Source organism: Microcoleus sp. B3-D7 (assembly GCF_036705305.1).
In the GTDB taxonomy this organism is placed as follows: domain Bacteria; phylum Cyanobacteriota; class Cyanobacteriia; order Cyanobacteriales; family Microcoleaceae; genus Microcoleus.
The window spans coordinates 57,672-99,518 of record NZ_JAUBUE010000024.1; the positions used below are offsets into that span (position 1 = coordinate 57,672).

General features: G+C 46.9%; 30 protein-coding genes and 2 pseudogenes (1 of these 32 cut by a window edge). 23 read left to right on the top strand and 9 right to left on the bottom strand.

The window, feature by feature from the left end:
- The 6 genes from QUB25_RS17175 to QUB25_RS17200 form a co-directional block, all read left to right on the top strand.
- A protein-coding gene (locus tag QUB25_RS17175) for an inorganic pyrophosphatase (protein ID WP_333040883.1) crosses the window boundary here: on the top strand, positions 1 to 402 show its 3' portion. The gene continues 147 nt to the left of window position 1, outside the view; 402 of the gene's 549 nt are visible here — the last part of the coding sequence; the start codon falls outside the window, past its left edge; its stop codon occupies positions 400 to 402.
- Positions 403 to 560: 158 nt separating this feature from the next.
- Positions 561 to 1,871, top strand: coding sequence for a serine/threonine-protein kinase (locus QUB25_RS17180; protein WP_333184496.1), 1,311 nt, complete (start codon positions 561 to 563; stop codon positions 1,869 to 1,871).
- A 117-nt stretch (positions 1,872 to 1,988) separates the two neighbouring features.
- On the top strand, positions 1,989 to 3,398 hold the full coding sequence (locus tag QUB25_RS17185) for a serine/threonine-protein kinase (RefSeq protein ID WP_333184499.1): 1,410 nt from the start codon (positions 1,989 to 1,991) through the stop codon (positions 3,396 to 3,398).
- 253 nt (positions 3,399 to 3,651) lie between these two features.
- Positions 3,652 to 4,164: an inorganic diphosphatase gene (locus tag QUB25_RS17190; RefSeq protein ID WP_006634582.1), complete on the top strand. Its 513-nt coding sequence runs from the start codon at positions 3,652 to 3,654 to the stop codon at positions 4,162 to 4,164.
- Between the two features lie 514 nt (positions 4,165 to 4,678).
- Positions 4,679 to 5,587 carry an MBL fold metallo-hydrolase gene (locus tag QUB25_RS17195; protein WP_333184502.1) on the top strand — a complete coding sequence of 303 codons (909 nt, stop codon included), beginning with the start codon at positions 4,679 to 4,681 and terminating at the stop codon, positions 5,585 to 5,587.
- 20 nt (positions 5,588 to 5,607) lie between these two features.
- Positions 5,608 to 6,174 (top strand): diheme cytochrome C, encoded by a 567-nt coding sequence (locus QUB25_RS17200; protein WP_333184504.1) that lies wholly within the window; start codon positions 5,608 to 5,610, stop codon positions 6,172 to 6,174.
- Between the two features lie 112 nt (positions 6,175 to 6,286).
- On the opposite strand, the gene QUB25_RS17205 is transcribed toward QUB25_RS17200, so the two are convergent.
- On the bottom strand, positions 6,287 to 7,600 hold the full coding sequence (locus QUB25_RS17205; RefSeq protein ID WP_333184505.1) for a hypothetical protein: 1,314 nt from the start codon (positions 7,598 to 7,600) through the stop codon (positions 6,287 to 6,289).
- A 40-nt stretch (positions 7,601 to 7,640) separates the two neighbouring features.
- Positions 7,641 to 7,772 (bottom strand): hypothetical protein, encoded by a 132-nt coding sequence (locus QUB25_RS17210; protein WP_333184506.1) that lies wholly within the window; start codon positions 7,770 to 7,772, stop codon positions 7,641 to 7,643.
- Between the two features lie 488 nt (positions 7,773 to 8,260).
- Here QUB25_RS17210 and QUB25_RS17215 point away from each other — a divergent pair.
- From QUB25_RS17215 to QUB25_RS17225, 3 genes and pseudogenes are all read left to right on the top strand, one after another.
- Positions 8,261 to 8,410 (top strand): annotated as a pseudogene (locus QUB25_RS17215) (IS1 family transposase); the annotation flags it as partial.
- Between the two features lie 31 nt (positions 8,411 to 8,441).
- Positions 8,442 to 8,708 carry a hypothetical protein gene (locus QUB25_RS17220; RefSeq protein WP_333184508.1) on the top strand — a complete coding sequence of 89 codons (267 nt, stop codon included), beginning with the start codon at positions 8,442 to 8,444 and terminating at the stop codon, positions 8,706 to 8,708.
- A 90-nt stretch (positions 8,709 to 8,798) separates the two neighbouring features.
- Positions 8,799 to 9,356 (top strand): HPP family protein, encoded by a 558-nt coding sequence (locus tag QUB25_RS17225; protein WP_333184511.1) that lies wholly within the window; start codon positions 8,799 to 8,801, stop codon positions 9,354 to 9,356.
- Positions 9,357 to 9,500: 144 nt separating this feature from the next.
- Here the strand turns inward: QUB25_RS17225 and QUB25_RS17230 are convergent, their stop codons facing one another.
- From QUB25_RS17230 to QUB25_RS17240, 3 genes are all read right to left on the bottom strand, one after another.
- Positions 9,501 to 10,637, bottom strand: a complete 1,137-nt coding sequence (locus tag QUB25_RS17230) for a phosphodiester glycosidase family protein (protein WP_333184515.1) — start codon at positions 10,635 to 10,637, stop codon at positions 9,501 to 9,503.
- A 137-nt stretch (positions 10,638 to 10,774) separates the two neighbouring features.
- Positions 10,775 to 13,900 (bottom strand): phosphoenolpyruvate carboxylase, encoded by a 3,126-nt coding sequence (gene ppc, locus QUB25_RS17235; protein ID WP_333063778.1) that lies wholly within the window; start codon positions 13,898 to 13,900, stop codon positions 10,775 to 10,777.
- A 409-nt stretch (positions 13,901 to 14,309) separates the two neighbouring features.
- Complete coding sequence (locus tag QUB25_RS17240; RefSeq protein WP_333184518.1) at positions 14,310 to 14,552, bottom strand: hypothetical protein; 243 nt, start codon at positions 14,550 to 14,552, stop codon at positions 14,310 to 14,312.
- A 626-nt stretch (positions 14,553 to 15,178) separates the two neighbouring features.
- Here QUB25_RS17240 and QUB25_RS17245 point away from each other — a divergent pair.
- From QUB25_RS17245 to QUB25_RS17255, 3 genes are all read left to right on the top strand, one after another.
- Entirely contained in the window at positions 15,179 to 18,697 is a 3,519-nt protein-coding gene (locus QUB25_RS17245) for a hypothetical protein (RefSeq protein ID WP_333184521.1), read from the top strand.
- A 106-nt stretch (positions 18,698 to 18,803) separates the two neighbouring features.
- Positions 18,804 to 21,677, top strand: a complete 2,874-nt coding sequence (locus QUB25_RS17250) for a zinc-dependent metalloprotease (RefSeq protein ID WP_445251959.1) — start codon at positions 18,804 to 18,806, stop codon at positions 21,675 to 21,677.
- A gap of 64 nt (positions 21,678 to 21,741) precedes the next feature.
- Positions 21,742 to 21,933 (top strand): hypothetical protein, encoded by a 192-nt coding sequence (locus tag QUB25_RS17255; RefSeq protein ID WP_333184527.1) that lies wholly within the window; start codon positions 21,742 to 21,744, stop codon positions 21,931 to 21,933.
- 197 nt (positions 21,934 to 22,130) lie between these two features.
- Here the strand turns inward: QUB25_RS17255 and QUB25_RS17260 are convergent, their stop codons facing one another.
- On the bottom strand, positions 22,131 to 24,950 hold the full coding sequence (locus QUB25_RS17260) for a pentapeptide repeat-containing protein (RefSeq protein ID WP_445251960.1): 2,820 nt from the start codon (positions 24,948 to 24,950) through the stop codon (positions 22,131 to 22,133).
- 348 nt (positions 24,951 to 25,298) lie between these two features.
- Between QUB25_RS17260 and QUB25_RS17265 the strand changes: the two genes are divergently transcribed.
- The 3 genes from QUB25_RS17265 (at position 25,299) to QUB25_RS17275 (ending at position 27,174) form a co-directional block, all read left to right on the top strand.
- The gene (locus QUB25_RS17265) at positions 25,299 to 25,481 is read left to right on the top strand and encodes a hypothetical protein (protein ID WP_333184532.1); all 183 of its coding nucleotides are present in this window, start codon (positions 25,299 to 25,301) and stop codon (positions 25,479 to 25,481) included.
- Between the two features lie 367 nt (positions 25,482 to 25,848).
- Positions 25,849 to 26,619: a CPBP family intramembrane glutamic endopeptidase gene (locus tag QUB25_RS17270; protein ID WP_333184535.1), complete on the top strand. Its 771-nt coding sequence runs from the start codon at positions 25,849 to 25,851 to the stop codon at positions 26,617 to 26,619.
- Between the two features lie 6 nt (positions 26,620 to 26,625).
- Positions 26,626 to 27,174: a DUF1349 domain-containing protein gene (locus tag QUB25_RS17275; protein ID WP_333184537.1), complete on the top strand. Its 549-nt coding sequence runs from the start codon at positions 26,626 to 26,628 to the stop codon at positions 27,172 to 27,174.
- A gap of 153 nt (positions 27,175 to 27,327) precedes the next feature.
- Here the strand turns inward: QUB25_RS17275 and QUB25_RS17280 are convergent, their stop codons facing one another.
- Positions 27,328 to 27,606 carry a Photosystem I reaction center subunit PsaK gene (locus tag QUB25_RS17280; protein ID WP_333082242.1) on the bottom strand — a complete coding sequence of 93 codons (279 nt, stop codon included), beginning with the start codon at positions 27,604 to 27,606 and terminating at the stop codon, positions 27,328 to 27,330.
- 298 nt (positions 27,607 to 27,904) lie between these two features.
- Positions 27,905 to 28,117 (bottom strand): chlorophyll a/b-binding protein, encoded by a 213-nt coding sequence (locus QUB25_RS17285; protein WP_333041855.1) that lies wholly within the window; start codon positions 28,115 to 28,117, stop codon positions 27,905 to 27,907.
- 577 nt (positions 28,118 to 28,694) lie between these two features.
- Between QUB25_RS17285 and hflX the strand changes: the two genes are divergently transcribed.
- The 8 genes from hflX (at position 28,695) to QUB25_RS17325 (ending at position 40,060) form a co-directional block, all read left to right on the top strand.
- The gene (gene hflX / locus QUB25_RS17290) at positions 28,695 to 30,290 is read left to right on the top strand and encodes a GTPase HflX (protein WP_333184539.1); all 1,596 of its coding nucleotides are present in this window, start codon (positions 28,695 to 28,697) and stop codon (positions 30,288 to 30,290) included.
- Between the two features lie 493 nt (positions 30,291 to 30,783).
- Positions 30,784 to 31,119, top strand: a complete 336-nt coding sequence (locus QUB25_RS17295; protein WP_333063757.1) for a PEP-CTERM sorting domain-containing protein — start codon at positions 30,784 to 30,786, stop codon at positions 31,117 to 31,119.
- A 484-nt stretch (positions 31,120 to 31,603) separates the two neighbouring features.
- Positions 31,604 to 31,867: a glutaredoxin 3 gene (gene grxC / locus QUB25_RS17300; protein ID WP_333063755.1), complete on the top strand. Its 264-nt coding sequence runs from the start codon at positions 31,604 to 31,606 to the stop codon at positions 31,865 to 31,867.
- A 67-nt stretch (positions 31,868 to 31,934) separates the two neighbouring features.
- A complete protein-coding gene (gene gshB / locus QUB25_RS17305; protein WP_333063753.1) occupies positions 31,935 to 32,921 on the top strand; it encodes a glutathione synthase in 987 nt (328 codons plus the stop codon).
- A gap of 190 nt (positions 32,922 to 33,111) precedes the next feature.
- Positions 33,112 to 34,251: a Gfo/Idh/MocA family oxidoreductase gene (locus QUB25_RS17310; RefSeq protein WP_333063752.1), complete on the top strand. Its 1,140-nt coding sequence runs from the start codon at positions 33,112 to 33,114 to the stop codon at positions 34,249 to 34,251.
- A gap of 108 nt (positions 34,252 to 34,359) precedes the next feature.
- Positions 34,360 to 36,198 carry a CHAT domain-containing protein gene (locus QUB25_RS17315; RefSeq protein ID WP_333184544.1) on the top strand — a complete coding sequence of 613 codons (1,839 nt, stop codon included), beginning with the start codon at positions 34,360 to 34,362 and terminating at the stop codon, positions 36,196 to 36,198.
- Positions 36,199 to 36,364: 166 nt separating this feature from the next.
- Positions 36,365 to 36,946 (top strand): hypothetical protein, encoded by a 582-nt coding sequence (locus QUB25_RS17320; RefSeq protein ID WP_333184546.1) that lies wholly within the window; start codon positions 36,365 to 36,367, stop codon positions 36,944 to 36,946.
- Positions 36,947 to 37,558: 612 nt separating this feature from the next.
- Entirely contained in the window at positions 37,559 to 40,060 is a 2,502-nt protein-coding gene (locus QUB25_RS17325) for a glycosyltransferase (protein ID WP_333184548.1), read from the top strand.
- Between the two features lie 206 nt (positions 40,061 to 40,266).
- On the opposite strand, the pseudogene QUB25_RS17330 reads toward QUB25_RS17325, so the two are convergent.
- A pseudogene (locus QUB25_RS17330) lies at positions 40,267 to 41,694 on the bottom strand (ABC transporter substrate-binding protein).
- Between the last annotated feature and the right edge of the window lie 153 nt (positions 41,695 to 41,847).

Sequence of the window (41,847 nt, forward strand, 5' to 3'; positions counted from 1 at the left end):
GTACAAAGCATTCAACAAAGACCTGATGGGCAAGTGTTCAAATCTGGTTCCTTTTCAGTAAACGATCACGAATGGGTCGATCGAGTCTGTCAACTATTGGTAGAACTAACCAGCGCGTCTTTGTCGGAACAGCCAAAAATGCCGGAAAACCTTGCAGGCAGATCTTTAGCCCTCGCCGATAGAGCACAAAAAATTAAAGAAGATATCGAAGAAAATGCAGCCCAAACCCCAGCAGATGAAGATGAAAATTCCTTACAGTCTCCAGACGAGCTGCTTTCCCTCTTGCACCACAGTTTGAAAACTCAGCGCGCCAAAAGCTACAACCCCGATGCCCCCGAATGGCAGCAAGTCTTGAGTCTGCTCGACGTAGTGCAGTCACTTTACAAGCAAATCCAAAATTAAATTTAAGCTTAACTCAGGCGGGTCTTGATGGTGCGATCGCTAGCTCTTAAAGGCGGTTGCTCTGTGACAGAAAATTTTTTTTGCCGTAGCCCGAACATTTCCGATTATTGCACTTTTGTCAACTACACTAGGTTTAATCGGTTCTAGGGCAAGAGAACATGAGCGGACAAAACATCGGCGATTTGTCAAAAGAAATATTAGCCGATCGCTATCAGTGCGATCGGCGGCTCGGCAAGCAAGCAGGACGGCAAACTTTACTCGCCCGCGACTTAAAAACCCAACAGCAAGTAGTAGTCAAACTCCTCTCATTCAGCAGCGACTTTAACTGGGAAGACTTAAAACTGTTCGAGCGAGAAGTCGAAACCTTAAAATCCCTATCCCATCCCGCAATTCCCCGATATCTAGACTCCTTTGAAATCGACACGCCCAACCGCAAAGGATTCGCCCTAGTTCAGAGTTACATCGAAGCCAAATCCCTACAAGAATATCTTTCAGACGGCCGCACTTTCAGCGAAAGCGAAGTCAAACAATTAGCAACAGCATTATTAGACATCCTCGCCTACCTGCACCAGCGACAGCCCCCGGTGATTCACCGCGACATTAAACCCAGCAATATTTTACTCAAGAATCGATCGGGCAACAGCGTCGGCGAAGTCTACCTAGTCGATTTCGGTGCAGTTCAAACCCTAGCAACCCAACAAGGGAAAACAGTCACCGTTGTCGGAACATACGGCTATATGCCGCCCGAACAATTTGGCGGGAGGGCGGTTCCCGCTTCCGACTTGTACGGCTTGGGAGCAACATTAATCGCCTTAATTACCAAGCAGCATCCAGCCGACTTGCCGCAGAAAGATTTGCAGATCGAATTCGAGCAATTGACCCAACTGAGTCCCGGTTTTACCAATTGGCTCAAGTGGATGACAAATCCCAGTTTAGAGCGCCGTCCCGCCTCAGTCCAAATAGCAAAAGAAGTTTTAGAAAAACCACAGCAAATAAACCAATATTCCCTGCCATTGAGACAGGGAAAAACCGTGAACATCTTTAGCTTGTTCAAGAATGCGATTTGGTACAGCACTGCGATAGGATCTCTAGCTGTAGGAATTAGTGGAACCCTTTACACCACCTTCCTTGGGCCAGGGTGGGGAATGGTCACAGGATTTCAGGGCGTTTGTCTCGGCTTGAGTCTGGGGTTGGCGAACGGAATAATCGTAGGAATTGTGACGCGCTTGTGGTTCGTTCCCCTAACTAATCCCAAACTTTACCGACAGGTTTTAACTACAATGAGTATTGTACTCTGCACCTGGATAAGCATGATCTTCTTTCACATGGTGCGTCCTTGGGCGCTGAATGTTGGGGGTGTTTGGCATCTTGCTTTCATTATTGTCGTGCTTGCACCGTCGCTAATGGCAGGACTTTCAATGGGGGCAAGTACCAACTCTTTTACCCGGTGGTATCTATCAAAAAGCTAGCAGACTGTAATCTCCAATAGAGAATAAGATCGCGATACCCAGATATCCGATTTCTCTAAGAAGTCGGGGATTTAAAAAAAAGCTTTTAATGTCAAGTTAAAATCAAGACCAAACAACATGATTGGTAAAATATTAGCGGAACGCTACGAAGTGCTGCAGCAATTGGGAAAACAAACTGGTCGCCAAACGCTGCTAGCTCGTGACTTGAAAAATCAAGAATTAGTTGTCATCAAACAGCTATTCCTCGGTGGCGATTTTGAATGGCAAGACCTCAAGCTATTTGAACGGGAAGCGGAAACTTTAAAAAAGCTTTCTCACCCAGCAATTCCTCGCTACCTCGATTACCTGGAAATTAACGAACCAGAGAGTAAAGGATTTGCCTTGGTACAAACTTATGTCAAAGGAAAAACTTTGGAAGATCATTTACGATCGGGGCGTAGTTTTAGCGAGAGCGAGGTTAAAGAATTAGCTAAATTGCTATTAAAAATTTTGATTTATTTGCAGCACACGAAAGTGCCACCTGTGATTCACCGCGATATTAAACCCAGCAATATTTTACTGCACAGCAGATCCGGCCACAGTGTCGGACAAGTTTATTTAGTTGATTTCGGTTCCGTGCAGAACCAAGCAGCAAAATTGGGCGGCACAATTACAGTAGTCGGAACTTACGGATATATGGCACCGGAACAATTTGGCGGGCGATCCGTTCTGGCTTCGGATTTGTACGGTTTAGGTGCAACTTTAATTTATTTGGTAACGGGTTTGCATCCCACTGAACTGTCGCAGCAGGATTTGAAAATTAAATTTGCCGATCGGGCGACGCATCTCAATCCTAATTTAATTGATTGGCTGGAGTGGATGACAGAACCGAGTTTGGACAAACGGTTATCTTCGGCTCGGGAAGCATGGATATCGCTCAAAAATCCCCGCACGCTCGACAAAATACCTATGGCAGTGCAGCGGCAAGGTAGCGATATTAAACTGACAAAAAATTCGGAGTTTATAGAAATTAAAATTCCGCCACAGGGAGTCGGTTTGGGTGTAATTGCAATGCTTGCAGGTGCTATCACTGCAAATGCCAAGTTATTTATCAGTTCATATATCGCTTATAAGGGAGATATAGATACGCAACTTCTTCTCCTACTAGCCTCTTTTTTAACTGCGATCGGAGGATTAAAGTTAATTAAGGCAATAATTCAGGAATTGCATTTCAAGATTGATCGGCAGCAAATCTCCTTTATGAACCATCTGCTGGACTTGAGATGGAATTATTCTCAGCCAGCTACCAGACATGATATTTGCAAGTTAGAAATTGAAAAAATTGAATCTACTATTCCGTTCACACGACAGAAATTGAGTAGAGTTTCTTTGATAGTTCAAGCCGGAGACCAAAAATATCGACTAGGAGAGAAGCAGAAATTAAATGAAGCAGAAATCGAGTGGCTGGCAACAGAATTAAGCCAGTGGTTGGGATTGAAAATTAAAAGGACTTTGACATACCGTGAATTTATTAGATGGTATGTCTGAAAAGATCTCCCGATCGCCCTCTGAAACCATAGCCCCCTCAAACTGTGGGATGGGCGTCCCCCCCCTCCGGTGTATTTTCACAGCAGGTGGGACACCCCACAAGCCTCATCCTCAAATTGTGTAACCCCGATCGCACTCGTCCGCTTTCGGTCAATCTCATGCAGCCGAAAAGCCCGATCGCCCGTAAAATGCTATCAAAGGGATTTGGCAAGTAGCACTCATCCCAATCATCTGTTAACTTGGAGATATTGTTGTGGACTTATCGCTAATTCCGGCCCAGCCGAAACCAGGACTGCTCAACGTCCTCATCGAAATTACCGCCGGTAGCAAAAACAAGTACGAATTTGATAAAGACTTACAAGCCTTTGCTCTCGATCGGGTGCTTTCTTCCTCAGTCCAATATCCGTGCGACTACGGCTTCATACCCAATACCTTAGCCGATGATGGCGACCCCCTCGACGGCATGGTGATGATGGATGAGCCCACATTTCCAGGGTGCATAATCGCAGCCCGTCCGATCGGAATGCTGGAAATGATCGACGGAGGCGACAGGGACGAAAAACTTTTGTGCGTTCCCGACAAAGACCCCCGCTATGCTCACTATAAGTCCCTCAAAGACGTAGCCCCCCACCGCTTGGACGAAATAGCCGAATTTTTTAGAACCTACAAAAATTTGGAGAAAAAAGTCACGGAAATTCTGGGTTGGCAAGATGTCGATCAAGTCATGCCCTTAGTGGAAAAGTGCATCGCAGCCGATCGCAAATAAGCCCCTAGCCCGCACTCCTCGACTGCAACCCGACTAAAAACTCAGGGGGCCGAACTTAAGGCGATGCTGCACGTGAGGCGATGCAGTCGAGGAACGGGTAGCTAGAAGGCTAAATCCGTCGTGAATGCCGAGTCACCGGAACGACATTCCTGAAAACCCCGTCCCGGCCCCAATCTTGAAAAAAATACTACTCCTAGAGTAAGATGAAGCGCAAATTCTACCCCTGGGGAATGCGTTCTACGTTTGAGGAAATTTTACCCGAACAACTCTGGTTCGGCGCTATCTTAATCTCAGAACACAGAACACGCCGGGCAGCCCGGATGATGCAAAAAATAATCTCTCAAGCGTGACATCTCCTACACGAATCGGTAAGGTTGATAGTTCTAACAGCCCAAGTATTAGGCACTCGAATAGTTTCCCGATCAAGGGCTTTATTATAGTACAGATTGCTAATCACTAAAAAGTAAAAACTAAGATTTCAACTCCCAAGTTCCTGCCGCCAAAACTAAAAAAAATGCCAGATTCCGCACCCTCTCTACCCAATCCACAGCCTTCCGATCACAAAGCCACTATGGAAAATAGTCCTTTGACCGAGTTTGTCGTTCAGTTTTGGGGCGTGCGGGGCAGTATCGCAACCCCCGGCACCAAAACACTGCGCTACGGAGGCAACACCTCCTGTGTAGAAATGCGCTTGGGCAAAAAACGCCTGATTTTTGACGGCGGTACGGGCCTGCGAGTTCTGGGTCTAAACTTGCTGCGGCAAATGCCGGTGGAAGCCCATATGTTTTTCAGCCACACTCACTGGGATCACATTCAAGGCTTTCCGTTCTTTACTCCCGCCTTTATCCCAGGGAACTGCTTTCACATTTACGGTGCGATAGCCCCCAATGGCACTACCATCAAACACCGTCTTGCCGACCAAATGCTGCACCCCAATTTTCCCGTCCCCATCCAAGTGATGCAGTCAGACCTCAAATTCAACGATTTGACGCCTGGGGATATTCTCGAACTCGACGATGTGAAAATAGAAACGGCACTGCTCAACCATCCTAATACGGCGATCGGATATCGAGTCACCTGGGAGGGACACACGGCAGTCTACTGTACCGATACAGAACACTTTCCAGATCGCCTGGACGACAACGTGTTACACCTAGCTCGCAACGCCGACGTGCTGATTTACGACGCCAACTATACCAACGAAGAGTATTACGACTTCAAAACCCCGAAAGTCGGCTGGGGACACTCGACTTGGCAAGCAGGAGTAGAAGTAGCGAAAGCTGCTGGAGTCAAAAAAATCGTGATGTTTCACCACGATCCGGGTCACGACGACAATTTTCTCGATCGTACAGAAGCAGAGGTGCAGGCAGCGTTCGCCAATAGCTGCTTAGCCCGCGAAGGCATGAGTATACCCGTGATTTAACCAAAAATAAATTCAGAATTATGAAACAGGAAAAACCCCGCAAACGTCGCAGAGTAGGCTTGCGGGGGCTTTACTCAACGTTGCTAGTGTTGATAATTATTTGCTGTACCTGCGGCGGATGGGTTGCAGCTCAGACTGCCTACTCTCGCACTCCCGCGCGACTTGCTCAGGTGTCTTCGATCGAGGATACTGGTACGGTCGATCGCATTCCCGAACGCTACCAACTCGGACAGCAACTGTACTTAGAAAACTGCGCCACCTGTCACATCGCTTTACCGCCGCAAGTCTTACCTACAGAAACTTGGCGCCGATTGCTGCAAGATTCCCAACACTACGGACAAACCATCAAACTGCTAGTAGACCCGCCCCGCCTGCTAGTGTGGAACTACCTGCAAACTTTTTCCCGTCCCCAAGCCAAAGACGAAGAACTCACCTACCGAGTCGCGAGTTCTCGCTATTTCAAAGCACTGCACCCCAAAGTCAAACTGCCACAACCCGCAAATATCAGCAGTTGCGTTACTTGTCACCCCGGCGCGTCTCAATACAATTTCCGCAAGCTTACCGCTGAGTGGCAAAACTCTCCGTAACGAACACAGGACTTACCCACAAACTATTGAGTAGGGGCGTTATGCGGGCTCATTAAGTCGTGGGTGTATCCCTCGAAGGTGGATGAGGAGATTTTTTGATTAGTTAGCTGACTTAGCATTCATCTTCCATCACATTTTTCTTGAAATCTGGGTAAGGGTTCAAGTCGAATTCCTCTCCGTGTAATTGAAAAAGCTTTTTCTTGATTTCTTTGTGTTCTTCTTTTGCTTTTCGGCGCCCATATACCTGATCATTTTTTTCAATTCGCTCAATCAAAAACACTATTGCCTCTTTATCAAAGACTTCAAGGTAAGGAGATATGGCTTCCTGAAATCGAGAGTTTGCCTCCTCAAATCCTCTGCTAGCACAGTAATAACTAGATAGTATGCAACAAAATAAATGTTGCCACTCTTCTGTATCAGCTATCTCAAGCAAAAATTTTAATTCTACCTCCTTAAAATAGAATTTAATATCGTTTTCTATTAAATATAAGATGTCTTTATAGTGTACCTCTAAATTATCCTTCACAAAGCATCCACAGATTTTGCTTGTGTTAGTAGTTTTAACATTATGCTGTATTTTAAGTTTCGCATCTTGATTAAGAAGATCATAAATTTTAGGATTTTTTGACAAATAAATTACTAAATAATCCAAAGTGAGCGGAATCGATGAAACATTACTATAATAGTCTTTCTCTCCTTTTATTTTGGTGAGAATACTTCCGGCATTCCGATTTCCGATTACCTCAAGTGTTTGCAAATTGATATTTCTGTTTTTTGTGCAATCTTCGTTGTCCAGCTTAAATACCAACTTCCACAAACTTCTATAGATAGAAAGTTCAACTTCAGGTTTAAGTTTACTTAAATATCGACTTTCTAGATATTTTTTTACTTTTTGTCTAGTATTAAGTGCTGGCGCTGCTTCCGCAATATTCGCTAAAAGTTCCTTAATTATTTCTTTCCTGTAGAAAGGTGGCTTTATAAGCAAATCCTCCAGAGTATTTCTAATCAGCGCCCTCACCGTTTCTTTGTTAGGTGTATGTAATTGTCTATCTGAGTCTAATATAGGGTGAGCGGATAGATGGCGTTGCTGTTGAAGATATACCAGATTTGCATATTCTGAGTGATCCAACAGATTTGTATGTTCATGGGTATGCTGAACCAGTTCAAATTCCCAAGAGGGTGATTTTGGATTATCCTTTTGTGATTCTTTAATGCAATCAAGAATTGATTTCGCACCTGAATCTTCATATAAATCAACAAGATATTCAAGTTTATAAACTATGTCACAAACAGCGACAGACCAAAGCATTACCACTGCGGAACGATAGTTGCCATTGTGGTACGAAGATAGAACTTCTTGAAAATAATCTTTTGTCTTGCCGTAATGTATTTTTTCGGAAGTATTTTCTAAAGAGAATTCTGACATTACAAATAATTTCCTCAATTATAGCTTTATGGTGAAACAGTTAATAGCATTTCACATTTTCTTCTTGGGCTTCTTCTTGTTCTAATAAGCTTATTAATTTCTGAGCAGCATCACCATAATTATAAGGCGACCAAACACGATAATCCGCCCCAGTCTCCAATGGTTTTAACATTTCTTATTTCGCCAACTCAGCCATTAAGAACTGCATTATTTGAAACTTATCAGCAGGGGATAACTGCCGAAGTTTGTCTAATAATTCAAGATTTGAAATAAAAGACCCTTGAATTCATTTCTCCACTTTACCACGACTTTGAGATTTAAACCACTCCCAAACATCTTGGTTTTAACACTTTATCTGCGTCCATCTGCGTTTATCGGCTCCATCTGCGGTTAAAGCTCAAACATAAACTAAACAGGAAAAAACATTTCTGAAAAACTAATTTCAATCTCAAGAAAAGCTAGCATTCTAATCACAGCATTATCTGCAACAACTATCTCAGATTGATAGTCTCCCGGTGCAGGATTCCGGTAAATATATGCCTCCCGTCCCTTGCAGATTTCGGAACTCTAGTTGCAACAGTAGGTCAAAGCGAAATACCGGCAGGTGGAGAAAAAAGTGCCAGTGCGCCCAAAGCCGAAACGCCGTCTGAGGATGCAGATGGAAAAACCAGCTACATTGAACGGTTCAACTGCACTTTGGGACAACGCCTGTGGCGACTCGTCAGAAAAACCTTGTCATTTTCCCAGAAGTTAGAGAATCACATTGGTGCAATTTGGACTACCACTACCCGAAATCTAAGGGCTTTCTGAGGAAATCATGCTGCATTCGGGAGAGACCCTTGTGGATATATCGCGGGATCGCACGGCTAAACCAGAGGCTTATCCAAGCTTGGGAGCGATGCCTGCGGCGGGCTACGCCAACGCACTAACCAGAAAACGGCGATCGCATTCTGAACTAGAGACGTATCCAAAGTGTGGGTGCGATCTTTCCATTCATGCTTACGGGGCATCGCACCTTACAAATAACCCACCAAACTTGCTAGTCCGTTCCAGCCGAGTGGTTAGCTGCTGCTTGAGGGGCATAGAAGTAAAAAATCTGTGCCTTTAACTACTTTTTGAGCAATTGTTATGATATCTTAACTTTAGCGGAGGCTAGTTCAGACAATTTAAGAAGCCTGGTTATCAAGTAACCTGATTTATGATTGACCGTAAAAAAATTCAACTGAAATGGGAAAGTTATTGGTTTAAAACCTTTGGGAGATGGCGATCGTGTCCATTGAGCTGCCCCGTAGACAGACCTCATCCTCGGCATATTTTTTGGAGTTTGATTGGCAGTTTTTTGGCAATTACTGCAACGTCCTATCTTGCTCTAAAAACTAATTCTCCTTTACTAATGGCTCCGTTTGGCGCTACAAGCGTTCTGATCTTTGGTGTCCCTGACAGCCCTTTGGCTCAACCCCGGAATGTCATTGGGGGCAATTTCTTAGCTGCTCTCACCAGTTTAATGATTCTGCATTTTCTCGGTTCTTCTCCCTGGGCGATGGGAATGGCTGTTTCTAGTGCGATCGGAATTATGCAGATTACCAGAACTCTACATCCGCCTTCGGGAGCAGTTGCCTTAGTCGTAATGATGACCCAACCAGACTGGAAATTTTTGCTAACACCTGCTTTTGAGGGCTCAATAATCTTGGTCTTGTGCGCCGTCATCTTTAATAATTTAGCGGCCGAAAGGACGTATCCCCAGCACTGGTTATAGCATTATCTCTAATCCTCTCATCCTTCCCTCGGGAGCACTACCCAAAATCGGGATGCTCCCTCGATTCTGACTTCCATCGGACTTCTTTCTTCCATCCGTTACATCCCGATCGCGTGCTTGGTTGCCGAACTTCCTTCTGCTAGATCAATCAAAAAAAACGGACGGATCGGGGGAAGGTCGAGATCCCTTTTGAAAGCGTTCCCAGGACTCCTTTAACTGAGCCGGCGCTGGATATTCACGATCGTAAACCACCAGCACATTCGTCAAATTCCGCCCCGGCGGCAATAAAATCTCCCCTTGATGAGCCAAACCTACTGAAGCACCCCCGTCCAAATTCATCGCTTCAAAACAGCCGATCCTCTGCATAACTTTAGCTTCTGCTTCCAAAGACAAACTATCAAGAAAAGTCACCAACAATAACTTATCTCTAGAAGCCGGAAAGCCGATCGCCGTTCTCGAACCCACGCCCAAAACATGAGAATCTTTAAAACCTTCCGATAAAGGAGACAGCCAAACTCTCCCCCCTTTAACCAATCTCGGCCCGCAAGTCAGAGAAAACCAATGTTGACTCCAATCCGGCTTACCTTCGATTCTAGCCGTCACCATTTCCAATTGATTTCCCGCTTTAATTCCCAAAGTCGTGCCGTAATTTTCCCATCGGCTATATTTCAGAAACTTACCCGCCGCCACCATATTTCCCAGCACAGATTTCTGATTATCCTTACCAAAAAAAGTCCCGTTAGCAACAACAGCAGCCCGGTAACGCGATACCATATTTTCAAAAAGTTCATCACCCCGCGTTACTTTAGAAGTATTTGCAAAATCTGCATTATTAGCTAACCCAATTGTGATATAAATTTCCGGGTCGGCGAGGTCAATAGTTGTGAGATAAAAACTTGCGCCATCTACATTTTGACTGCTGACTTGTACAGGTTTTGCTTGCTTAGCAGAACGTTTGATAATTTGAGGTTTAGACGGCTGTGCAGCAGGAGAACTTTCTGGCGATTTTACAATTGGATTACTCGGCAGAGGTTGATTGGTTTTTGCCGATTTTACAACCGGATTGTTAGGGAGAGGTTGAGGAGTTTGATTTGATTGTATACTTGATAAAAAAGCGAGTGACTTTTGCCAAAGTTGACCCGCGAAAGTCAAGAAACTATCTCGGTTTTGGGCGATCGCAAAATAGTCAGCCGCAACCCGCGCCAAAGCTATGCCCGTTAAAAATAAAAAAGTGCGCCGCAGCATCGGGCGACAACCTTCAGACTGTTTGCGTTTAGACATAAAAAAATCTCAGCTAGGATAGCGAACACTTTCCTCTGGCTGTGACTACAATAGGCGATCGCCTGAATTCTGAAACTACCAGTAGCAAGGTGCGGCTAGCGCACCTCACCACGAATTCAAAACTCAAAACTCTTGCCCTAGCCGGTATTCCGCATCCCCGCAGCAATTCCATTAATCGTCAGCAGAGCTCCCCGCAACAATTCACCCTTGCTGTAACGCGAGTGAATCACCCCGGGAACCCCGCCACTACCATGCTGCCGCAAGCGTTTCAGCAGCGAAACCTGCAACAAACCCAAAGGCACAATCGTCGCATTTCGCAACTGCACCGATCGCTGCAGCGATGGATCTTCGTCCAACAAACGCTGGTGTCCGGTAATTGTTAAAACCAAATCGCGAATCAAATGAAATTCGGCAGCAATTTGATCAAATAAAGCCTTAAAACGCTCCTTATCAGCAGGCAAAGCTAACTCCTGCACGTAGTGTTCTGCAATCTGCAAATCCACCTTAGATAAAGTCATTTCTACCTTAGAAATTACCATTCTAAAAAACGGCCATTTTAAGTAGAAATACTGCAAAAGTTTCATATGTTCTTCCGGTTCCTCCAGCAAAAACTCTTGCAAAGCTGTGCCGACACCGTACCAAGAAGGCAGCAAAAAGCGGCTTTGAGTCCAGCTAAACACCCACGGAATTGCTCGCAAACCGCTGATGTCTTTTTTGCCCCCGCGCCGGGCCGGACGAGAACTAATTTGCAACTGGCTGATTTCTTGAATCGGGGTAACTTGGTGGAAAAAATCGACTAAATCCGGCTGTTCGTATATTAAATGGCGGTAGTGCGATCGCGATCTCGCCGATAACTCCTCCATAATCTCATTCCAAGGGTCGATACCATCAAAACCAGTGTGCAGCAAACTCGCTTGAATTACCGCCGCCGCCACCGTTTCCAAATTGTAAAGCGCCAACTCCGGCAAAGAATATTTAGAAGCCAAAACCTCGCCTTGTTCAGTAATCTTAATTCGCCCGCTAATACTCTTTCCAGGCTGAGCCAAAATTGCCTTGTAAGCAGGTCCGCCACCGCGCCCTACAGAACCGCCTCTGCCGTGAAAAATCCGCAACTCTACATTGTAATTTTCGGCAACCATTTGCAAAGCCTTTTGAGCTTTGTGGATTTCCCAATTGCTGCTGAGGAAACCCGAATCTTTATTGCTGTCCGAATACCCCAGCATCACCTCTTGCAATTTGAGAGTTTCGATGGGAACTTGGATATTTTCTTCGCTTTTTTCCGCTATTTCCTGCGCGTATCCTCCTGCTAGCAAAGCTCGATAAAGCGGCAGATCAAATATTTTTTGCATTACTTCCGGCGCTTTTTTCAAATCTTCCACCGTTTCAAACAGGGGAACTACTTGAATGCTGCTAATTCCTGTAGCCGGATCGTAAAGTCCTGCTTCTTTTGCTAATAGCAAAACCGCCAGCAAATCGCTGACATCGTGGCTCATGCTAATGACGTAAGTTTCGCAAATTTCCTGGCCAAACTCCTGCTGCATTTGCCGCAATATTCGGAAGGTATTGATCGTCTCGCAAGTTTTGGGAGAAAAGGGCAATTCTGCTGGAATTAAAGGGCGGCGAGTTTGCAGTTCCGTTGCAAGCCAAATAATTCGATCGCATTCCGACATTTGATTGTAAGGCTTGGGCAAAATTTGCAAGTATTCAGCAATTTCGCTCAAAGCGTCGGAGTGTACTGTTGACTCTTGGCGGATATCTAGGTAAGCCAAATTAAATCCGTAAATTTCTACTTGGCAGAGCAGATTTTCCAAGTCCCGACAGCTCAAACCTGTTTCCACTAAATTGTGCTCGATGAGCTGCAGCTCGGTCAAAAACTCAGCGCCCGATCTATAAAGGCCGGTCATTCCGGGATTTTCCGACAAAGCTTCCCGTTCCCGCTGCAACTCGTCTCCTTTGTAGAGCCGCCAATTACGATCGCGCGTATTTTCCAGCCGCTGCAGCACGTAGGCCAGCTTCAACCGATAAGGTTCTTGGCGGTAGCGGATCGCCCACTGCTCGTAAACCTCGGGGAATTCGGATCTGTCGCGATCGAGAGATTCAAGCAATTCCGGCAGCACGTCGCTCCAGTGCAGCGACAAACTCAAAAGTTCGTTCAGCCGCTTTACCGCGCCGATGTACTTTTCTAGCACTAAGTGGCGCTGATAGCAAGCCGTTTGCCAAGTAACTTTCGGAGTCACAGAAGGGTTGCCGTCCCTGTCCGATCCCACCCAAGAACCGAACTTGCAAAAATTGTAACTAGGCGGTTTCAGATAAGGATAAGAAGCGTGCAGAGCTTGCTTTAAGCGGTGGTAGAGTTCGGGAATAGCATCAAACAGAACTTCCTCGAAGTAGTGGAGAGTGTATTCCACCTCGTCAAGCACAGTCGGCTTGAATTGGTGCAGTTCGTCAGTGCGCCACCAGAGGCGAATTTCTTCCATCAGTTGCTCTTGGAGAGCCGCCGCTTCCCAGCAAGACACCGGGTAGGGGCTTTGAGAGTCGGCCCCGAGTACCTGAAATTTCTCGTCAACTTGGTCTAGCTGTTGGAGAATCTTCGCCATTCGTCGCTGTTTGGTGCGGATCGTGTGGCGGACAATTTCCGTCGGGTGAGCGGTGAATACCAAGCGAATGTCTAACTGATCGATCAAGCGCTGGATTTGCTGGCTGGGTACGTTCAAGCGCAGCAACATCGGGAACAGTTGGTGAAAAGTGCCGGCATCTCGGGTGATCGTCTCGCTGCTGTCTGCCTTGCTCAGAGTCATTTGGGCCGGGCCAGGGCCTTCCCGGTGGCGGGGGCGATCGGGGGCATCCGTTGCTTGTCCGGGCAGCTTAGAAAACATCCGCCCACCAGCATCGTTGCTGCTAGCGTAAGCTAGCTGTTGGTCTCGCTGTTCGTAGTGCTGTTCGACAATGTTTATCAACTGAAAATACAGTGCAAAAGCCCTAGCGGCGCGGATGGCGGCGTTGAGGTCGAGCTTTTCGATTAGCTGTACGACATTCGACTCGCGAAAGTGAGTGGCTTGTCCCTCGGCGGAATTGACCGATCGCATTTGTTGGAGCAAATCCACCAATTCCTGCCCGCACTCCTGTCGCAGCACCGATTCCCACAAGTCCTCTACTACTTTGAGGCGATTGCGCAGAAACAGGTCTGATTTTGAGTAAGCGGGAGAATGGGAAATAGATGTTGCATCAATAGCCTGTTCTGAAGACTGGAGGACTGAACTCATCGGGCTGTTCCTCAATAGCTGCGGGTGTCAAGAAAATTGTATGGTTTAGTTTCGCCTAAAACACTTTTGTTTGCAGTCAAATTTGAGACAACTTATTGCAACGTAGAAAGTAGAAGGCACTTATGTACAAAGTATAAGGAAAGATTAATTCTTAGGCCACAGATTGTACCTATTGTCAAGCTTTCATATCAGTTGAGTGGCGATTTTAGATTTTAGACGATCGGCGTCAGACGTTCGGCGAGCGATCGCGTCGAACACTTTGAGATTTACTCCCAAGATGACTCTGGGAAGTTGAACTAGGGTCGAAAATTTTTATCTCTCCCCGACCGGAGTCGGGGGCTAGTATCCGTTTTTGGGCGGAGTCAAAAAATTTAACTTCTAGCTGCTGCAGCATCATTCCTTGGGCTTTCTAATCCTGTGATTGAGGAAAGTTGAGCACGGGAAGGCGCGAACCCCGAAAGACTTCTTCGCTTTCAACGCCGATCGACGCAACAAACTCAGCAGCAGCTTTAGCCACCACCAACCCGCCCAGCATAGGTAAAGCGACCAAGCTCAATAAAATGTCTGAGGGAACTGGCAACTTTGGACTCTCAGGTGTTTGATTTTTGAGCAAGTCTTGGTTTTCCGACGGCATAAATTCCTCCTGTGTCAATCCATAATCCCCAGTTTACAAGCCAAATAATCATCTTGACCGCTGCTTTCTGACTAATGACTTCTGAGATCAAATCCGGTGACATCCGACGAAAGATATCCTGCAAGCGATCGTCCCCGCGTAGCCAAGTCTATAAATATCTTGTCGCGAGATATTAAGCTCGCACTCGGAAAAAACACTTTGTATAAAATCGGGATACTCCCCGAATGCTATCGATCATCGTGCGACTCTCTCCGCGTCGTAGCCCAACGAAACCACAGCACTACAGTCGGAAAATAATAGACATTTCCAGAAAAGCCAGTCTTGAACAGGCATCCTGCCTGTTCCACAAGAATTATGAGAGAGGTCTAATTATTATTCGGATGCAAACGGAAACGATATGACTAATGACGAATAACTTGTTGCTTAGCTTAATTTGGACCTATCTGTGCCAAAATGTCGAGGTATTATCAAAAAAATATTCCCCAACGGCTCGAAGCCGAGGGGATACAAGGCAAGACACTAAGTCCAGCGTGGCTTAAACCAGACAAAACGGTTAGGCTCGGCAAATCAAATAATTGTCTGTAAAATCTGTAACTGTGCTATTTCTAGAAAACAAAACCAGCTTTGGCAAAATTTAGAGTTTCATGTTGAATGCGAACGGGAGCATATTGGCAGACAATCGATCGAGCGCGTCGCAGTGGGCGCAAGAAGCTTTAGGGCTTCCCGAAGTTCAAGTACAAGCGCGTTTGCGGGGAAATCACCTGCACATTTTGTGCGAAGCAGCGCAGTGTCCGTCTCAAGAATTGGTGACGGCGAGATTTACCAACGCCCTCGAACACACTGATTTAACGCGACTGCTGCCCGATCGACCTAAAATTTACCAGTTGTTTCTGTGCGGCCGCAAAATCGGTTCCCGACAAAATGACTGGACAGTCCGGCTCGATTGCAGCAGTCCCAAGCGACAGCAACAGCCACAGCAACCGGAACCAAAAGTTGCCGAAGTGCCGCCGCCAGCGAGTTCCCCCGAGGAAGCGCCCGCAAGCCCTAAAAGAGGCGGATTTTTCGGCAAATTTAAGAATGACAACCAGAAACTCAAACAGACACCAAAACCGGTAGAAACAGCAGCCAACCCGCCGCAAGTACGGGAAGAACTGGATTTTGACGCCGAAAGTCTGCCCATCGCCTCCCGCATTCAATACCCAGAAGCTTTTGAAACTTCCCCCGTGACGATCGACACTTCGGCTGCTGCGACGCGGGAAGCTTTTAGTTCCGCCGTTCCCCCGCAGCAGAAAGCGAACCGTGGCGCGGTGGCTTTGATTCAATCCCCCGAAGCTGACTCAGGCGAGGGCGATCGCGATGGAACATTGACGGTTTCGCCGGAAACGTTGGCGCGCCGGGGCTATCCAGATGCGATCGCCAGCTATCTCAGCGAAATTCTCGGCCCGATGGGAGTTTCGGTGAAAGTCAGCATTCGCGAAAAAGAACTCAAAACCAACCGGGAAACCCTGCCGGTGAATTCACCGGAAAATATCAAACTCAAGGAACGCCGACTGCTAGTGCTGTGCGAGTCAGCTTACAGCCCAGACCCCTCATTGCTGGCCGAACCCATCGCCGGCAGGCTGCGAAAACTGCAACTAGAGGATTTCCGGGAAGCCGTGATCGCCAGCCAAGTCAGCGGCGAAGCAAAGCCGGATTGGCTGCTGCGGGTGGATTTGACTTCGCCGGACAAAATTCTCAAGGAATGGGCCAGGTGGGGAGACGTACAGTCGATCGCCAAACTGCTAAATCAACACTTGGCTGCATCAAGAGTCGAAGTGCGGGCTACCCTCAAAGAAGCAACCCTCCACCTTTTTTGCAGCAAAACTGCCAAAAAAGGACAAAAGCCTAAACGGCAAGAATACCCGGACAAGCAGCAAACCACCGACGCGATCGCCCCTTTGTTAGCCTCCTTCGCGCCCCAAGGCATCCGCGCAGCTACTATCTACGGCGTAGAACCAGCCAAGGACTCTCAGGCGGCGCCGGAGTCCCCGGTGTGGATAGACTGGGTAGACTTGCCTGCCGCTCATCACCCCGACTTGGCGGCAAACGCTAGAACGCTGGCGATCGAGGGCGACCAATTGGCTTTGACTTTTTTATTGAACAGGTTGCTCAACCCCAATCTCAGACGCAAGCTGGAAACTGGAGGGATTCGGGCTGTCGTGCTGCAAAAAGCCAACGTGCTGCACGTCATGACAGAAGCTCTGACTTGCCCTTCTCAGTCGAAGGTAGGCCCGCCGGTGGCGAAATTTTTGCGGCACTTACAAATTCCGGGAGTGGCAGGGGTGCGAGTCTACGGACGGCGCGCCGGCCAGAAACTGCCCCTGTGGCGCTACGCAATCGACCTCAGAACCGCTGTTGACGAGGAATCAGCGACGGCACCCGCACCAGATACATCCCAAGTGGCTGTGTTGGAAAAGGAACCGGTGCCGGAGTTTGCGCCGGCGGAGGATGGGAGTTTTTCGGGTTTGGGCGACAATTTGGTGTTCGATGCTCCGATGCCCAACTCCTGGCGGCCCCGCTTCAAAATCAGACTCCCCGGATACAATCTGGGCGAGCAATTAGTTCAAGCTGCGGTGCAACCCCTTGTCGCTTCGGGATTGTTTGTTCCCAACGATGGTTTATCAACGAATACTGCTGCGCCGGGGGGCGTGAGAGCCGATCGCGCCGCGGGAATGGCTTTGATTTGGGCGATCGCTGGCTGTCTGCTGACTTTCAATACCGATTGGCTGCTCGGTCTATTTCTGCAATCTGCGACGGTCAGTCAAGCTCCTAGCGCCTCCGAAGTTTGCAGTGGGCCCAATTGTCAAAATTCAGCTCCCAAGGCTTTGGGCGACGTTACAGCCAGACTTCCGAACGAAACCGCGAACCCCGTTCCCCCTTCTGGGGAGGTGAACTTGCCTCAAATTCCCTTGCAGCCGTCGCCGGAAGCGAACCAGCAAGAGGTTTTTAATGGCTCTGGGTTTACGAAACCGGGAAATACTAGCGTTCCTGTAGCTGATGTTTCTGCTCCTCCGGTGTTCCCAACTTTGAGGAGCGAGCAGCTTGACGATCAGATAGCGCGCTATCAAGAGTACATCCACCTGCACAAAAAACCGCCGGATATTTTAATTGTCGGTAGTTCGAGGGCGCTGCGGGGCATCGACCCGGCGGTTTTGGAAACCGCTTTAGCAGCTTCGGGCTACCCGGGGCTGAGGGCTTACAATTTTGGGGTAAATGGAGCTACTCTCCAGGTTGTAGATTCGATCATCCGTCGGATTTTGCCACCACAACAACTCCCGAAATTGTTGGTGTTGGCGGACGGGGCGAGGGCTCTCAACAGCGGGCGGCCGGATTTGACTTTTAGTGCGATCGCTTCTTCGGAAGGTTACAGGCAATTGAGCCGGGGTAGTTTTCTGATCCGCACCAATCAATTAGAATCCGAAACATCGAACGAAAGCGCCAACAATCCCGTGGCGACTGCGACTGAATTGGTAAACAATTTGGGACAAGCTCAAGCTAATGTTCAGCAATTGGTGAGTCAAAAGTTGGTGGAGGGTTCTGCAACTTACAAAAAGCGCGATCAACTTAAAGGGTTTTTGCGATCGCTCGCCAATCCATCAGCCCCTGCTGCAACCGAGATTGCCCAAACGCCAGCCCTGGGTGAACAAACAACGGAAAATGCCCAGCCAACTGCTGCGAGTAAACCCGTCAGCGAGTTTCAACCAAATGGCTTTTTGCCGATCGATATACGCTTCAATCCCGAGACTTACTTTCAGAAGCACCCAAAAGTATCTGGTTATTACGACTCCGACTATCAAAATTTTAAATTGATAGGTGAACAAGCTCTAGCACTCAAAAATCTGATCGAATTTACCAAGGTTCGCAACATCAATCTCGTGTTTGTGAATATGCCTCTGACTGAAGATTATTTAGACCCGGTGCGGACAGGTTACGAACAAGAATTCCGGCAATATATGCAAGAATTAGCAGCTCAAAGCGGACTAATTTTCCTAGATAAGAGTTTATTGTGGCCCCAGGCGCGGGAATCTTTTTCCGACCCCAGCCACCTCAACCGTTACGGGGCTGTTGCAGTTTCTAAGCGGTTGGCTCAAGATCCCATGATTCCCTGGCCCGCGAAACAGTAGTTTTGAGTTTTGAGTTTTGAGTTATTTTAGAAGTTAAAGGAACCCAGCCTGCCGAGTGGCCCGCTGCTCTTTCAAAACTATTCTTTCCTGCGGCTAAATACTGAAAATGAAAAGATTGATATTTCCTGAAAATAGCAAAAATACACAGATAAAAACTCCTAGAAAAAATCTGCCTGTGATATTTTTTATATTATCTTTAGCATTTTTCTGTTTCAGTTTGTATAAAGGTTTCTTTTTACCTTTAGCTTTATCAGCGGGGCCGCCCAGCAACGAACAAAGTAGCGAACAGCCAACTCTGGCACCCTTTGAAGAGGTTGTCAAAGACGCGCAAAAGTTAGAGGGATTATTTACTCTTTACCGCAATCAAGCAACTGATAAAGTATATCTGGAAATTACACCGCAACAATTCAACAAAAAGTTCCTGTGCTTTGTGACATTGGCATCGGGTTTGGGGGAAGCGGGCATTTTGAGCGGAATGCCGATCGGCGATTTCTTGTTTCAACTGCGGCGCGTCCAAAATAACGTGCAGTTTGTGATCCCAAATATAAATTTTCGCACAAGTCCGGGCGACCCGCAAGCAGGTTCCGTAGCGCGGGGATTTAGCGACTCGATTCTCTATTCTTTGCCTCTCAAAAGCATTCATCCGCAAAGACAAACTCTGCTAATAGATTTAGGAGAGTTGCTGATGAGCGAAAAACGCGATTTACCAGGGGTAAAAGCAATTTTGCCGATGCTTTTGGGTTCTTCTTACTCGATCGATGCAGACAAGTCTTCTTTTAAAGATGTTAAAGCGTTTCCGCTGAATGTGGAAATTGCTTCTGTCTATGGTTTTTCTAGCGATAACGACAGTGCGGTTAACTATTTACCTTCGGTTCCTGACAGTCGGGCTTTTAACCTCCGCATTCACTACAGTTTCTCGGAAGTGCCGCTAAATAACGGCTACCGCCCCAGACTGGCGGACGAGCGAGTGGGCTATTTTCTTACAGCATATAAGGACTTTTCTGACAAGAGCAGCCGGGAGCCTTTTGTGCGCTATATCAATCGCTGGCATTTGCAAAAGCAAATCCCGACAGCGCCGATGTCGCCTCCGGTACAGCCGATCGTCTTTTGGATTGAAAATAATGTGCCTCCCGAATACCGAAACGCAATTCGCGAGGGCGTTTTGGAGTGGAACAAAGCTTTTGAAAAGGCAGGTTTTAGTGAGGCAATTCAGGTCAAACAAATGCCGGACAATGCTAAATGGGACCCGGCTGACGTTCGCTACAATACTATCCGCTGGTCGAGTTCTTTTGAGCCTCAGTTTGCCGGCATCGGGCCGTCTCGCACTAACCCGCTGACGGGGGAAATTTTGGATGCTGACATTCTGTTGGATGCTAATGTTGTCCGGGAAATCAAACAGGGTTATCGGTCTTTGGTGGAACAAAATAGATCGCTATCTAAGAGTTTTCAAGGGCGAAACGGTTCTAATACTAATCCCTGTCAGTTTGGAATGTATTCTCGCTATTTGAATATGCTAGAAAATGGGGATTTAGGAAAAAGCAGCGGGGAAAATGAGCGAGGGGGAATTGCTGAGGATTTGCCGACTTTGGTAGAACGATATCAACAGCAAAAGCGAGCTCCTTTATCGCGGTTGATGTCGAGTTCGGATATGTGTTTTGGGTTGGAATCGAGCCGCCAGTTTGCGATGGGGGCCATGTCGATGGATCTGTTGCAAAATGCAGCGCCTAGCAGTCCGACAATTGACAATTATGTTAATGAATATATCCGATTTTTGACGGCGCACGAAGTCGGTCACACTCTCGGTTTGAGGCACAATTTTCACGGGAGTACGATGCTGCAACCGGAGGATTTGAACAATACTCAGGTAACTCGCACGCAAGGTATGGTGGCGTCGGTGATGGATTATGTGCCGATTAATTTGGCACCGCAGGGAACTGTGCAGGGCGACTATTTTCCAACGATTGTAGGGCCTTATGACGATTGGGCGATCGAGTATGGTTACAAGGTGGTTGGCGGTGCAAACCCGAACACCGACTTACCAGCGCTGCAACAAATTGCCAGCCGCGCTGCCCAAGAGCAATTAGCTTACGCGCCGGATGAGGATTCTGTTGATATTCTCGATCCCGCTGCAAATACTTTCGATCTCAGCGCGAATATGCTGAGGTATTCGCAATGGCAATTGGATAATGCGAGGGCGATGTGGAAGCGTTTAGAAAAGCGAACTCCGGTTGGGGAAGACGGTTATAACGAACTGCGGGTGATGTTTGATTCGGTGTTCGGGTATTATGTCAACCAGGTGATGAATGCTACTTTATACGTCGGCGGGCAGTCGTTTAATCGGATTCGCCCTGGAGATACTAATGCGAAGTTGCCGTTTGTGCCGATCGAACTTTCTCAGCAGCGAGAAGCTTTAGCAACCCTTGAAAAGTACGTTTTTGCACCGGATGCGTTTAGTTTTGCGCCGGAGTTGCTCAACAAATTGGCGCCTTCGCGCTGGGAGCACTGGGGAAGTCCGGCTTTGGTGTTTCCTCTAGATTACCCGATCGGCGATCGAATTACTTTTTTGCAGCGGTTTGTGTTGCGGGTTTTGCTATCTCCGATGCGCTTGGCGAGGCTGCGGGATGCCGAGTTGAAATCAGCACCGGAAACTGCTTTGAGGTTGCCGGAAGTGTTGGATACTGTGCAAAAGGATATCTGGCAAGAGGTTTTGCAGCCGGAAAAGAAGATGCAAATTTCCACTTTTCGGCGTTCTTTGCAGCGGGAACATTTGGCGATTTTGATCGGAATGGTGCTGCGAAAAACGAATGTTCCAGAGGATGCGCGGAGTTTGGCTTGGTACGAGTTGCGACAGTTGCGGGAGGGTTTGAGCAAGAGTATTCGGAATTTGGATCGGAATGCGGATGCTTATACGCGGGCTCATTTGGAAGAAACGCGCGATCGAATTTCTAAGGTTTTGAATTCGCAAATTCAGTCGAATTAATCTTATAGTTAGGTTCTCGTCGCAGTAATTCTGTGACGAGTTCCTAATTCAAGTCCGCATCAGTTTGGTAGCGCACATTCACGATCGCCAATGCGCTTTCGTCGCTTATCGCTTAGCTAGTTGTTGCTTTAAATCCAGGATCGCAGCGCTGGTGTTGCGTTTAACGAATTTCTACACAGCGGGCGATCGCACTTCTCGGTTGCGATACTTCAGACGCGGAATTGAGCCGTCTCCGGGGCGATCGTACAAACTCTGATAATCTTGCCAAGTCGCAGGTAAGCGTATTACAGAACGCGCAGCCCATTAAATTTTTTATGGTGAGATGAGGGCAAGCATGGTCTAAGCTCGCTTTTGCAGCCATTGATTTTAATGATAACAAGAGTGGTGCGGGCGATCGGATTTGAGCCTTGCCAATTGCTCGATTTGATTTTCGACTATTTCAACCTGTGGGCTTTATCTAATCGGTGTTTCACCAGTTATTTCACCCTCAATAATTGTCTCTCTAAGATTCGCCCATTCAAAATTCGCTCCTTCAAGATTCGCCCATTCAAGATTTGCCTCTTCAAGATTTGCCTCTTTAAGATTCGCTCCTTCAAGATTTGCCTCTTCAAGATTTGCCCATTCAAGATTCGCCCCTTCAAGATTCGCCCCTTCAAGATTCGCCCTTTCAAGATCCGCCCTTTCAAGATCCGCCCCTTCAAGATTTGCCCCTTCAAGATTCGCCCTTTGAAGACTCGCCCCTTGAAGATTCGCCCCTTGAAGATTCGCCCCTTCAAGATTCGCCCCTTCAAGATCCGCCCCTTGAAGATTCGCCCCTTGAAGATTCGCCCCTTCAAGATCTGCAAATAGAAGTAGTGATGATTGAAGATTTGACCCCCTAAAATCCGCATTATAAAAATCTCTCATATACAAAATACATCCTGATAGATCTAAATAGCTCAGGCAATAAAAAGATATGGGATTGGAGCCTCCTGTTCTTTGCCCTTGGAGTCTTGCGAGTAATGTTCCAAAATCGTATGGAGAAGGAAATTCTATTTTCGACACCTCTTTAGTTAAACGATTGAAAACACCTAAAATAGCCAATAAACTATCTTCGGAATTGCGGGCTTGTCGATTCTCTTCCTGAAAGTTAGGTCTGGGGTCTAGGAGTTCCATTGGCATTCCATGCCGCAGCATGAATCCAATTAGATGACAGAAGGTCTGCTGCCATTTAGCAACATCAGAAGAATCATGCAGATGCTGCAAGCGCACTTCATCTAGAACAAAGTTGAATAGATATTCATCCATTGCAGATGAGCCACAGAGAATTGCCCAACGTTTTAGCGCCTCGCGTTCATCCCACCCTTCATCCGGATCGGTCTGGCGGTCTTCTAACTTTCTGTGAATCAGCCGCACCTCTCGCACAATTCGTCTTGCCGTCAGATATTCACCAAAGCTTTTGTGGGTAAATTCAAAAGTCTTTTCACCAGAGTTATCGTTCCCACTTTGACGGAAGTAAAAAGCAGTCAATAAGCGCGTTACGCTAGCTTTAGAATCCTCTTGGAAGCCTGTTTGAAAAAGGCTTAATAGTTTTTTCAGACCACTATTATCACAGTGGCTTTCAATCTCTTTGACAGTAGTAGTTCGTCCATTACCATGCCAAGAAGCTAAAGCAATTTCTTCCAGAATCCGAACAAAATCTTTCTCCTCAATTCCTTTAATCGCAGCGTGTTGATCGGCAGCCCAACCCCGTTCATAAATAGCTTTGAGTAAATCAGCATACACCGCGTTTAGATTCGTTTCCTCCGACAACTTCAGTGCACCTCGTTGAAGGCTAAGGGCAACTAGGTAATTAAGCAGGGGTTGAGCGGTAATCTCAGTCAGATTTCCTTGGTTTAGCTCTGGCGGTAAACCAGTATAGCCACTTCCACTTGCTTGACCGTAGCGCTGCCACCAAAGCTGTCGTTGGTCTTCCTCTAGTAACTTTTCGTCGGTATCGACATAATAGTGCTGCTTGCGGTCATGTTCGGATAAAAAGTAAGGAAGAACATAGAAAATTTGCCCTTCTTTACGGAAGGCAGTTTCATTTGCCTGTACAACAACTTCCCGACCACTGATCAACACCTGCACACAAGTTTTGTGCTGGTTCAATCGCTCTACCTTGCGCTGTACCTCTCCCACAAAGTCTTGAGCCGTTTTCTCAGCAATCTTGCCCTGCATGGCTAGTTCATCCAAGCCATCAAAAATAATCAGCAGGCGCTCTTCCCGATGCTCTGCCTCCAAAGGATTGTAGGGCAAAATACGATCGAAATTGACGAATTTTCCAACCGCATCAATCAGATCCTCTGAGGGTTCAAAGTGATGTAATGGAATAAACAAAACTCGAATATCTCCCTTCTCTGCCACCTTTGCAGCAAACATTTTGGTTAAAGAAGACTTGCCGCTACCGGGGCCACCGCTAATGAGTCGAATAGCATCATCTCGTTTTGCTTTAGTTAACCAGCCTTCTAATTCTGTTTCCAACTCAACCACAATTCGTTCAAATTTTCTGCTGCTTCCAATCCTCTCTTCTAGGTCTTCATCTTTCTGCTTTTCTACTTTGCGGTTATAGTAAGCCCGAAGCGGCACAAATACCTGCTTCAAACTGAAAGCTTCCAAAAACATAGGTTCTTCTACCTGTTTTTGCAGCCAGGTTGAATAGCGCAACCATGCTTGTAACCGTTCATTGGCTTGAGTAAACGGAGTATCCAGCTTTTCTTGAAGAACCGCATAGTCTTTTCGGCGACTAGCCCATTCCTCATGGAGTGCCGCCGCGAAATAAATGGGTAGCCGCTGGCTGATTGCCTTTGCTTCTACCTCACTCAAGCCAGAATCTTTTAGCCACTGGGTAAAAGCTGGTTTAATCACCCCAAGGATCTTATCTTTCTCAGGGTGTTGAAAAAACTTTTTATTGATCGATAAACTACTATTCGCTAAAGCCTCATTAATTTTAGTCTGTAATAATTTGAAATGAAACTTCTCAGATTCCAGCTCTTTTTTTTCCTCAACCAGGTTCTTCATTGCCTGGAACAACGAGCGATAAACAAACAACCAAGCAATTTCTTCAGCACCTGCTGCTAAACCTAATGCACCCAAAGCATCAACTCCATCCGCTGCAAGGCTATCCCATTTGCCAAAAGCAATGTCTGCACCTACTTTGGCTACTGCCTTAGAAAAATCCTTAAAGTTGACTTCGAGCGATTTTTGGACGAGCGGAACGGGCTGTTTGATTGAAAGTCCAGACTCATTATTCATATCTTATTCCGTTTTTTAATTACTAGAAAATCTCTGACCCATATATAAGCTATAAGCCAAACCCAAATCCAGCGGTAGAAAAACTCAAAAAATTGAATGCCTAAAAGCTGCCGATATTTCCTTAGCTTACTTCATTTATCGTCCCAAACTCACACCGCGATCTAATTCTGCGATCGCTATGCTGTAATAGAGATCAGTCCATTCACACTTCCATAGTTTATGACCGCAGCAGTATCTATTGACATTGGTACGCTCATTACACGCACTCCCGGACTGCATGGCGGATGTCCCCACATCTTCGGTAAAGGCGTTACCGTTCGTCGCATCGTAACCTGATACAAGCGAGGATTGAATGCTGAAGAGATTTGCGATCGCATCCGACATCTCACCCTCGCCGAAGTTTACGCCGCACTCACCTACTATTATGCCAACACCCAAGAACTTGAAACTTATTTGCTCCATCAAGCAGCAGAAGTTAAGCGTCTTGAAGCTTGGCACAGCAACTTTGGTAAATATGAAATGCTAAGATAATAAACAATACATCGCCAACAGAAAAATCTTCTAGATAAGCACTATCCTCAAACTGGGAAAGAGAAACTGATTTTTACCGGGTAAATTTAGCGGGTGTAGGAGCAATATCGGCAATGAAGTAAAGTTTTATAACAAAACTCAACATCTGTGCTTCTTGAGTAAACCGTAAAGTTCGATCTCTTCAAACTGCCCTCGGTGAAAAACACGCTGTTTTTGGCTACCTTCCTGCGTCATTCCCAGGTTTTGTAGCACCTTAGCCGAGGCTATATTCCGCCTGAGACAAGTTGCAAAAATGCGATCGAGCTTTAATGTTTCAAATATTCAAGACTTATTTAGTGTAATTGATTCGTTTTTTTTCTCAAAAATTATGTCTGCTAACACTGCAAAAAATCATTACTTCCGATTGGCATTGTTCTGGGCGTTTCTGGGTAGTTTGGGAAGCTTGGCGGTGTTCCCTTATGCGCTGTCTCTGAATCCGGCACTAAGTCAATTGCCTACACCACTACCTGTTTTGGCGATCGCCTCCGCCCTGCAAACCGGAATTTTTCTAATTCTCTTTTGTTGGATTGGACTCCGCCTCGGTAAGTCGATCGGACTTGATTCGCCCATAGCTCGTGCTTTGGTATATCGACAGCCTTTCACGCCAATATCTAAATCTGCCCTTAACACGGCGCTAATTGTAGGCTGCATCGGTGGAATCGTCCTGATTGGATTGAGTTTAGCTTTCCAACCTTGGATGCCGCCAATGGCAACTCCAACAATGCTCGAAATTGACCTCTGGAAACGCATATTAGCTTCCTTCTACGGAGGCATCACCGAAGAACTCTTGCTGCGACTGTTCGGTATGACATTGATTGCGTGGCTACTTTGGAAAATTTTTGAGCGAGACAAACCGCAACCCTCTACATTGATTTTTTGGCTGGCAATTGTGGCGGCGGCGATTCTGTTTGGTGTGGGTCATTTGCCTGCCGCTGCCAATCTCTGGGGACTAACCCCAATCGTCATTTTCCGAACGATTTTGCTCAATGCCCTCTTAGGGATTCCCTTTGGTTTTCTTTACTGGCGTTGGGGATTAGAATACGCTATGTTATCTCATTTTGTGGCAGATTTGGTACTGCATGGAATAGGAGGAAGTTAGCAGGATATGCAAACAATGCAATGGTACAACGAACCTTTACAATGGCATGAGGATAACGATGTTATCCATATTACCGCCGGGGCAAAGACTGACTTTTGGCGGCAAACTCATTACGGATTCATTCGCGATAACGGCAACTTTTACTACCGTCAACTTTCAGGCGACTTTACAGCAGAAGTCAAAATTACTGGTTGCTATCAATCACTCTACGATCAAGCAGGATTGATGATTCGAGAGAGCGAAAATGTCTGGCTCAAGTGCGGCATTGAGTTTGTTGAGGGAGTGCAAAACGTGAGTGCGGTTGTGACACGAGACTATTCCGATTGGTCTGTTATTCCACTTGAAGTGCCACCAGTTTCCCTGTGGCTACGGGTAAAGCGCCGAGCTGAAACGGTGGAAGTGCAATACTCTTTGAATGGGTCAGACTATTCAATGATGCGACTGGCATATCTAACTGAGTCATCAATCCTTCAAGTTGGGTTAATGTGTGCGGCTCCCCAAGGTGAAGGCTTTGCAGTCGAATTTGAAGGGTTTAAGCATAGTAACCAGATCTAATGGGGGTGGTAAAAAACAGATTTCTGCGCCACTCCATATATAAAATTAAAATTAGGGGTGAGTGCTTTTCACTTACCCCTACTATTTTTTTGGCGCTTTTGAACCTACTAAAAAATGTAGCAATAAATTACCACAAAAGCTACGCCATTTATTCTAAAAATATTTGTCGAGGTTGAGGGTCAAAATCATGAAGGCTCCGAGCAAATGACCTGCGCTCATGCAAGCCAGAAATGCTGGTACGCTAACATTGTTGAACAAAGAGGGGAAGGGCAAAGGCATTTTCGGCCCGACGTGGGGATACCAAATGCGGCGGCTGAGAACTAACAATGCTAAGATATTGCAAACAAACATCACTATTGGTTTTTGCCAATTTCCTGATGCTGTGTCAGCTAGAGTCGATTCTACTACTGCAAGTAAATTTGAGTTAATCATCGTTGATGCTCCTATTTTTCATAAATTATCAGAAATGCTCGATGAGATTTCTTGCCAAAAATACAGCAGGGGCGATCGCCTGTACGCAATAAATATCTGTTGCTGTGAATCTTCACCGCGCCAGCGACAGCGCCCCCACCCCTAATCATCGAATTACAGCAAGAAGTCTTTTAATGCCATTCAAAAGTAACGAAAGATACAAAGTGACCAAACCATACTCCCTGCCATTTGTAACTTTTAGCCTGTCTGGCAGTGGTGGCATTTACTCACGCTGCCAGACAGGAAACACCGCTACTCATTACTGAGCAATGTAGGTAGGCAGAAAGTGAAGTATGTCACGGAGAACGCTATATCCAGCGGCGTCCCAAAGCAAATAAGCTAAGAAACCGATCATCGCTAAGCGACCGTTCCAAAGTTCTGCTTGTGGGTTGAAGCCAAACAGAAAGGCATTCCGATCTTTTCCGTTGTAAGCATTAGCCGTAGGAGGCAGGTTAGTAGGACGAGTTTCCATGTTTTTACATTCCTTAACAATGTTCGCTTCTCATGGTAGCGACCTAATTTCTGCTTTGCTATCTGTCTCTAGGCTCAAGATACACACAAGCCTAAAGGAGGATTTTGAAACAAAAAATAAAGTGTTAACTTTTGTTGCGCGAGATTTTTCCGCGATCGCCTGTATCTGTAGATACTAAATACAACTGCAAGTTGATATGGCCGCTGTGAAAGGCTCCATCGCCCCGTAGCGGCAAACAACGGCGCTGGTGACTCGACAATACTGAATCAGCGAGCTCCTAGACGCAAGAAAATTTAGTAAATTTCAACTCAAAAGCCGAACACATCGCGCGCGAGTTAATTAAAATAGGAGATAAACAGAGCGATCGGGAGAAACAGTTATCGAAACCATCTACGGCAATCTTCAAGGTTTAAAGTCCAGCCAGCTCAAGCAACTCGAAAAGCTTTACCACCAGCGACTACCGGGCGATCGCATCACCACTGCAGAATTCGCCCAGCGCGTCGCGGCCATCAGCACGGAAATAGACAAACCAATCTGCACCTACATCAACCGCCGCGGACAAGTAATTCGCGTCGGCGTGGGTTCACCCCGCCAAACGCAGATTGCGCCCCTAGAATTGCCCCGCTACGGGGGAGGTCGCCTCAGCGGCATTCGCTGCATCGCCACCCACCTAAAGCCAGAAACCCCAAGCGAAGCAGCTCTCACAGCAATGGCTATTCAGCGCCTGGACGCCCTGGTTTGGCTGACACTGACCGGCGGAGGATTTCAGCGCCGCGGCGGCGGTGCAACTGGTTACATCCAAGAAACTTATCTCGCTCACCTGATACCTCAAGGAGATCAGCCCAATTTTGAGTTCTCTGTTTTGAGCGCTCAGTTAGAACCAGATTCAACTGATGAAATAGAAGAGCCTTCAATTCCAAAGTCACTAATCAAAACTCAACACTTTCCCTGGAAAATCTCAGAACCGCTGAATTTGGACGAACTCGCCGACCAAGACTTTCTGGATTTGGTGGAAGGACTCGAAGCAGAGTTTCAAGCAGAGTTTGTCGCTAAGCAGGTCGATGCAGACCAAGACAAAGTGCTGTTGGTAGGTGTAATGACTCAGCACATGACTCAGTTGGAGTTTGAGGACGGGCTCGCAGAAATCACGCGGCTGGTTGAAAGCGCCGGAGGTCAGGTTCTGCAAACAGTGCGCCAAAAACGATCGCGCCCCCATCCGCAAACAGTCGTCGGCGAAGGCAAAGTTCAGGAAATTTCCCTCACCGCTCAGACGATTAGCGCTAACCTCGTTGTATTCGATCGCGACCTGGCCCCCGCACAAATACGGAACTTGGAAACTCAGATAGGTATTCGTGTCGTCGATCGAACAGAGGTAATTCTCGACATCTTTGCCCAAAGAGCTCGATCGAGCGAGGGTAAATTGCAAGTCGAACTCGCTCAGCTAGAGTACGCCCTGCCCCGGCTCAGAGGCCGCGGTCAGGCAATGTCGAGACAGGGTGGCGGCATCGGTACCAGAGGCCCAGGGGAAACCAAGCTAGAAACCGAACGGCGGACGATCGCCAAACGCATTTCTCGATTGCAGCAAGAAGTAAATCAACTGCTGGCCCACCGCTTCCGACTGCGCCAGAACCGCCATCATCACGACGTACCGTCAGTGGCGATCGTTGGCTACACCAACGCCGGTAAATCGACTCTGCTCAACCTGCTCACGAATTCCGAGGTCTATGCCGCCGACCAGTTATTTGCCACGCTAGACCCCACAACTCGACGGTTGACCATTCCCGGCACTGTCACCAGGGAACCCCTGTCGATCGTCCTCACAGATACAGTGGGCTTTATTCGTGAACTGCCTCCCGCCTTGATCGACGCTTTTCGGGCTACCCTCGAAGAAGTCACTGACGCCGATGCTTTGCTGCATCTCGTCGATCTCTCCCATCCCGCGTGGCAGAGCCAAATTCGATCGGTCATGAATATTTTGACAGATATGCCCGTAACTCCCGGCCCAGCCCTTGTAGTCTTTAACAAAATTGATGCCGTAGATGGAGAGACTCTCGCCCTCGCCCGAGAAGAATTTCCTCAAGCAGTATTTATTTCGGCCGCCAAAGGTCTTGGGATGGAAACTCTCCGCGACAGACTAGCTCAGCTCATTCAATACGCCCTCTACCCTCGGTAAATACTTAAATATTTCTTTTGAGTAGTTGACATGGGGGAATATACGTACATATACTGAGGACAGATATAGTCGAACTATGAGAGGATAAAAGAGTAGTCAGATTGTGCATTGCAAAGTACAATACAGCAGCTCTATTTTGCGATAGGTAAAATAATTAATTTCCGGAGGCCGCGGTCAAGGTAAAAAGACTCTTTGTTAATGGCTGTAAGGGCTGTTGGTTCAGAGGTAGCAAAAAGATGTTGCTTCACTCTATGCAAACTACACTCGGTGCAAACTACCTGTGCAAACCACGGTACGGGATGTCAAGGTAAAAGAGAATAATTTTATTAAAGTGTTTGGGCACTCACCTCAAGCGCTATACTATCTTTTACAGACGTCCGCCAGAGAATACATCCATTTATTGTAAGAACTCTAAAATCCTTGCCCGTCGTACAGCGCTAATCTCTAGGACTATTTCTATTTTTCGATTTTACCACTGTTTAACTAAATAGTTATGTGTACGCCACTGGCAAAACTAGCAATTGGACTCTCTGCCACAATGGCAACAGCGTTTTACTATCTAGCTGCCGCCCCTCCGGCAGCAGCAGTAGATGTCTGCGGTCCGGGAAATTATTCTACTGCTTGTGCCCCGACGCCGGCACCAAGCCCAACGGCATCCGACCCGCAATTGCCGAGCCAGCGGGGTTTGTCCGAAATATACAGAACCCCACCTTCGAGAGACACAACTTCTATTCCTGAACCGGGTACTGCGATCGCAGTCCTACTGACAGGTGCAGGAATGATCTGTTCGTGCAGAAAGCGAAACAATCAGGTTGGTCCGCAGCGCTAGGCAGGCTGATGACCAACCTGTTTGCCTTTACAATGTCTCCGTTTTTTTTAGCGCGGGTATTGGTTTACTTAAATTTATATAAAAAATTGTATAAAAAATAACTTGACACCTGGCTTGTGCGCTGCAAAGAGAGCCGGATGTTGAAGGAAGAAAGCGATAGGGTCTGCAGTCAGGGTAAAAACAAGGAAGAAGGCAAATGCACTTCCCGGCAAGGGTTTCAGCAATGAATAACCTCCGGTGCAACAGATAAGGTTGCTATATGTTGCTATATATAATAAAAATTAAAATATAAAAATTAAAATAAGATTGGTTAAGATCCATGCTTCGGACAGTTGTTGATAGCCAACCGTAGAATAAGGGTTGCAAGGCTCCTAGGCAAGTTTGCTACCAACGAAAAATCGAGGGTTTCAGCCTAGAAAGTAAAAACAGTCCGCACTATGGTTAAGATTACAATTAAAAAATATTGTTATTGTTTGAGCGTCCCATGATCCCTAAAGTAGAAATTTACACTTGGAGAACCTGCCCGTTTTGCGTTCGTGCCAAAGCACTGCTAAAGCGAAAAGGGATTGATTTTACAGAGTACGCGATCGACGGAGATGAAGCAGCACGGGCTCAAATGAGCGATCGAGCCAACGGAGGCCGCACCCTGCCACAAATATTCATTAACGACCAACACATAGGTGGCTGCGACGAAATTCACAAACTCGATGCTCTAGGCCAGCTAGACCCGCTGCTAGCAGCAAAATGAGGCATTCCCTGTCGAATTTTCAGTTAGCCCTAATTTTCCTTCGACCAATTCTTAATTTTAATTGACAATGAAATTTGCATTCATCATCGATCCCCTCGCGCGACTAATTCCAGGACACGATACCAGCGTAGCGCTGATGGAAGCCGCTCAAGAGTTGGGTCACGAAGTCTGGGCGACTCAAGCCAACGAACTAAGCGTCATCGGCGGCAAAACCTGGGCAATGCTGAGTCGGGTAGCCCTCACCCCAGTAAAAGTGGTAGATGGACGCTGGGAGGCTGCTGAGGCTTGGTACCAGGTAGAACAGCCTACTTTGCAGCCTCTAGAAGCAATGGACGCAGTATTTATGCGGACAGACCCCCCAGTCAACATTCCTTACCTCTACGCTACTTACCTTTTAGATGGCATCGATCCGGGTAAAACTTTGGTAGTTAACAGTCCCAAAGGATTGCGGGCGGCGAATGAAAAGATGTATGCTTTGCAATTTGAGGGAGCGATCCCCGAGACAATTGTTTCTCAAAACAAGCAAGTAATTCGGCAATTTGTTGAGAAAAAAGGACCAGCAGTTCTTAAACCCTTGGGCGGCAAAGCGGGCGAAGGGATTTTGTTTTTGGAAGCGGACGATCGCAATCTCAACTCCCTGGTCGAAATTAGCACTCAACAAGGGCAAATTCCAGTGATGGTTCAGACCTATCTGCCGGAAGCAAAAGAGGGAGATAAACGGATTATATTGTTGAACGGCAAGCCCATCGGTGCTATCAACCGCATTCCCACTGGCAATGAATTTCGCGGCAACATGGCCGTCGGCGGCAGAGTCGCAAAAACAGAAATTACCGATCGCGAACTGCAAATTTGTGCTCAGTTAGAACCAGTGCTGCAACGGGACGGACTGTACTTTGTCGGCATTGATATTATTGGCGGTTATCTCACAGAAGTTAATGTCACCAGCCCTACAGGGATCAGAGAAATTGACTTGTTTGACGGCGTTAATTTGGGCAAACAAGTAATTGAATGGGTGGAGAAGGAAGAAGGAAGAAGGCAGAAGGAAGAAGGATGAGGGAAGAAGCCAAGCACGACACAGATTAGGACACGGATACACGGATTAATTATCGACCGTGAGGCAGATTTACAGTCGTTAGTTATTTGTTAGTTGTTCCCAATTCCCAATCCCCAATTGCCAATTGCCAATTCCCAATCCCCAATTGCCAATTGCCAATTCCCAATCCCCAATTCCCAATTATTAAATTATGTCAAAAATTGGCGTTGCAGTAGTCGGTACAGGTTTCGGTCAAAAAGTACACCTTCCCGGATTCCAGGCCCATCATCGGACAGAGGTTGTGGCTGTTTATCACCGGAATTTAGACAAAGCAAAGGCGATCGCCTCTACCCACAATATCCCCTACGCTTGCGACTCGATCGCCGATATAGTAGCCATCCCAGAAGTGGCGGGCGTCAGCATTTCCACACCGCCATTTTTGCATTTTGAAATGGCAAAAACCGTCTTGGAAGCAGGCAAGCATTTATTATTAGAAAAACCCACAGCCCTTACAGCAAATGAAGCCAGGGAACTTTACCGATTGGCAAACAACGAATCTCAAACCGATTTTAAAAATGGTGGTTCCAGAGCAATTGCCACAATGGACTTTGAGTTTCGCTTCATCCCCGCATGGCAAATGCTAGCAGAATTATTGGCAGCAGAATATGTGGGAGAAAAGCGTTTAATTAAGATAGATTGGCTGGTGTCGAGCCGCGCTGATGCGAGTCGCCCCTGGAATTGGTACGCGCAAAAAGAGCGAGGCGGCGGAGTTTTGGGCGCGACAGGTTCTCACGTTTTTGATTATATTAGCTGGCTGTTCGGCCCGCCGCAGAGGCTTTCTGGGCATTTGATTACAGGAATTTCGCGGCGGCCCGATCCGAATGATTGGGGAAGTTTAAAATTAGTTGATGCCGATGATTCGTGCACGTTGATGTTGGAATTAGCCGGGGGAACTCCTTGTCAAGTTTGTTTGAGTTCTGTTACTTATCAAGGGCGAGGACACTGGGTGGAAATATACGGGAGTAAGGGTACGTTGGTGTTGGGAAGCGATAACCAGCAAGATTACGTCCACGGATTTCGCTTGTGGGGTTCCCAAGGTGGAGAACCTTTAGCTGAAATCAAAATTCCTCAAAGATTGGAGTTTCCTCAAGTTTATCCAGACGGGAGGATTGCACCGTTTATTCGAGTAGTAGATAGGTGGGTAGAAGCAATAGATGGCGGTAAATCGTTGATACCGTCGCTCAGAGAAGGGGTTTACTCTCAGTTGTTGATGGATTTGACCCAGGAGTCGAATGCTACGGGAACTTGGGTAGATTTACCGAATTTAGATAAATTTTTGGGCACTAAGTAAAAGTGAAGCATCCCAAAGCAATCTCACGCACTCGATCGCACCCCAAACCCGATAAACTACGAATAGATAAACTCAATCCAACCCTATATCCAGAGTCGATAGTTGTGAATGGCGCGCCCTGAAAGTCCTTGCCTCAGTATAGCGATCGCTCGCCTGAGAACCGCTGGGGCAAACCATTTTGCCACTTGGGTTCTACAAGCTCCCTATCCCAGCGGGTATGTTCACCACGACTGTATGTGGCCCGATACCCTCTCCCAATCTTGGAAAGCTTGGCAGGAAATGTTTTCGCCCTCCGGGACAATTCACGAATTGCCCCTAAATCCTGATGGCAGTTTCGTCTCGCCGGAAAACAACCAGAATATACTGGCAGAAACTGAACAACGAAGTCCTCAGTCGCTAGACCTCGCTCCAGCGACGCCCTCTGTGCCGCTCCACCTCGGTCAACGGGGGTGGGGCGAGAAGGGGGATCAGCATCCGCCTCGGCCACCAGCAAGCTACAGCAGCCGCCTGATGCAGCATTTGGGGATTAATCTTTGGCAGTGGCTGTTTGAAGGCCCGATTCAGGGTAGTCTCCAGGAAAGTAAAGGTATTGCGATCGGGCAAAATCTACCCCTGCGAGTACGCATAGAGTTGCGCGAACCGTATTTAATTGCTTTGCCTTGGGAAATTATGCAGCCGCAAGCCGGTCAACCGGCAATTTCTCTGTCGCAGCAACTGCTGTTCAGCCGCACTACCAGCAATGTTGAACCTTTGCCACCCCTGCAGCCTGCGGAGTCGCTCAACATTTTGCTAGTTTTGGGACAAGCAGAACCCGGCCGCGGCGCTAACTCTCAATTTTCCAACAGCAATAACGGTCATTTGCAGTTGGGAGAAGAAGCGCTCGCCTTAGCTGCCGTTCTGGAAAGTGCTTTTCAAACCGACGACAGTGGCAAATATTTTGACATCAGCGTTCCGACTCGCGTCGATACTCTGATCGAACCTACTCCGGCGGAACTAATTTCTCGGCTGGAAACGCAAGCTTACAACATTCTGTTTTACGCCGGCCACGGAATACCGGGCCCCGACGGCGGCTTGCTATTTTTGGGGCCGGAAACGGCGATTAACGGTACTGAACTGGCTCAGGTATTAGTTCGATGCCGCGTGACTCTGGCGGTGTTTAATGCCTGCTGGGGAGCTCAGCCGGCGGTAGAGAGGCTGCACTCAACTAACGGCCAGCAACAGGCGATCGCCCGCAGCAGTTTGGCGGAGGTACTGATCCATCACGGGGTGCCTGCGGTGTTGGGGATGCGGGACTCGATCGCCGATCGCGAGGCCCTGAGTTTTATCCAAACTTTTGCCCAAGCTTTGGCCGGACGGATGTCGATCGATCGGGCCGTCGCCGTCGCCAGACAGCAGTTACTGACGCTTTACAAGTTCAATCAACCCGCTTGGACGCTGCCTGTGCTGTATATGCACCCTGAGTTTGACGGTCAGCTAACTGAGCCGGTAGATGACCTCAAAACTGAATTGCCTTTAAATTCTTCTACTTGGCTGGGACGGTTGCCGTCTTGTGCTTATTTGCGGGGGCGCGATCGACCAAATGCCAAATCCACCGACTCGACCAATCAGGTTTGGCCGATTCGCGCCGGTATGGTTCGAGTCGGACGCTGGGAAGAAAACGACGTAGTGATTCGAGAACAGTGGGTTTCTCAAAAACACGCCGAGATTTTCTGCCGAAACACGATCGGAGATAGCCGGGAAGAACCTAGCTACTTCCTGCGCGATTTTTCTCGTTATGGGACTCTAGTTTTGGGCTCTGAGGGATGGCAGAGAGTTCACCACCAAGAATTGCTGCTACGCAGCGGGACTCAGCTAAAATTTGGCAGTTCTCAAGGTCAGATTTTTGAGTTCACTATTGAGGTTCCCAAAACTTCGGGCTACAGTGAGACTGATTGCGGAACGAATTAAGGTGCGCGTGTAGCTAATGAAGGCAAGCGGCGAGTGGCACAGCAAAGTTCTGGGCGTTGAGTCTCCAATCTGAATTTAAAAGAGTTACTTACCACTGATAGCTCCCAACTAGCTCTTGGCACAGTCCCCCTTCTATATTTTCCTTTTCCCCCTGAGGTATTACATCATGGCTACCCAATCTCCTGATTCTGAATATTTTCGCGACTCACAAACTCAGGCCCAGATGGAACTTCTCGCCACAATAGTTCAGACTGATGTTGCTTATCCCTGGAATCCTGCACAGCTTGAATCAGAATCTTATTTGGCTGCCCTAGAGCAGGAATTTGCGCTATCTGATTCCTTCAGCGACAGCGATATTGCCCTGAAATCGCAAGTTTTATTCTCGCAATTAGAACAAGTTTGGCTGACGACTGCTCTGCAAAAGTCTTTGCGCGAAAAATTTGCTCGCCTTCCTCAAGATTTTCTGGCCCGCATCGCTCAAAGCGTGCAAAACGCAACTGTTAAGTATCAATCTTTAGCTGACCAAATGGTAGAGTGCGTGTTAGATATTTTGCCTCAGTGGGCTGAGGAAGATTTGCAGGTGTTGGCGCGTCCTTTGGCTTATGCCATGCGAGATGTTGATTCGGAAGGGGGGGAATTGGTCATGGCGACTAAAAGACCTTGGGCCCAATTGTCGGAAATAGAACAAGCCAGGGTTAGTTTGGCTGTCGCGCGCTATGCAATCTCGCAATTAGAAATTGCTGATTAGTTTTTTGATGGCTGGGTTTTTGGGCTGCGATAGCGGTAATTTTTTTTAAATTAATATAAAATTAATCTACCTTTAGTTAGATGTCAAATTCGTCTAATTGTTAAGTCCTAGGGATTGCTATAGTTTGATATAGCAATCCTATTTGATTTGTAGACAAGATAATTTTTTTTGAACTATAGCAAGCGCGCCCGACGGTTAGGACTGAGATGTGGCAGCATTTTCAATAAGCTTTTTAGGGGTGGCGTCCGAGAAACGGCCCACAATAAAAATTTTTTATTGTGGAACAGGCCCGAAAGCCTTTTGCAGCAATGTCAGCAAAAGGTAAGTTAGGAGGTTCTTAATTGCTGAAATCCTTGCCGAAGATTGTTTCTGACTTCTCTCGCGACGATAACTAAAGCCTTTTTCCTTCTTCCTTCTGCTATATTTTGCCAGGTTTGGACTCGCTAAGAAGTTTGGCAACAGCAAGCAAGATGAATTATCATACAATGGTCAAAATGTTAAAAAATGTAAATATAGTAATGGGGGTGTGTCGGAATTTTCAACTGAATTAAAAAAGTGGACAGCAGGAAACCCTTACTGTTGCATACACGATCGGAACTTTAAAATTATTTTATGACAACTTCAAGATTTGATATTCAAGACTTGAAACGCCACTTTTGGCGGATTTCGCGGGTGCCGGCGGCAACGCTAGTCGTGTTGGGGGCGGTTGCTTTCGCAGGTGCGATCGCCGGGGCCTGGTTTTCAGGTGAAGGTACTGTCAGCGATATTTTTGCCACAATCAACACTTGGCAGCAAAACCCGCCTGTGTGGCTGCAAGTGCCTGCTACGAGCAAGATGTATTTGTTAGTGCCGACTATCGCGCTTGTCTCCGTTGCTTTAGCTGCAATTAAAATTTCGCCTCAACCGCAGAAATGGTCGCGCGCTGTAGTAGTTGCAATAGTTCTGGCTTTAACAATTCGCTACGTTTTATGGCGATCGCTCGCTACTCTAAATTTAACCGATCCCCTCAACGGTATCTTTAGTTTGGGGCTGTTTTTCCTAGAAATGCTACTGGTTTTCAACACGAGTATTCAACTGTATTTAATGCTGAGAATGAAAGACCGGCGTCGAGAAGCCGATCGCATGGCAGTTGCCGTTGAAGCTGGAAACTTCACCCCGACCGTAGATATTTTTATCCCAACTTACAACGAACCGGCTTTTATTTTACGGCGCACTGTAATCGGCTGTCAAGCTTTAGATTATGCCAACAAAAAAGTATATTTGCTCGACGATACCAAGCGCGATGAAATCAAATTGCTAGCAAAAGAACTGGGATGCGAGTATATAACCAGACCCGATAATATTCACGCAAAAGCTGGAAACATTAACCATGCCACAGCTCTAACTAATGGAGAACTAATTGTAGTTTTCGATGCAGATTTTATTCCCACTAAAAACTTTTTAACTCGCACAGTTGGATTTTTTCAAAATCCCGAAATCGCCCTCGTTCAAACACCGCAAAGCTTTTACAACCACGACCCCATCTCCCGTAATTTAGGTTTAGAAAATGTACTCGCGCCGGAAGAAGAAATATTTTACAGGCAAATTGAAATCATCAAAGACAGCGCCGACAGCGTAGTTTGTTGCGGTACATCTTTTGTAGTGAGGCGGAGTGCTTTAGAAGCAGCGGGAGGCTTGGTCACAGATTCAATCTGCGAAGATTATTTTACCGGAATTCGGCTGTCAGCAACCGGATATCGCTTAGTTTATTTAGATGAAAAATTGAGTGCTGGTTTGGCGGCTGAAAATATAGAGGCTCATCTAAATCAAAGGCTACGCTGGGCGCGAGGCACGCTTCAGGCATTTTTTATTGATTCCAATCCTTTAACAATTCGCGGTCTCACATTCGTACAAAGGCTGTCTCATTTGGAAGGATTGCTGCACTGGTTTACCAGTTTAACCAAGGTTTTATATCTGTTGATACCTTTAGGTTATTCGTTTTTCGACATAATTCCTTTGCGGGCAAGTGCGCGGGAATTGCTGTACTTTTTCCTGCCTTACTATTTGGTGCAACTTACTGTGTTTTCTTGGCTGAACCGCAGATCTGGATCGGCTTTGCTTTCGGATATTTATTCGTTCGTTCAGTGTATTCCTTTAGCAGTGACCGTGGTGAGTTCCATGCTGAATCCCTTTGGGAAAGGGTTTCAGGTGACTCCAAAAGGAATGGCGAGCGATCGCTTTCATTTTAACTGGAATTTGGGATGGCCTTTGATTGTCTTGTTCGCAGCTACAGCATTCAGTTTGTGGCACAATTTAAATATTAATTTAGTTAAATATTGGGACACTGTACAGTCAATATCAGAAAGTGCACATTTGTCAAAAGGAATGAGTTTGGGATGGATTTGGAGCGCCTACAACCTGCTGATGATGGGCATTGCATTGCTGATTTTGGTGGATATTCCTAAGCCGGACATTTACGAATGGTTCAATTTACGCAGGGTTGTACAATTGAATATTGGCGGTCAAAGTTTTTGGGGTATAACAACGGTAATTTCGGAAAGTGGCGCTGAAGTTGCTATGACGCAGTGGCCAAGTTTTGCGGTGAAAAATAAAGGCAGTAAAGAAAGTTTGACAGCAGCAGAGATTTTGCCAAAATATGCCTTTGAGACAAGCTTATCCCAGGGTAAAATAAAACCGCTCCCTCGCAGTGCGGCAGTCAAGGCAAGGAGATCGCTAGCGCCATCTGTTGTTGAGTTGAGCACTGAGCGTCGTTTGGTCAAAGGTTTGATTGATTGCGATTCGGCGACTCTAAAAATTATGGAAGAGAACTGTTTTATTCCTGTGGCTAAGATTGAGTTGGTGGGCGATAAATCTCAGTTGGAGTCGAGTTTTCGGGATGGAAAAGAGTGCAGTTTTGTGGAACTCCCCACTGTGCGAATTGCGTTCGATCGCCTGAATATTAGCCAGCACCGCTGTTTGATCGAAATGCTGTACTGTCGCCCGGGCCAGTGGCAGCGGCAGGAAACTCCCGGAGAATGGCGATCGCTGTGGCTGTTGCTGAGAATTGCTTTGAAACCGAGGGCTGTTTTTGAGAGGAATAGGTCAGTTAGACCGATCGCAGTTTCGCAACTTTAGATCGAGTTTCCATCCCGGGCGGGTTTCACAAAACCTTTATCGCGCCAACAAACAATCCCATCAAGCAACCCCCGCCAAGGAACAATGGTAGATTTTATAGCAACCGCCAAGACGGTTAGGGCGTTGTTAATGGCTGACACGATTGATTTTATTGCTTCTTCCTTCTTTCTTCGGCTATACATAGACAAATGACCAGCACTTTTTTTTTAATTAATCGGCACAAACTCGTAACCGTAACTGGTGCGATTTCCGGGTTTAACAGTGACTAACTGAACTGCTCGATTACGATCGCCCGAAAGTAAAAACCGAATCGGGCCGGATGCTCCATTTGCCGAAAAATCTGACGCCGATAAAGCTTGTTGAATGCCTGTACGAGTCGGATTGCGCCCTAAACCGGCAATTAACGCGATCGCCGCGTCGTAGGCTAAAGCTGTGCGCCAACTTACTTCAGCATTCCAAAGTTGTTTGGATGTTTGGGGAAAGTTTGACTGCGGATCTGCCAGAATGTGCCAAGGAACAGCTAGCACCATATCTGTTGCTCCTGCGCCACCGATTTGCAGTGTTTTAGCAGTATAAGCCCCGTCTCCTGCTAGTAATGGCAGCCGTTTGGCGTTTACTTGCACTACTTGCAAAGCTTGGTCGATCGTGGCTGAATTGGATGCTAACATAATCACTTCTGCTCCTTGGGCGATCGCACTTTTAACGCTCTCGGCCGCATTAAAATTGCCCTTAGCAAAGTCAAATTCTGATACTATTTGTCCTCCATCTCCGTAAATAGCCGTAGTGAATTCATCTTTTAAAGATTTGCTGTAACTGCTGGTCGAATTGAAAAATATAGCAGCTTTTTGCTTTTGCAATTTTCCCACCATATAGCGGGAAAGAGCATTCGCAGCAAACCGATCGCTCGGCACTGTCCGAAATATATTGTTGGCAATTCCGGAGAGCTGCACAGACGTACTTGTCGGAGAAATTGCTACTAATTGTTTTTGCTGGTAAATCTTGCTGGCTGCTAGCGTTGTCTCTGAACCAAAATGCCCGATGACTCCTCAAATTTCCGAGTTATTTGCCAAAGCACTGGCAATTTGTGCGGCCATTTCTGGCTTGTTGTCATCGTTAGCAATTACCACTTTTAAGGGAGTACCGCTAATGCCGCCGCTTTGGTTGATTTCATTTTGAGCTTGAGCTACCCCCCGCAGAATTTCTAGAGCAGCATTGATATCGCCGCCAATGGGAACTGCTGCTGCAATTGTGTAGGATTTTTGAGATCCGATGCGGGCGTTGTTGAGGTAAATTAGTGCTTCGGGATCGTTGCGATTGGTTTTCAGCGAAGCTTGTAAGTCGGAAATAGCTGCGTTATAGTTGCCAGATGCGATCGCCTGTACTGCTGCTTGTTTGGTTGTTGTGGCTTGCTCTGGAAGTAACAGTTTTTCGCCACCACTCAGGCGCTGCCCAATTGCCTGCTCTGATTGCGGCGAATTCCCCGTCGCAGAGTTGGGAAAAGTCGGATTTTGGGGTGATAAACCCCCGACATTGATACTGCCTCGGCTTGTCAGCCACCAAATACCTGCACCGGCTAGCCCGATCGTAATTAGGAGCGATAATACCAGAACAGCGGTTTCATTTTTTTGGGACATGGCTGCAGAATTTTAGATTTTAGGTTTTAGATTCAACGACTTAAGAAGTTCGGCAACGAGCAATGTATGGGATGTAATACCAATTTAATATGAAGCTGCATAGAATAGGGCTTCAAGAATAAAATTGTAAGATGACAACGAACAGATTTCCTC

Excerpts from the sequence above, each read along its gene's own strand:
- QUB25_RS17180 (WP_333184496.1), top strand. The coding sequence starts at position 561 with ATGAGCGGACAAAACATCGGCGATTTGTCAAAAGAAATATTAGCCGAT.
- QUB25_RS17185 (WP_333184499.1), top strand. The coding sequence starts at position 1,989 with ATGATTGGTAAAATATTAGCGGAACGCTACGAAGTGCTGCAGCAATTG.
- QUB25_RS17195 (WP_333184502.1), top strand. The coding sequence starts at position 4,679 with ATGCCAGATTCCGCACCCTCTCTACCCAATCCACAGCCTTCCGATCAC.
- QUB25_RS17200 (WP_333184504.1), top strand. The coding sequence starts at position 5,608 with ATGAAACAGGAAAAACCCCGCAAACGTCGCAGAGTAGGCTTGCGGGGG.
- QUB25_RS17205 (WP_333184505.1), bottom strand. The coding sequence starts at position 7,600 with ATGTCAGAATTCTCTTTAGAAAATACTTCCGAAAAAATACATTACGGC.
- QUB25_RS17210 (WP_333184506.1), bottom strand. The coding sequence starts at position 7,772 with ATGTTAAAACCATTGGAGACTGGGGCGGATTATCGTGTTTGGTCGCCT.
- QUB25_RS17225 (WP_333184511.1), top strand. The coding sequence starts at position 8,799 with ATGATTGACCGTAAAAAAATTCAACTGAAATGGGAAAGTTATTGGTTT.
- QUB25_RS17230 (WP_333184515.1), bottom strand. The coding sequence starts at position 10,637 with ATGTCTAAACGCAAACAGTCTGAAGGTTGTCGCCCGATGCTGCGGCGC.
- ppc (WP_333063778.1), bottom strand. The coding sequence starts at position 13,900 with ATGAGTTCAGTCCTCCAGTCTTCAGAACAGGCTATTGATGCAACATCT.
- QUB25_RS17245 (WP_333184521.1), top strand. The coding sequence starts at position 15,179 with ATGTTGAATGCGAACGGGAGCATATTGGCAGACAATCGATCGAGCGCG.
- QUB25_RS17250 (WP_445251959.1), top strand. The coding sequence starts at position 18,804 with ATGAAAAGATTGATATTTCCTGAAAATAGCAAAAATACACAGATAAAA.
- QUB25_RS17260 (WP_445251960.1), bottom strand. The coding sequence starts at position 24,950 with ATGAATAATGAGTCTGGACTTTCAATCAAACAGCCCGTTCCGCTCGTC.
- QUB25_RS17270 (WP_333184535.1), top strand. The coding sequence starts at position 25,849 with ATGTCTGCTAACACTGCAAAAAATCATTACTTCCGATTGGCATTGTTC.
- QUB25_RS17275 (WP_333184537.1), top strand. The coding sequence starts at position 26,626 with ATGCAAACAATGCAATGGTACAACGAACCTTTACAATGGCATGAGGAT.
- QUB25_RS17280 (WP_333082242.1), bottom strand. The coding sequence starts at position 27,606 with ATGATTAACTCAAATTTACTTGCAGTAGTAGAATCGACTCTAGCTGAC.
- QUB25_RS17285 (WP_333041855.1), bottom strand. The coding sequence starts at position 28,117 with ATGGAAACTCGTCCTACTAACCTGCCTCCTACGGCTAATGCTTACAAC.
- QUB25_RS17295 (WP_333063757.1), top strand. The coding sequence starts at position 30,784 with ATGTGTACGCCACTGGCAAAACTAGCAATTGGACTCTCTGCCACAATG.
- grxC (WP_333063755.1), top strand. The coding sequence starts at position 31,604 with ATGATCCCTAAAGTAGAAATTTACACTTGGAGAACCTGCCCGTTTTGC.
- gshB (WP_333063753.1), top strand. The coding sequence starts at position 31,935 with ATGAAATTTGCATTCATCATCGATCCCCTCGCGCGACTAATTCCAGGA.
- QUB25_RS17310 (WP_333063752.1), top strand. The coding sequence starts at position 33,112 with ATGTCAAAAATTGGCGTTGCAGTAGTCGGTACAGGTTTCGGTCAAAAA.
- QUB25_RS17315 (WP_333184544.1), top strand. The coding sequence starts at position 34,360 with ATGGCGCGCCCTGAAAGTCCTTGCCTCAGTATAGCGATCGCTCGCCTG.
- QUB25_RS17320 (WP_333184546.1), top strand. The coding sequence starts at position 36,365 with ATGGCTACCCAATCTCCTGATTCTGAATATTTTCGCGACTCACAAACT.
- QUB25_RS17325 (WP_333184548.1), top strand. The coding sequence starts at position 37,559 with ATGACAACTTCAAGATTTGATATTCAAGACTTGAAACGCCACTTTTGG.